Here is a 57,671-nt window from a genome sequence, read left to right on the forward strand (position 1 = left end):
ATTCCGCGTCCTGATGGTGGATGTAAAGGGACTCGAACCCCTGACCTCTCGCGTGTGAAGCGAACGCTCTAACCAACTGAGCTATACATCCGTGTGGTGCGCGGGAAACACTAGCCCACGGCGTCGATGAACACCAAACGGGCCGGCGCGTCAGCCGCCGAGCCCCGGCACGTCGTCGAGCCAGTTCTCGGCGAAGTCCGGCAACCATCCCGGCACCCCGGACACCGCGAACATCGCCCAGAAGATCGCGACGACGAGCGCGAACGTCGCGAGACCGGCCAGCGCCTGCGCCCACCAGCCCTTGCGTTCGAGCCAGTCCCACCACGCTTGCACCTTCGCGCGTACCCAGCCGAGCAGCCGCTGCGCGCGCTCGAACTCGCTCGCCCAGATGCCGAGGCCGAGGAAGATGACGAGCCAGCCCGGCCCCGGAAACGGCAGCAGCACGATGCCCACGATGACGACGATTGCGCCGAGCACACCGACGCCGATGCGGTACAGTCGCGCGCTCTTCGGGTTGGCGCGGATGCGTCGACGCCACTCCCAGTCGTGCTCCTCGCCCTGCCCGGGCTCTCGAGAATCGCGGGAATCAGCGTCGCGGGCGGAGGTCGTCGAGCTCATGACAGCCAAGCCTAACGGGGGCGCCTGAGCCGACCATTCCAACGCCGCGCGCGGGAGACTTCACGGCCGGGCGTGAACCGACGTCAACCCACATCAACCGCCACGACATCGCGCCGCCCCGTGTCGAGGGAACCCCACGCCGAGGCAGACCCGACGGGAACCCGCCGTCAGCCGAGCAGCTCACCCTGACGCTCGGCGAAGATCGCCGCGATGCGCGAGGTCATGGGTCCGGGGGTGCCCTCGTCGCACAGCGCCCGGTCGTTCATGGCGTGCACGCCCTGCACGTCGCGTGTCGAGGAGGTGACGAACGCCTCGTCGCATTCGTCGAGCACGTCGAAGCTCAGGTGTTCCTCGGCGATCTCGACGCCGGCCTCGCGCGCCCACTCGATCGTCAGCGCGCGCGTGATGCCGGCGAGCGGGCCGTCCTCGAGCGGCGGCGTGACGACGCGCTCACCGAGCACGACGAAGATGTTCGACCCGGTGCCCTCGCACAGGTTGCCGAGCGTGTTCGAGAAGATCGCCTCGCTCGCGCCGGCCTCCTTGGCCGCGGCGAGCGCGACGACGTTCTCCGCGTACGACGTCGTCTTCAACCCGGCGACGGCCGAGTTCTCGTTGCGCGTCCAGCGCACCGTCGCGACCTTCGTCGTCGGCGCGGGTCGCGGCACGGCGCCCGCCGTCACGATGTACGTCTGCGGGGCGTCGCCGCGATCCGAACCAAGTGGGCCGACGCCGCCGGTCACGGTGTAGCGCAGGCGCCCGAAGTCGATGTGCTCACCCTCGAGCACGGCCTTGACGCCCTCGTCGATGCGGTCGCGATCGAGCTTCGGCAGGCCGAGGCCGGCGAGGCTGCGATCCATCCGATCATGATGACGCGACAACGCGAACACGCGGCCGCCGTCGATCTTGGCGGTCTCGAACACGCCGTCGCCGACGGTGATGCCGTGGTCGATCGGTGAGATGGCCGCGCCGCCGTCGACGCGGCGACCGTCGACCCAGATCCGGATGCTCATGGTGTCTCCTCCAGTGCCGCGCCCCGCGCGATGGCGAGCAGGCGATGTGCCTTCAGTTCGGTCTCATCCCATTCTGCCGTAGGCACCGAATCCCACGTGATCCCGGCGCCCACCCCGAAGTGGGTCGACGGAGACGATATCCCGTGCCCGTTCGCGGCCGCAGCCCCACCCCCGGCGAGTTTCTGCCAGAACGTACGGATGCCGACGGCCAGCTCCGCGGCGCCCCGATCGGCGTCGATCCACCCGATGGCGCCGCAGTACGGCCCGCGCGCCCCCACCTCGAGTGATTCGATGACGTCGAGAGCCCGCCGTTTCGGGGTGCCCGACACCGAGCCGGGCGGCCCCGTCGCGCTGAGCAGCCGCGCCCACGTCACGCCGTCACAGACCTCGCCCCACACCGTCGAGACGAGGTGGACGAGGCCGGGGTGCTGTTGCATCTCGAGCAGCGGATCGACGCGCACCGAGCCGGGCACACAGACACGTTGCAGGTCGTTGCGCACGAGGTCGGTGATCATGACGTTCTCCGTCACGTCCTTCGCGAGCATCGTCTCCGGACACGTCGACGTGCCCTTGATCGGCGCGGAACTGATGACGGCGCCCTCGCGCGCGAGGTACATCTCCGGCGAGGCACTGACGATCTGCGGCAGGCCCGCGATGTCGATACGCGCGGCGTGACGCGCCGGGTTGTGGGCGAGCACGCCGCGGAACAGGACGTCGAGGTCGAGCGCGGCGTCCGTCGTCAGCGTCCGACAGAGGTTGACCTGGTACACGTCGCCTGCCGCGATGTGCTCGCGGATCCGTTCGACGCCGTCGCAGTAGGCGTCGCGCGACAGCGACGATCGCCATTCGACGTGACATTCCGCGGGCCTTGACGGCGGCTCGGCCAGGGCCGCACTCCCCCGCCACGGCTGCCTCGGGTGCCACACCACCGATCGCATGCGCGCGGCCAACAGCTCGCCCTCGAACGTCTGCACGACGACGTGGAAACCGTGCTCGAGATCGTCGGGATCCGACGTCACCGCCTCGACGTCCCACGCCGTGACGTCGCGAAAGAGCGCACGATCCGTGCTGGCGGCGAGAGCGTCGATCACGAGAGGCCACAGTAGTCCGGCCGCGTCCCGCGCAGGCGGATGCGCCGCAGCGGATGAGCCCGGCCACGTGGCGACCTACCGAGGACGCACGCCCTCTGCCCGGACGCGGGTCACGGTCACGGATTCGCGGCGAGGAAAACGTACGCGAACAGCAGCACGAGCAGGATCCACCCGGAGAACCGCGTCGCGCGGCCCTGGACGATCGTCAGGATGCCGACGACGAGGCTGAGCACGAGCAGCACGATGTGCATGCTGCCGAGGCCCAGTTCAAGCGGTGACGACAGGAACGGCGACAGCGCCGCGAGCGTCGGGATCGTCAGGCCGATGCTCGCCATCGCCGAGCCGTACGCGAGATTGAGGCTGTTCTGAACGCGTCCAGCGCGCGCGTACTTCGCGGCGGCGAGCGTCTCCGGCAGCAGCACGACGAGGGCGATGACGACGCCGACGAAGCTCTGCGGGAAGCCCGCGGCGTCGACGGCCTGTTCGATCGACGGCGACAGCACCTTCGCCAGACCGACGACGGCGACGAGCGCCACGACGAGCAGGCCCAGGCTGACGAGCGCGGCGCGCGTCGACGGGGCCGGGCCGTGGGCGTCCTCGTCGTCGAGCGGCTTGCCGGCGCGGTCGACGGGCACGAAGAAGTCGCGGTGACGCACCGTCTGGGTGAGGACGAACATCGCGTACACACCGATCGAGCTGATCGCGGCGAACGCGAGCTGCGACGGCGAGAACTCCGGCCCGCTGCGGGCCGAGGTGAACGTCGGCAGCACGAGGCACAGCCCCGCGACGGTGACGACGCCCGCCAGCGCGGCCGCCGACCCTTCCGGGTTGAAGCGTGCCAACCCGCGGCGCCCCGCGCCGAGGAAGATGCACAGACCGGCGATGCCGTTGATCGTGATCATGAGCGCCGCGAACACCGTGTCGCGCGCAAGCGTCTCGACGCCGTCCTTGCCGGAGGCCATGAGGGTGACGATGAGCCCCACCTCGATGACGGTGACGGCGACCGCGAGGACGATCGAACCGAGCGGCTCGCCCACCTTTGCGGCGATGACCTCGGCGTGGTGGACGGCGGCGAGAACAGCGCCGAACAACGCCGCGGTGACGAGGACGGCGACGACGCCCGGCAGGCTGCGTCCCCAGGTGGCCGCGAGGACGACGGCTCCGAGGATCGGAGCCCACGTCGTCCACTGGGCGATTCCTGGTCGGTGCGTGGCTTCGGCGCTCATGCGCTCCCCTTGGATCGTGCGGCGGTCACGGACGCTGCGTGCTCGGCCCCTGCCTGAGGGAGACGGTTCCTGCGAGAGCGAGTCTCGATCAGTCTTGGCCGAATGTGCATCAAGGCCTCCGGCGACACGCCGAAGGCCTTGATGTGATGGTGGGCGATACTGGGTTTGAACCAGTGACCTCTTCCGTGTCAAGGAAGCGCGCTACCGCTGCGCCAATCGCCCCAGATATGGGAATGGAGCGGACAACCGGGCTCGAACCGGCGACCTCAACCTTGGCAAGGTTGCGCTCTACCAACTGAGCTATGTCCGCCTGTTTCCTCGGGCTTTCCGCCCTCGGCAACGACGAGAACGTTACCCGGATCATCGCGCGTTCACCAAATCGGCATCGCTGAGTCGACGGGGATCGGGGCCCACGCACGCCGCTCGACGAGTGCGCGATCGCGACGACGAAGGCGGGACGGATGTCGCTGGCTTCACGCCGACTGTGCCTCATCACGGCCGTGCGTACTTGACCTGGCTCATCGCGCCGCTGCTCGATCCGCAGCTGCATCCGTGGACCGTCGTACGCCTCGGCGTACTTCGTCTCCGGACGCCCAGCCGCGACGCTCCTGCGCACCACCGACGGCCTCTCGGGGGTGCTGCTCGTCGTCATCTCCGCGCTGTCCTACGCCCGCCTGCGCATCGTGTGGCGGGGGCTGCGCCTCGACCACGACGCCGCAGCGGCCGTCGGTCACGTCTCGATCCGCCGTCGCGAACGCGTCGCCGTGCGGACGTGGTGCGCCGCCACGATGCGGGCCGCATCGATTCGCCGGGCCGGGCCACCGCCGGGCGTCCGATTCGTCCTCGGCCTCCCCTGCTGAGCCGTTTCGCGGCGCGCTTCCCGATGATCAGCGTGGCCGGGCGCGCGACGCGCGTTCTCGACGCAGGCGACGGGCCCGCGCTCGCCTGTTCCCCCGGCATCGCGTCGTTCGTGTGGGACTGGCGCCTGTCGCGCAATGCTTGTCGGCCACCCATCGCGTCATCGTCGTCGAACGTCCCGCCGACGAGCGACTTGGCACCGGGCACCTTGACGCCCAACGCCTTGATGTCGAGCACCCTGGAGCCGCCGCACGTCCTGATGCCGCACGTCCCGATGTCGAGCGCGCGGACGCCGACCGGCCCGAGGCAACGGCCGGCGCGCCGGCCATGCTCGAGGACGACGCAGCGCACCTGCTGAACGCGCTCGACGCGCTCGGCGTGCCGGGCCCTGTCACATTCGTCGGTCATTCCTTCGGGGCTGTCGTGGCGGAAGCCTCGGCGCGCATGGCCCCGGAGCAGGCCGCGGCCCTCGTCCTGCTCGACGGGTCACTCGCCGAGGACGGCTCCGCCGAGCCCGAGACGCCTCGATCGGGCCGACGCGCACGACTCCTGGCGGCAGCCCTGTGAAGCCGCTCGGCCGTCGCTGCTTGGCGGGTCTGCGGCCCCACGATTCGCACGCTGGCGGTGCCCGCGCGTCGTTCACTCGCGCGATCGGTCCCCGGCCTGCGCGACGAGATGGCGTCGATCAGCGTGCTCGAGACCTGTCTTCACGAATTGTCGGCATATTCGTCCTGCGTTCGTCAGCTGCATGCGCTGCGCACGACGTCACCGCTGACGCCGCAGTTGCCGACGCTCGTCGTCGCCGCCAACGGGCGCCTGCAGCGACGCACGCCAACCCGTTGGGTGCGCGCCGTGCTGCGCCAGGCGCGCGAAATCGCCGCCGATGCAGACGTGCGGAAGGCCGTCCTCGAGCGATCCGGCCATTTCGTCATGCTCGACCGCCCTCAGCGCATGGCCGACCTCATCCTCACGCTCGGATCCCGCTGACGGCGGCGCACCGCGACGCTCCGGCGGCCTCGCACTCTGCGTCCGCTCGATCAGGCGCCGGGCTCGTCGACGATGCCGTCGTCGAAACCCGCCGCGTCGCGACCGTCCGTGAAGTGCAGCGCAGCCTCTTCAGCGCTCGAGGCGCCACCCGCGAAACCGTCGTCCTTGGCGACGAGTTCGGATTCGCGATCCTCCGCCAGGCCCTCGTCGGGGGCGACGACGCGGCCGACGCGCGTGTCGTCGAACTCGTCGTCAGGTGACGGAACGCCGTCGGGGTTGCCGTACGCCGAGTCGGGGTCGACGTCGGGCACCTCCTCCTCGAGGCGCTCGTCGAGGGTCTCGTGCTCGTTCTCCCAGCGCTCGACGTTCGGCTCGCGCTCCGGCGTCGTGAACCCCTGGTCGAGCATGTTCTCGTACGCCTCGCCCGTGACGTCGTCGGCGGCCTGGGCCTGATCCGCGTAGCCGTCCATGGAGCCGAGGTCGAAGTTCGATTCATTCGTCATGACGCCATCATGCGCAGATGAGACGCACCAAGGAAAGCCGGCCGGCCCGCTGCACGTCGGTCGACGGCCGCCGCCCGCCTGCGCCGCTCGACATTGCCCCACAACGCGTCATCCATGACGCGTTTCCGGGCGATGGCCGCCGGGCCCCGCACCCACGGCGTCCCCCGCACACCGGCCCGGGATCTCTCGCCCAGCCGGCAGCTGGCAGCCGGCAGCGGAACAGCACGATGCTCCCGACGGCCGGGCCGTGGGAGCATCGTGGCTGTGTTCTGTTCTGGTGGGCGATACTGGGTTTGAACCAGTGACCTCTTCCGTGTCAAGGAAGCGCGCTACCGCTGCGCCAATCGCCCGAGGTGGAGACGGGATTTGAACCCGTGTAGACGGCTTTGCAGGCCGTTGCCTCGCCTCTCGGCCACTCCACCGAACACGGTTCGCACCGTGCGTGTCCAAGAAGACACAGAGCGGACAACCGGGCTCGAACCGGCGACCTCAACCTTGGCAAGGTTGCGCTCTACCAACTGAGCTATGTCCGCCTGCTACTGCGCTGTCGCGCTGCAACGAGAGGAAACACTAACCGATGCTCACGTTCACGCGCAACGTGGGCGGCGCGGATGCCGCGTCACGCGCTGCGACGCTGCGCCATGTCGTCGGGGCGAGCAGACTCGGCGGCGGCTTCGCCCTGCGTCACCACGCCACCGTCGGGCCGCGCCCCACGATCCACCACGGCAGCTCGCTCGCCGTACGGGCGCCCATGCCTGGCGCCGGCCGACGTCTCGTTCTCCTGGTCGTACGGGGCGTCGTCGCCCGCCCGTGAACGCACCTTGGCCACCTGTTCCTCGATGAGCCCACGCGTCCGCGCACGCACTCCGACGGGCGCGGCGGCGACCGGCCACAGCCGCGCGACGGCACTGTTGAGCGCGGCACCGATGAGCACGGCGATCGACAACGAGTACAGCCAGATCAGCGCGATGATCGCTGCCGCGAGCGGGCCGTAGATCGAGATGCCGCCGACGGACGCCGACAACCAACTGCGCAGGAACAGCGAGATGATGACCCAGGCGATGAGGGTGAATCCGGCGCCGGGCAGGTCGCGCACCCATGGCGTGCGCACAGGTGTCGCGATGTAGTAGAGCGTCGCGAACCCGACGATCGTGATGGCGCCGACGACGGGCCAGTACAGCGTCAGCAGGAACAGCAGACCGGGCGGCAGCATGCGTCCGAGCAGATCCGGGCCGATGACGATGAGTGGCAGCACGGCGCCGATGAACAGCAGCGAGACGAAGTACAACGTCACCGACAGCGCACGGGCGCGCACGATGCCGCGCACGCCGCCCTGGCCGTACATGATCGAGATGGTGTCGACGATGACGTTGATCATCCGCGAACCGGACCACAGCGACAGCAGGAAGCCGATGGAGACGACGTCGGGGCGTCCGCCCTCGAGCGCGTCGTGCAGCGTCGGCATGACGACGTTCTGCAGCGCCTCCCCCGACAGGATCCCCTCGAGGTAGCGCTCGATCGAGCGGACGATGTCGTCCACGGTACGTCCGCCGAGGGCGCCGCCGACGTAGCCCATGACGCCGAGCAGGCCGTAGACGAGCGGCGGGAAGGACAGCAACGCGAAGAAACCCGCCTCGGAGGCGAGGCCGGTGACGCGGTAGCGCATGCACTGACGCAGCGTCTCGAGCACGAGGCGGCACACGGCGTAGAGGCCGGGCACGCGGCGCGCCACGCGGCGGGCGCGGGTACGCAGCATCGACGGTTGATCCTGCTCCGCCTGCTCGCTCACCCGAGCACGTTAGCGGCGTTCGTCGCGGAAGGCGGGGAGGCTCGCCGCAGCCGTGTCCACGCCCGAACCGGCGTGCGACGAGCGCGTCCTACTTCATGGTTAGGTAGACGCCATGGATATCTGGCCGGGCAAGCCCTACCCCCTCGGTGCCACGTTCGACGGCACCGGCGTCAACTTCGCAATCTTCTCGGAAGCGGCCGAGAAGGTCTTCCTCTGCTTGGTCGACGACGACATGGTCGAGACGCGCATCGAGCTGACGGAGGTCGACGGCCACGTCTGGCATGGTTACGTGCCGAGCGTGCAGCCCGGTCAGCGGTACGGCTACCGCGTCGAGGGCCCGTACGACCCCGAGAACGGGCAGCGTTGCAACGTCAACAAGCTGTTGCTCGACCCGTACGCGAAGGCGATCGAGGGTCAGATCGACGGCGACGAGTCTTTGTTCAGCTACTACTTCCTCGAGCAGGACAAGCGCAACGACGACGACTCGCTCGCTCACACGATGCTGAGCGTCGTCATCAACCCCTACTTCGACTGGGGTCACGACCACCCGCCGCAGCACGAGTACCACCAGAGCGTCATCTACGAGGCGCACGTCAAGGGTCTGACGATGACGCACCCGGACGTGCCGGAGGAGATCCGTGGCACGTACGCCGCGATCGGTCACCCCGCGATCGTGCAGCACCTCGTCGACCTCGGCGTGACGGCGATCGAGCTCATGCCGGTGCACCAGTTCGTTCAGGACACGACGCTCGTCGAGAAGGGCCTGACGAACTACTGGGGTTACAACACGATCGGCTTCCTCGCGCCGCACAACGCGTACTCGGCGAGTGGTGAACGCGGTCAGCAGGTCACCGAGTTCAAGGCGATGGTCAAGGCGCTGCATGAGGCGGGCATCGAGGTCATCCTCGACGTCGTCTACAACCACACCGCCGAGGGCAACGAGAACGGCCCGACGCTGAGCTTCCGCGGCCTCGACAACGAGAACTACTACCGCCTCGTCGACGACAACAAGGCGCACTACTTCGACACGACGGGCACGGGCAACTCGTTGCTCATGCGCAGCCCGCACGTGCTGCAGCTCATCATGGATTCGCTGCGGTACTGGGTCAACGAGATGCACGTCGACGGTTTCCGCTTCGACCTCGCTGCGACGCTCGCGCGTCAGTTCCACGAGGTCGACCGGTTGAGCGCCTTCTTCGACATCATCCAGCAGGATCCGGTGATCAGCCAGGTCAAGCTCATTGCCGAGCCCTGGGACGTCGGTGACGGCGGCTACCAGGTCGGCAACTTCCCGCCGCTGTGGACGGAGTGGAACGGCAAGTACCGCGACACCGTGCGCGACTACTGGCGTGGTGAGCCGGGTTCGCTCGGCGAGTTCGCCTCCCGTCTCACTGGTTCGAGCGACCTGTACGCGCACTCGGGGCGTCGACCGATCGCGTCGATCAACTTCGTCACCGCGCACGACGGCTTCACGATGCGCGACCTCGTCAGCTACAACGAGAAGCACAACGACGCCAACGGCGAGGGCAACAACGACGGCGAATCGCACAACCGCAGCTGGAACTGCGGCGTCGAGGGCGAGACCGATGACGCGAGCGTGCTCGCGCTGCGGGATCGTCAGATTCGCAACCACCTCGCGACGCTCATGCTGAGCCAAGGCGTGCCGATGCTGCTGCACGGTGACGAGCTGGGACGCACGCAGGGCGGCAACAACAACACGTACTGCCAGGACAACGAGATCTCCTGGATCGACTGGGATCTCGACGACCGTCGCCGTTCGTTGCTGGAGTTCACGCAGCAGCTCATCGCGTTGCGTCGTACGCACCCGGCGTTCCAGCGTCGACGCTTCTTCGCCGGCGACGCCGAGCACGGTGGGCGCAGCGACTGGGGCGACATCGTCTGGTTCGGCGCGAACGGTGAGGAGATGCAGGACGGCGACTGGGCCTCCGGAGCCGGCACGATCATGGTCTACCTCAACGGTGACGCGATCCACGCGCAGGATGCGAAGGGCCAGTCGGTCGTCGACGACCACTTCCTGCTGCTGTTCAACCCCGGCCACGACGAGACGCACTTCGTCATCCCCGAGGTCGTCAAGAAGGGTTCGGAGTGGAGTTTCGCCATCTCCAGCCTGCCCGAGGACGCCGAAGCAGGCGTCGAACTGAGCGGCGGCGACACCGTCAAGCTGCCCCCGCGCACCCTCGCGGTGCTGCAGGCGCCACGCACAGAGAGCTGACGAACGCATGACGAGGGGCTGACCGGTTCGATCGAACCGGTCACCCCCTCGTCATGTTCGTCTTCTCGTGCCTGGCGCGCCGCCGGCCGTGCTCGTACGGACCCGGCCCGCGGCGTGTACGTCAGAGCTTCTCGAGGCGAGCGCGCTGCTCGGGGACGTCGAACGTCGCCTCCGGCCACTCGAGGGCGAGGGCGCGCAGGTGCTCGAGGACGAGCTGCTGCACAGCAAGACGCGCATACCACTTGTTGTCGGCCGGGACGACGAACCACGGCGCGACGTCCGTCGACGTCTTCTCCAGCAGCGCCTGGTAGGCCTCCTGGTACTCACTCCAGTAGGAGCGTTCGACGAGGTCGCCCGGGTTGAACTTGTAGAACTTCTCCGGGTCCTCGAGACGCTCGGCAAGGCGCGCCTTCTGCTCGTCGGCGGAGATGTGGAGCATCACCTTGATGATCGTCGTGCCATTCGCGACGGCCGACTCCTCGAACGCGTTGATCTGGCCGTAGCGACGCATCCACACCGGTCGCGAGACGAGGTCGTGGACACGCACGACGAGGACGTCCTCGTACTGGCTACGGTCGAACACCCCGACATAACCGGGCTTGGGCAGCGCATTGCGGATGCGCCACAGAAACGGATGCGCTTGCTCTTCCTTCGTCGGCGTCTTGAAGGCCGTCAGCTCGACGCCCTGTGGGTCCATCGTGCCGACGACGTGACGCATGATGCCGCCCTTGCCGGAGGTGTCCATGCCCTGCACGAGCAGCAGGACGCTGCGCCCGCCGGGGTGACGCTCGCTCGCGTAGAGCCGCTCCTGCAGGTCAGCGAGCTCGTCGCCCGTCTTGCGCATGACCTTCTCGGCCTTCTTGGGCCCGCCGTCGAACGCGGGCGTCGACGACGCGTCCAGGTCGGCGAGGACGAACCCCTCACCGACGCGCAGCGCCGAGGCGAAGTCGCTCTTGACGGCCTTGAACTTCTTCGTCTCCTTGCGCGTCGCCTTGTCACGGCCGACGTTCGCGATGACCTCCTCGGCCTGCTTGAGACGAGCCACCTTGGCGGGCGCAAGGCGAGCCGTGCTCGTCGACGTGTCGACGTTCTTCGCCTCGGACGTGGCGTCGGACGCCGACTTCTCCGCCTTCTTCTCGCCCTTCGCCGTCGGTGCCTCCGCCTCGGCGGTCTTCGACGTGGCCGCCGTCTTGGCCGCGCTCGCCTCGGACTTCTTCGTCGCCTCGGACTTCTTCTTCGCGTCGGACTTCGCCGTCGTGTCAGCCGACTTCTTGCTCGAGGACGACTTCTTCGACGCCTTGCCAGCCGACTTCTTCTTCGGCTGCGCGTCAGACGTCGTGGTCTTCGTGGACGCTCCCCCGGCGGCCGTGGTCTTGGCGGACGTCTTCGACGACGTTCCCGCCTTCTTCGCCGACTTGGTCGTGTCGCTCTTGGTGGCGACCTTCGACGACGAGGAGGCGCTCTTCGCTGCCTTCTCGGGCGCCTCGGGCGACTCGCTCTTGGCCTTCTTGGACATACCAGTCATCGTGGCAGACCCGACCGGCGTTGTCATGCACTTCGCCTCCGCACGGACAAGCGATTCGGCGAGATCACGGTGATCCGTTGGGGCGCAACGCTTTCGAAGGACGCCGATTCAACGCTCGTCGGCGACAGAGCGACCACCACCCGCTCGTTCCGCAGCGATCAGGCGTACGAACGGCCCTCAGCGAGCGAGGAACTCGCGGACGTATCGCTCCCAACGGGCCGGGTCGGTGTTCCACTCGCGCACATGTCGGGCCTGCTCCCAGCGCTGCCAGGTGACGATGTCAGGGCGCAGTCGTGCGAGCTCCGCGCTCGGTCCGTAGGGCACGAACTCGTCGTTGACGGAGTGGATGACGAGCATCGGCTTCGTCAGCTCGTCGGCGCGCGCGACCCAGTTCGTCAGCGTGACGTCGATCGCCTGCGCGAGCCCCGTCATCCGCCGGCTCGATCGGTTGCCGCCCAACAGACGTGCCGCGAGGTCGGCGAGGCGCGGGTGCAGCCGATTGGCCCGCGCATGGTGAGCCATGACGTCGGCCCAGTCGAGCACCGGCCCGTCGAGGACGACGCGACGCACCGCCCCCGCGTGGCCGCTGCGCGCGAGTACCTGCATGACGATCGCGCCGCCCATCGACCAGCCGAGCAGGTCGATGCTGCGCGCGCCCTCCCGCAGCGCGAACTCGAGGGCGAGATCGACGTCTTCCCACTCGGTGAGTCCGAGGGCGTACTTGCCGTCGCTGCTGGCGGGCCCGTCGGAGTCGTTGCGGTAGCTCGGGATGATGCACGAGATGCCGAGGTCGGTGAGCACCGGGACGGCGCGCAACGTCTCCCCGCGACGGGCGCCGCGGCCGTGGACGAGAACCGCCCAGCGGGTGCCGTCGCCGGCGCGCGTCACCCATGCCGGCGCGCGGCCGTTGACGGTGGGAAGCGCGAGTTCTTCGGTTCGGATGCCGTACGCGTCCTGGGGCGAACCGTCGACGTACCAGCCGCTCCAGCGGGCGGGGCCCGGGAGGAGCTCGCCGCGCGTGACGGCGTCGACGGCCCGGATGACGCCGCCCGCGTCGGTGTGACCGAGGATCTCGCCGATGCGAGCGTGGCCGCGTTCGTCGTCCCAGTACAGCCCGTAGCGGCCGGGCGCGAGGGATTCGACGCTCGACGCGAAGACTGCGCTCGTGGCCACCCCGTCGAGGCCGTGACGGACGGTCAGGACGTCCGCGTCGTTCGGTTTTTCTTTCTCAGGTGTGACGAGCTTGCGCGCGAAGACCGCCGCGATGGTGACGGACGCCGCGCTCGTCGTCGCGGCGAGCGCCGCGCCCGTTCCGAGACCGAGCACGACGGACTGGCGGCTACTGAGACGCTTCACTCTTCAATTGTTTCATCGCGGCGGCCTCACGCCGTCGGGCGCCCCGTTCGTTCATCGGTGATCGAGGGTGTTCGTCGCGCCGACCTCCCCGCTGTCGGGACGCTTCTGGTTTCGGCGACCGCTCGTTCGTTCACTCGTGGCCGGGGTGTGCCGCTGCGCGCGTTCCGGTCGCGATGGTCATGAGTGACGCCTCATCTCGGATCGGAGCAGCGCCGAAGCACGGGCCGCGGCGACACGGATGGGGCGACAATGGGTGGCATGAGCTTGCCCATCACACTGCCCGTCCAACCGATGCTCGCGAAGGCCGTCACGAGCGTGCCGGAGGGTGACGAGTTCACCTACGAACCGAAGTGGGACGGTTTCCGCTGCATCGTCGCGCGGGACGGCGACGACGTCGAGTTGCACTCGCGCGGCTCGAAGTTGCTGACGCGCTACTTCCCGGAACTCGTCGAGGCGCTGAAGTTGGCGCTGCCCGAGCGTGTCGTCCTCGACGGTGAGATCGTGCTGCGTCAGGGCTCGCCCGGGCATGAGCGGCTCAGTTGGGACGCGCTCAGCGCACGCATCCACCCCGCCGCGTCGCGCATCGAGAAGTTGGCCGCAGAGACGCCGGCGCAGTTCGTCGCGTTCGATCTGCTCGCCGAGGGCGACGACGACGTCATGGGCGAGCCGTTCGAGAAACGTCGCGCACGTCTGGAGGCGCTGTTCGCGCAGTGGCCGACGAGCGATTCGGTCTACCTGACGCGCACGACGCGCGACGCCGACGAGGCACGTCGCTGGTTCGAGCAGTTCGAGGGCGCGGGGCTCGACGGCGTCGTCGCGAAGCGTCGCTCCGACGTCTACGAGCCGGGCAAGCGCACGATGCTCAAAATCAAGCACAAGCGCACGGCCGAAGCCGTCGTCGTCGGTTATCGCGTGCACAAGAGCGGCGATGGCGTCGGATCGCTGCTGCTCGCGCTCGCCGACGCGGACGGCGAGTTGCACAACGTCGGGGGCGTCAGCGCGTTTACGGCGGCGCGACGGCGCGAACTCGTCGACGAACTCGACCCGCTCGTCGTGCGCGACGCCGACGGCAACGCCGCGCACGGTGAGACGGATCGCTCACGCTTCAGCAGCTCGAAGGACGTCTCGTTCGTGCCCCTTCGCCCCGAACGCGTCGTCGAGGTCGCGTTCGATCAGTTGGAGGGCAACCGCTTCCGTCATGCCGTGACGTTCCTGCGCTGGCGCCCCGACCGCGAGCCGACTTCCTGCACTCTCGAGCAGGTTGAACGCGCCCCCGACTATGACCTCGGAGAGGTGCTGCGACGCGGCTGACCCGCCGCGCCTGGTTCGCCGTCACGCCCGTTCGTCGTCACGCCCAGCGCCCCGGCATCCCCGTCGTCATCGCTCCCCCGTCGTCCCTACTCCCCTGACGACGACCGTTCTGCGATTCCTGTCCCCTTCGCGAATCCCGTTTCCTTTCTCGATTTGCGTCCACATCTGCGATCTTCGTCCACATTCTCAAGCCAGCAGGTCCCAACGGACGCCGGCGTGAATATGGACGAAGATCGCAGATGTGTACAGGCGAGCGCGTCAGCCCGCCAGCGCGATGTTCTCGTCGACGACGGGCTTGTCGGCCTTCTTGCCGAAGCGCTGCTGCGCCGCCTGCTTGCTGATGCCGAGGCTCTCGCCGATCTGGGCCCACGAGTCGCCCTTGGCGCGACGCTCGGCGACGACCCACTTGATCGTGTCGGACATGAGGTTGTTGAGCATGGCGAGCCCCTCGAGCTCGTCCTTGGTGAACAGGTGCGTCTGCACCCGGAAGCCCTCCATGATGCGCGCGGCCGCCTCTTCGACGGACTTCTCGGAGATTCCGCGCAGTTCCTGGGGCAGGGGCTTACTGATCTTGGGCATGCCCTGAGGCTAGGTCGCGCAGCAGGGCGTGTCAATTAGAGTTGACTGGGTCACAGAGCCGCACCCCATCGAATACTCCACGCACCCCTACGGCTGTCGCGCATCACATCGCGCGACCGCGAGCAACCTCGCCGCTGGGCTCGACGTGGCAACGCACGCGTCGCACGACTACGTCGCTCGCGGCGCCTCCCAGATGACGTGTTCGACGGGTCGCGATCGTGCTGGCGGTCGCTGAGCTACAGCCCCACGCGCTCCGCCACCCGCGCTGACGCCGGGTTGTTCGTCGCCATGACGGCGACGAGCGGCGCGTCAGGCCCCTGGCGCAGCGCCCATTCGACGACGGCGCTGGCGGCCTGGGCCGCGTAACCCGGGCCCCAGTGGTCGGAGTCGAAGCGGTAGTAGAGGTTGAGCACGGGCTCGCCACCGAGGTCACGCAGCTCTACGCCTCAGAAACCGACGACCTCGCCCGTGTCGTCGACGACGGCTGCGTACCCAAACCCGTGCTGACGCCAGTGCGCGCGCCACGACGCGATGAGGTCGACGGCCTCGGAGGCCGCCTTCATGCGCCCCGACGGCAGATGGGCATACGTCCGCGGATCCCCGTGGATGCGCCAGCACGCGTCGACGTCGGCGTCCGAGGGCTCGCGCAGCACGAGCCGCTCGGTCTCGAGCCACGGCGTCACGGCGCGTCTTTCTTGGCGCGGCTCGGCTGCACGCGCGGCGGCTCACCGGGCATTTTCGGGTAATCGGGCGGAAACGGCAACTCGGGCAGGCCGCGTTCGACGTCGGCGTCCCACAGCGCGATGGCCGCGTCGACGTCACCGACATGGTCGTTCATCGACTCCCCCGGCGCCCGCGCCCATGCGTCACCGTCCGCAGCGACGATGCCGGGCACGGTGCGCACCGTGAAGTCGGACGGCGTGACGTCACGCAGCTGCGACCACGCCACCGGCATCGAGACCGGCGCACCCGGCAGCGGCCGCGGCGAATACGCCGCGGCGATCGTCCGGTCGCGGTTCGCCTGGTTGAAGTCGACGAACACCTTCTCGCCGCGCAGCTCCTTCCACCACTCCGTCGTCACCAGATCGGGCAGCCGACGCTCCAACTCGCGCGCAATGCCGATGACACCGTGACGCACGTCGAGGAACTCCCGCGTCGGCGCGATGCGTGCATACACATGGACGCCACGGTTGCCGGACGTCTTGACGAACGGTGTGAACCCCAGCGACTCCATGAGCTCCTTGAGCGCGAACGCCGCCTCGACGGCATCAGCGAAATCGCGCCCCGGCTGCGGGTCGAGGTCGATGCGCAGCTCGTCAGGATTGTCGTTGTTCTCGGCGCGCACGGGCCACGGATGAAACGTCACCGTGTTCATCTGCACGCACCAGGCGAGCATCGCGGGCTCGTCGAGGACGAGCTGCTCGTGCGCCCGGGCGCTCGGGTACGTGCACATCACACTGCGCGCGTAACTCGGCGCACCCTTGGGCGGGTTCTTGCTGAAGAACGGCTTGTCCGCCAGCCCCTTCGGGTAACGCTCCAACGCGACAGGCCGATCGCCGCTCCAGCGCAGAAACGGCTCGGCCACGGCGAGCACATACTCGACGAGGTCGAGCTTCGTCACCCCGTCGTCGGGATAGACGACGCGATCGGGACTCGACACCCTGACGGTGCGCTCCTCGCCGTCGGGGCCGGGAATCTCGAGGGTCACTGCGGTGGACGCCATGCTCGAAGCGTAGGCGACGGATGCCCGCCCCGCGTTGCCTCGCCCCACTCGCCTTGGCAGGGTTGAGGCATGCCGTCCCCCTCCGCCTCCCGCGTGAGCGAGCCCGACCTGGGCCCGTTCTTCCGCGTGGATGCCATGACGCCGGGGGCGGATTGGCGGCCCCTCGGCGCCGACCTCGCGTCCCGTGGCGCCCTGGGCGCGTGGATCGACCGAGCTCGCGAGCGGACGGCCGCTGCCGGTTCTCTTCACTCCGATGATGTCGACGTCCGTGCGCTCGGCGCCGTCTTGCATCTCGGGGTGTGCGCGCGGGTGCTGTCACCGCGGATCGGGTCGGCGCTGCGGAATACACCCTCCGGGGGCTCGAGAGGTGCCTGCGTCCCCACGCTCGACCAACTGTTCTGGCAGGACGACGGCACGACCACGTTTCCGCTGGCGCTCTCCCCCGAATGGAGTGCCCGGCCGGCGCTCGCCACCCCCGTCGCACACGCCGCCAGCGACGCGAGCGTCGCCGTCAACACGAGCGTCGATCACTTCGCCCGCGCCCTCGTCGATCGACTGGCAATTCCCCTGACGTCGACCGCGCTGACGCCGTCAGCTTCGATTGCCTGGGGCAACGTGGCGTCGGCGCTCCATGGCGCGGCGCGCACCGTCGTCAGGGTCGATCCCGGCCAGTCGACGGCGGTGAGACAGATCGCCGATGCCTGCCTCACGGCACTGACCGCAGCCCGTGGCCGACCACTGACCGACGGCCGCATCGGGACAGTGAGCTTTCGCCGTCACAGCTGCTGTCAGCTCTATCGGCTGCCGGGCAACTCACGCGACACGGTCTGCGGCGACTGCGTCCTGCGGGAACGAACCGGCGCCCCGCGTGGTTGACGATGACGTGAGCCCGAACCGTTTGTCAGGCCGCCCCTGCTCGGGGGACGCTGCCAGCACCAGCGAGAGGGCTCACCGCTCGAGCGACGATGACTCGACACCCCACGGCCCGCCACTCGGCGGCGCCGACGCCCTCGTCCAGGAGGTTCTTCGATGAGCGACCCGACCACCCCGACGTCCGAGCAGGACTGGCGAGCCACGCTCTCCCCCGCCGAGTACGCCGTCCTGCGCGAGGGCGGCACCGAGCCGGCCTTCCGTGGCGAGTACACCGACACCGAGACCGAGGGCGTCTACGCGTGCCGCGCCTGCGGCGCCGAACTGTTCACGAGCCGCGAGAAGTTTCACAGCGGATGCGGCTGGCCCGCGTTCTTCGCGCCCGCCGATGCTGACGACGTCCGTCTCATCGAGGATCGCAGCCACGGCATGATACGCACCGAGGTGCGCTGCGCGAAGTGCGACAGCCACCTCGGCCACGTCTTCCGCGGTGAAGGTTTTTCGACGCCGACGGACGAGCGCTACTGCATCAACTCGATCAGCATGACGTTGCGGCCCGCCACGAACTGACGGTCGCCACGCCCGATCCTGACGTAGCCCCAACCCTGCCGCGGAGGATCTGCTCGAAAATTACGCATCTGCACGAGGAATGTGCCGCACACTCCTCGTGCAGATGCGCTTTTCTCGTGCAGTTTGCGTCACCGCGCCCTGTCCGCCGGCCCACGCGCGAGCACGAGCGGCGCTCCAATCTCAGACCGCCCGCTCCCGCGCGACGCGATACGAGCGCACGAGCATCTCGGCGGCACGTCGCCCCTCCTCGAGGGCGTCCTCGTACGGTTCGCGAAGCATGAGCGCGAGCGTCCCGGCGTAGATCGTCATGAGCGCTGACGCCAGGTGCGGCGCCGCCGCCCCTGCAACGGGTTCGCTGTACGCCAGCAGCCTGTCGCGCAGTAGCGCCGTTTCCTCCTCGAGCACGGCGCGCAGATCCGGGCCAGGGTTGACGATGGCGGCGCTCGTCCCGCTGAACGCGCACCACCGCTCGGGCAGGCGCTCCGCCTGGTAGGTCGCGAGCGCCGGCCACAGCGCGAGCAGGCGTTCCTCATCATCGGCGGCGGCGGCGATCGCGTCGTCCCACACCTGGGTCCAGATGTTCAGGCGACGTCGCAGCGCCGCGGCGATCAGCCCCTCCTTGTTGCCGAAGTGGGCGTAGAGGCTGGGCGGCGAGGCGCCCGCGCGCTTGAGGATCGTGTCGACGGGCGTCGCGAAGGCACCTTCGATGAAGAGGAGCGAGTCGGCCGCGTCCAGCAGCCGTTCACGCACGGGTGTTCGGGTGTTCACATCACCAGAATATAACGTGCGTTATCCTGGTGTCGATAACGCACGTTATATCCCCTCTGGCCACCCGCCCGTCGCGTCGCACGGGCAGGCCAGACCCGCGTCGCGCACGTCACGAGACGCCCGCACCCAGGGCGGCCGGCTCGTCGCCTGCGTCACGCACCGAGCACGAGGAGGCCGAATGAACACCCTGTACATCGACGGCGAATGGGTCGCCGCAGCGTCCGGCGAGAAGCGCACCATCACCTGCCCGGCCGACGGCAGCGAGGTCATCGTCGTCGACGAGGCCGGGGCCGAGGACGCGGCGAAGGCCATCGCCGCCGCACGTCGCGCGTTCGACTCGGGTGAGTGGCCGAACACGCCCGCCCCCGAGCGCGCCGCCCTGCTCGCGAAACTCGCCGACCTGCTGGAGCGGGACAAGGAGAAGGTCGCGCGCATGGAGTCGCAGGACACGGGCAAGCGCTACGCCGAGTCGCTCATCGACATGGACGACATCATCGGTGTCTTCCGCCACTTCTCGGCGCTGACGACGCAGCACGCCGGCCGTGTCGTCGAGACGGGCATGCTGGACGTGTCGAGCCGCGTCGTCACCGAGCCCGTGGGTGTGTGCTCGCTCATCACGCCCTGGAACTACCCGCTGCTGCAGACGGCGTGGAAGGTCGCACCGGCGCTCGCGGCGGGCAACACGTTCGTCCTCAAGCCCGCCGAACTGACGCCGCAGAGCGCGATGTGGCTCATGGACGCCCTCGCCGAGGCCGGCCTGCCCGCGGGCGTCGCGAACCTCGTCCTCGGCCCGGGCTCGAGCGTCGGCGTCGAGATGACGGAGAACGTGGAGGTCGACCTCGTCTCCTTCACCGGTGGCGTCGTCACCGGCCGCGCGATCATGGCCGCGGCCGCCCCGACGGTCAAGCGGGTCGCCCTCGAACTCGGCGGCAAGAACCCCAACGTCGTCTTCGCCGACGCCGACCTGCCCGCCGCCATCGACAACGCCCTGACCGCGATCATGCTCGACTCGGGCCAGGTGTGCTCCGCCGGTGCGCGTCTGATCGTCGAGGAGTCGATCCACGACGAGGTCGTCGACGAACTCGTGCGTCGCTGCGAGCTGATCCGCCTCGGCGGCCCGTTCGACGACGACGCCGAGACGGGCCCGCTCATCAGCGAGGCGCACCTCGAGAAGGTCGACGCCTACGTGCAGCGGGCCGTCGCCGACGGCGCCGTGCTGCGCACCGGAGGCAAGCGCGGCGAGGGTGAACTCGCGAAGGGCTCCTACTACCTCCCGACGATCCTCGACGCGTGCCACGCCTCGATGGCGTGCGTCCACGACGAGTCGTTCGGCCCCGTCCTCACGGTCGAGACGTTCTCCGGCGCCACGCGCGAGGAGGCTGAGGACGCCGCCGTCGCCATCGCGAACGACACGATCTACGGCCTCGCCGGCGCGGTGTGGACGGAGAACGCCGGCCGCGCGGAGCGCGTCGCGAAGCGTCTGCGTCACGGAACGATCTGGATCAACGACTACCACCCCTACGTCCCGCAGGCCGAGTGGGGCGGCATGAAGCAGAGCGGCATCGGCCGCGAACTCGGTGAGGCCGGCCTCGGCGAGTACGTCGAGACCAAGCACATCTGGCACAACACGCGCCCCGCGCCCGCCGACTGGTTCTCCGGTCGCGAGCAGGCCTGAGCGCACCCACGACACCGAGACCGATCGAACGACCAGGAGAGACACCATGAAGAAGCGTTACGACTACGTCATCGTCGGCGGTGGATCCGCCGGTTCCGCCCTCGCCAACCGCCTCTCGGCGGACGCCGGCACGAGCGTCCTCGTCCTCGAGGCGGGGCGCGCCGACTTCAAGTTCGACCCGCTCATCCACATGCCCGCCGCGCTCATGTTCCCCTCGGGCAACCCGCTGTACGACTACAAGTACGAGACCGACCCGGAGCCCTACATGGGCGGCCGCCGCGTCGCGCACACGCGCGGCAAGGTGCTCGGTGGTTCGAGCTCGATCAACGGCATGATCTTCCAGCGCGGCAACCCCGGCGACTACGAGAAGTGGGCGTCCTTCGAGGGCATGCAGGACTGGGACTACAAGCACTGCCTGCCGTACTTCAAGCGCATGGAGACGACGCTCGCCGGCGCTGACGCCTGGCGCGGCGGCTCCGGCCCCCTCGTGCTCGAGCGCGGCCCCGCGTCGTCGCCGCTGTTCCAGGCCTTCTTCGAGGCGACGCAGCAGGCCGGCTACGCGCTGACCGACGACGTCAACGGCTACCGCCAGGAGGGCTTCGCGCCCTTCGACCACAACACGTTCAACGGCTCGCGCATGAGCGCGTCGCGCTCGTACCTGTGGCCGATCAAGAACCGCAAGAACCTCGACATCGCGACGCTGTCGTTCGTCACGAAGCTGCGCTGGGACGGCAACCGCGTCACGGGTGTCGACTTCGTGCGCGGCGGCCGTCGTCATCACAGCGTCGACGCCGGCGAGGTCATCCTGTGCGGTGGAGCGTTCAACACCCCGCAGCTGCTGCAGCTTTCGGGCGTCGGCAACCCCGAGTACCTGCGCGAGGCCGGCGTCACGCCGCGCGTCGAGCTGCCCGGAGTCGGTGAGAACCTCCAGGACCACCTCGAGGTGTACCTGCAGCACGAGTCGAAGCAGCCCGTCTCCATCCAGCCGTGGCTGAAGAAGTGGAAGGCCCCGTACATCGGTGCGCAGTGGCTGTTCCTCAACTCCGGTGTCGGCGCCTCCAACCACTTCGAGGCCGGCGGCTTCCTCCGCACGAACGAGGACGTCCAGTACCCCAACCTGATGTTCCACTTCCTGCCCGTCGCCGTCCGTTACGACGGCACCGGCGGTGACCACGAGCACGGCTACCAGGTGCACATCGGCCCGATGAACTCTGACGTGCGCGGTCACGTGCGCATCAAGAACGCCGACCCGAAGCAGCACCCGAGCATCCTGTTCAACTACCTGTCGACGGAGAACGACCGTCGCGAGTGGGTCGAGGTCGTGCGCACCGCGCGTCACATCCTGTCGCAGCCCGCGTTCGCCTCGTTCGACGGCGGCGAGATCAGCCCCGGGCCCGACTGCGCCACCGACCAGGAGATCATCGACTGGATCGCGAAGGACGCGGAGACGGCCCTGCACCCGAGCTGCTCGGTCAAGATGGGCACCGACGAGATGTCGTGCGTCGACCCGAACTCGATGAAGGTGCACGGCACCGAAGGCCTGCGCGTCGCCGACGCCTCGGTCTTCCCGAGCATCACGAACGGCAACATCTACGCGCCCGTCATGATGGTCGCCGAGCGCGCCGCCGACCTCATCGCCGGCAACACGATGCTCGAGCCGCAGGACCCGCCGGTCTACCGTGCGAAGGCCGGGATGCCGCTGTGGCCCCAGGGTGACCCCCGCAACGACGCCTGGGACGCCAAGGACGAGATCCCGAGCGCCGCGAAGGTGATGGCGGAGCAGCCGTGAGCAGCCCCGCCACCGTCACCGCCGAGGACGAACAGGTCGTCGACCCCAAGGTCAAGCCTGTCGTCCTCGGCGGCACGGCCGTCTTCATCGTCCTCGTCGCCGGATGGTGCCTCGTCGCCCCCAAGACCGCCGAGAAGCAGCTCGGTGATCTGACGGCATGGATGGGCGACTGGTTCGGCTGGTTCTACATCCTCCTCGCGACGGCGACGCTCGTCTTCGTCGCGTACATCGCGCTGCGTCACTCGAAGGTGCGCATGGGCGCCGACTCGGACCGGCCCGAGTACTCGACGTTCTCGTGGGCGTGCATGCTGTTCGCCGCCGGCATCGGCACCGACCTCATGTTCTTCGCGGTGGCCGAACCGGCGACGCAGTACCTCAACCCGCCGGCCGGCAAGGGCGGCACCGTCGAATCGGCACGTGAGGCGACGGTCTGGACGCTCTTCCACTACGGCATCACCGGGTGGGGCATGTACACGCTGATGGGCCTCGCCCTCGGCTACTTCGCCCACCGCAAGGGGCTGCCGCTCGCCGTCCGTTCAGCGCTGTACCCGCTGTTCGGCAAGCGCATCAAGGGTGGCATCGGCAACGCAGTCGACATCGCCACCGTCCTCGGCACGATCTTCGGTGTCGCGACGAGCCTGGGTATCGGTGTCGTCATGCTCAACGTCGGCCTCGACGTGCTGTTCGGCGCGCCGCAGGGCCTGCCGGTGCAGATCGGCCTCGTCGTCCTCGCCGTCGTCATGGCGACGATCTCGGCGACGTCCGGCGTCGACAAGGGCATCCGCATCCTCAGCCAGCTCAACGTCATCCTGGCGCTGCTGCTCGCGGTTGGGTGCTCGTGTTCGGCGACACGTCGTTCCTGCTGCGCGCCGCCGTCATGAACGTCGGCGACTTCGTCTCGATGTTCCCCGGCATGACGATGGACACGATGGCCTACGACTACCCCGCCGACTGGATGAACGGCTGGACGCTGTTCTTCTGGGCCTGGTGGATCGCCTGGGCGAGCTTCGTCGGCATGTTCCTCGCGCGCATCTCGAAGGGGCGCACGATCGGGCAGTTCGTCACCGGCACGCTGACGATCCCGTTCCTCTACATCGTCATGTGGGTGACGATGTTCGGCAACAGCGCGATCGAGCGCATCCGGGGCGGGGACGCGGCGTTCGGCGAATCGGCCGTCAACGCACCGGAGACGGGGTTCTTCGACCTGCTCCAGCAGTACCCGGCCGCGACGTTCATCATCGGGCTCGCGACGTTCGTCGGCCTGCTGTTCTATGTGACCTCGGCCGACTCCGGCGCGCTCGTCATGGCGAACCTTTCGTCGACGCTGCCCGACCCGGAGACGGACGCGAAGCCGTGGGTTCGCATCCTGTGGGCCGCCGCGACCGGTCTGCTGACGGTGGCGATGCTCGTCGTCGGCGGCATCAAGGCGCTGCAGTCGGCGACCGTCGTCATGGGGTTGCCGTTCGCGGTCGTCATGGTGCTCGTCATGATCGGGTTGCATCGCGCGCTCGAGGGCGAGCGGCGTCAGAGCGACGCGCTGCGCGCTTCGCTGCGCTCGTCGATCGTGTCGGCGCCACCCGCGCCGACGCAGGGTTCGTGGCGCAACCGGCTGGCACGCCAGTTCGGCACCGTCTCGCTGCGCACGCTCGAGACGCGCATGACGAGTGTCGTCGAACCGGCCCTCGAGGAGGTCGCGGCCGAACTGCGCAACAGCGGCGTCGACGCCGTCGTCGAGACGAACGCGGATCCGAGCCGTCACGTCGCGCGGACGGTGACGCTCACCGTCCACGCGCAGGGGCCCGGTTTCGACGACTTCCACTACCTCACGCACATCCGACGGGTGAAGGTCGCCTCGTACGGATCGCGCATGGTGGAGGCCGACGACACCTCGTGCCAGCTCGAGGTCGTCGTGCCCGGCGGCGGCACGTACGAGATCGACACGTACACGAAGGAACAGATCGCGCACGACGTGCTCGATCACTACCAGTGGTGGGTCGGCTCCGTCGACGCCGTCGCGACGGAGGCCGCCCGCTGACGCAGCCTCCCCCGCGTCGTTGACGTGCTGACGTGACGGGACGCGGGAGGCCGCGGTGAGGCCGCATGACGAAGGCCCGGTTCGAGTGAGAACTCGAACCGGGCCTTCGTCATGACCGGGCGACGATTGCCTCGCCCCGCGCGGCCTCGCGAGAGCGTCAGCGCAGACGCGAGACGAACTTGTCCATCGTCGTCATCGGGCCGGTGAAGAACGGGATCTCGTGACGCACGTGACGGCGCGCCTCGGTGTAGCGCATCTCGCGCATGAGGTCGAGGATGCGGTGCAGGTCGTCGGCCTCGAACGCGAGGATCCACTCGTAGTCGCCGAGACCGAACGAGGCGATCGTGTTGGCGCGCACGTCGGGGTACTCGCGCGCGGCCATGCCGTGGTCGTGGAGCATCTTCTTGCGCTCCTCGTCGGGCAGCAGGTACCAGTCGTAGCTGCGCACGAACGGGTAGACGCAGATGTACTCCCGGGCACGCTCGTCGGCCATGAACGCGGGGATGTGGCCGCGGTTGAACTCGGCGACACGGTGCATCGCCATGTTCGACCAGAACGGCGTGAGGTGACGCCCGAGCTGCGTCGCGAGGAATCCGCGGTAGGCGCTCTGCAGTTCGTCGACGGATTCGCTGTGCATCCACAGCATGAGGTCGGCCTCGGCGCGCAGGCCGGCGAGGTCGTAGGCGCCGCGGACGGTGACGCCCTTGACGGCGAGCGAATCCAGGAAAGCCTGCGCCTCGGCGGCGATGGCGTCGCGGTCGCCGTCGATCTCCTTGGAGACGGAGAAGACCGACCACATCGCGTACACGAGCGAACCGTTGATGCGATCGACCATGACGTGCTTCGGTTCGGCCTTGCTCGCGGTGTCTGCGGGGGTGTTCGTCTCGGACGTCATCGTCCGCCTCCTTGTCGTCGCACTTCTTCGGATTCTGGTGGAAAGTCTAGGCGCGCGGCGCGCTCGAGGTGACGGCGCGATCGGCGGCCGCGCGAGCCGTCGCGACGCACGCGGGGATGCCGACACCGTGCATCGCAGCCCCTGCGACAGCGAGTCCGGGCAGGTCGGCGAGCGCGTCCTCAGCCCGTTCGATGCGCGCCAGGTGGCCCAGGGCGTACTGAGGCAGCCCGTCCCGCCAGCGCTGCACGTGCTGATCGCGCGGCGTCGGCAGCGGGTGGCCGAGGGCGTGCTCGAGGTCGGCCAGGCCCGCTGCGGCGAGGGCGTCGTCGCTCTCGTCGAGGATCGCGTCGTCGCGGTGACGCCCGAGCGAGACCCGCACGTACGTGACGTCGGGGGCAGCCTCAGCGAGCCACGGCCACTTGATCGACGAGAACGTCGACGCCTTGATCGTGCGGCCGTCGACGGGCGGGACGAGGAAGCCCGTACCCTGCGGAAGCTGCTGTGCGACAGCCGAATCGAACGCGTAGGTGACGATGGCCATCGAGGCGTACTCGATCTCGGCGAGCGCGTCGGCCGCCTCGGGCGCGAGGTCGGCGAGCAATCGGGCTGTGACGGGCGCCGGCGTCGCGAGGACGACGGCGTCGAACGTATGCGGCTCGGGCAGGCCCTCGACGTCGACCTCGACGTGCCAGCCGGCGCGGTGCGCGAGGGCGCGACGCAGGTCTGTGACGGTGGCCCCGGTGCGGATCGCCACTCCCCTGGCGTCGAAGGCTTCGCGAAGTTTCTCGGGCAACGACCCCATGCCCCCGGCGGGTGCGCCGAACACCTGGCGGGCGTCGTTCGACGAAACGGCCGACGACGCCGCCGCAGCAGCCTGCGTCAGCAGGGTGCCGGCGCGTAGCGCGGCGTAAAGGGCGGGGACGCAGGCGCGCGTCGACAGCTCGCGCGCGTGGCCGGCGTACACGCCACCGAGCAGCGGTTCGACCATGCGGTCGACGACGGCCGAGCCAAGTGCCTGCTCGACGGCGTCACCGACGCTGATGTCGGCGTCAGCATCGTCGAGGGTGAGGCTGACGGCCCGTTCGTCGGCGGCGCGCGCGACCTCGGCGTCGTCGAGGAGACCGGCGGCGGCGTGTGGGTCGGACGGGATGCCCATGAGCGTGCCCGCGGGCAGCGCCTCGAGCGAGCCTCGCGACCACAGCATCGCTGGAAAGCGTTGCGGGTGAACGGAATCGACGCCGAGCTCGGCGAGCAGCGCGACGACTTCGGGCCGACGCCAGAGCGCCGACTCGGCGCCGACGTCGACGGCGTGCCCGGCGATCACCTCTTGGCGCAGCTTGCCCCCGACGCGTTCGTTCGCGTCGAACACCGTCACCTGCGTGTCCGGGTGCGTCGTGCTGACGTGCCACGCTGCGACGAGCCCCGAGATGCCACCACCGATGATGCCGACCTTCATGTGATCCAGCATTTCACCTCGCACCCCCAGCCACGTCGTCGAGGGGCGCCTGCGGCCCAGATGGTGACGAAGGTCCTACGTGCGTACCCGCCGTCATCATTGCGCCGCCTCTGCGCCCCTGGACACGACGCGCACGAGACTCGACTCGCCCCTAGGGTGACGCCATGCGCACGCCCCACCCGACCGCCGCCGTTCCAGAGCAGGGCATGCCCACACCGCCACCTGCCGATGCGGCCTCGACCGGCGGCGTGCGGCGCCGTCACCGAACCTTGTCGAACCTGACGCCCGCCGAGCAACTGCGCGCCGGGCGTCTCGGGCTGCGTCTGCCCCAGTTGTTCGTCGGCCTGACGCTGTACGGCGCCGCGATGGGTCTGTTCGTGCGCAGCCATGTCGGCCTCGACCCGTGGGACGTGTTCCACATGGGCGTCAGCGAACACACGGGGCTCGACATGGGCACCGTCACGATCATCACGTCGTTCGCCGTGCTGCTGTTGTGGGTGCCGCTGCGCCAGTGGCCGGGGCTCGGGACGATCGCGAACTCTGTCTGGATCGGGCTCGCCCTCAACGCGACGCTGGCCGTCACGCCCGACGTGCACGGCGTCGCCTGGCAGGTGGCGGTCTTCTCGCTCGGGCTGGTCCTCAACGGCATCGGCGGTGCGATGTACATCGGCAGCCAGCTCGGCCCCGGCCCGCGCGACGGGTTGATGACAGGCCTGCACCACCGCACCGGTGCGAGCCTGCGCCTCATCCGCACCGGCATCGAGGTGAGCGTCCTCGTCATCGGGTGGCTGCTCGGCGGCGTCGTCGGGCTCGGCACCGTGGCCTACGCCCTGCTCATCGGCCCGCTCGTGCAGTTCTTCCTGCCGTGGTTCATCGTCGACCTGCACCGTGGAGCTGCTACGCCCCATGAAGACGTCGGCCCCGAAGCGCACTGATCCACTGCCGCCGCCCTCCACCTTCACCGCGCTGCCCGCCTCCCGAGCGCAGCTGAGTCACTTCGTGCGACCCGCGTCAGTCAGGACTGACTCACGTGGCACGAAGTGACTCAACCGCAAGAACGAGCGCCGAACCTCAGGCACTCAGCCAGCGACGCACCCGTGGTGGTAGGTCGTCGCGACGGCGCGTCAGCGCGAACTGGTGCGACGCGACGACGACGGCCGCAACGAGCAGACTCGCGCCGGCGAGCGTCGTGTCCCACATGACGGTGAGCGCGGACGCCACCCCGAGCGTCATGACGAGGTGGATGCGGCGGGTGCGCATCGCGAGCAGCACACCGCACGGCAGCACGGTGAACGCGTACCAGGAGTGCACGACGGGCGCGAGCAGGACGACTGCGGCGAACACTCCCGCGTTCGTCACCATCGCCGACGGCAGTTTGCCCGTCGGCCGGCGCAGCGCCGCCCAGATGACAAGGATGACGGCGAGACCCATGCCGGCGCCGCGGATGAGCGACATCGCGAGGTCGCCGGCCTCGTCGCTGATGAAGCCGAAGAAGTAGCGGGGCAGGTAACCGAGAGCCGTGGGGATCGAGGCGGGCGTGACGACGACGCCCGGCACGCTGAGCGCGCGGATCCAGCCGACGCCGAGGCCATACGGGATGCCGCACAGCGCCGTCACGAGAGCCCCCAGCAGCCCCGCCTGTGCGAGGCGGGCGAAGCGTCGACGCAGGTCGACGCCCACCGGCAATGACAACAACACGACGGGGACGACGGCCACGATGGCGGTGAACTTGACCCCTGCGGCGATACCGACGAAGACGGTGGCCCACACCCAGCGCCCCGCCGCTGCCCACACGAGCGCGGCCGTGACGAGGCCCATGAGGAGCACGTCGTTGTGCTCGCCACCGAAACCGTGGGCGAGCATGAGCGGGGAGGCCAGCGTCAGGGCGCTCGCGAGCGCGGGGCTGACGTCGAGGCGACGCGCGAGACGCGGCATGGCCCAGGCGGTGAGGACGAGCCCGATGATGATCGGGACGCGCTGCAGCCACACGAGAACCGTCGGTTCCTTCACGACCTCGGTGCACAGGGCGCCCCACGTCAGGGGCAGCGGACCGTATGGCGTCGGGGTGTAGCGCCAGATCGGGTCGACCATCGAGGTGAGCAGTTCGGGCATCTCCCCCGGGGAGACGACGTACGGGTCGCGGCCCGACTGCGTCAGTGCCCCCTGCGCGAGGTAGCTCCAGCCGTCGTGGGAGAACATCGGCGGCGCGATGAGCCACGGCAGGGCCCACAGTGCCGTCAGGCGCCGGACGACGGCCGTCGCCGCGCGTTGCGCGACGCCGTCGCGGGGCGTGTGCCGGGTGGCGCGCACAAGGTCGACCCAGGCCCACGCGAGCAACAGCATGCCGGCAGCGACGATGATCCAGCCCGCGACGCGCCCCAGCTGCTGCTGGTAGAGCCAGTGCAGCGGCGCGAGCACGTCGCGCACCGGGCCCGGCGGCAGGTCGTTCGTCATGAACCCGCCGAGCATGGCGAGCGCGGAGCCGACGACGCCGCGCGCCGTCAGCCCCTTGCTCGTCGTGAGCGCCTGGGCGGGGCGCTCAGCGCGCGGAAACGCTGTGGACACGCTCTACGACCCGGGTGACGACGTCGGGGTCGGTGCTCGGCAGGACGCCGTGACCGAGGTTGAAGATGTGGCCCTTCGCGCGCCGCCCGGCTGCGACGATCTCGTCGACACGCGCCGCGAGCGGCTCCCACGGCGCGAACAGCAGCGCCGGGTCGAGGTTGCCCTGCAGCGCGTACTGGTTGCCGGTGCGCTCGCGGGCCGCGTCGAGGCTGACGCGGAAGTCGACGCCCACGACGTCGGCGCCCGCCTCACCCATCGCACCGAGCAGCTCGCCGGTGCCGACGCCGAAGTGGATCTTCGGCACGTCGATGCCGGGAAGATCGTCGACGGCGGCGAGGGCCGTGCGGGAATGGGGCTGGACGAAGCGCAGATAGTCGTCGAGCGGCAGGTTGCCGACCCACGAGTCGAACAGCTGGATGGCGCTCGCGCCCGCTGCTGCCTGAACGCGCAGGAAGGCGCCCGAGATCTGCGCGAGGCGCGCGCACAGGTCCTTCCACAGCTGCGGATCGCCGTACATGAGCGCCTTGGTGTTCTCGTGGTTCTTCGACGGCCCACCCTCGATGAGGTACGACGCGAGCGTGAACGGCGCGCCGGCGAACCCGATGAGCGGCGTGCCACCGAGCTCGGCGGTGATGAGCTGCACCGACTCGGTGATGTCGGTGACCATGTCGGGCGTCAGCTCGGGCAGACGCGCGAGGTCGGCGCGCGTGCGGAACGGTTGGGCGACGACGGGGCCGACGCCCGCGACGATGTCGAGGTCGACACCGGCCGCAGCCAGCGGCACGACGATGTCGGAGAAGAAGATGGCCGCATCCACGTCGTGGCGGCGCACGGGCTGCAGCGTGATCTCGGTGACGAGGTCGGGGCGGCGGCACGACTCGAGCATCCCGACGCCTTCACGCACCTTGCGGTACTCGGGCAGCGAACGCCCCGCCTGCCGCATGAACCACACCGGCGTGTACGGCACCTCCTCGCCGCGGGCAGCCTTGATGAGGACGGAGTTGCGCGGGTCTGCGTTCACTTCGGTCACGTCGTGGATTCTCTCACGCGCCCCTTGCCGCGACGCGGTCATCCGCGCGTCGAGGGTGTGACGTCTCGTCCGACATGGAGTTGGGCCCTGTCGAAGTCGCTCCCAGTCCGTCCCGCTCCTGCGGCGCGTCAGCCGCCCGCCCACGCTGGCCCCATGACGACCGACACGACGACGACGCCGCACGCCGACGACGCCCGACGTCCCACTGACGAACTGCGCACCCCGCGCCTGACGCTGCGTCGATGGACGAATGACGACGTCGACGCCGCTCACACCGGCCGCGGCTACGTGACGGAGGCTGCGCGCGCCATCCTCGACGAAGCGCTCGCCGGCGGCCTGCGCCGCGGCGTCGCCGTCACCGATCTCGACAACCACGCCTCGCAGCGGGTGGCCCGCAGGATCGGCATGCACCACGTCGGCCGCGCACGCGTCGACGACGACCAGGAACTGGAGTTCTTCGTCAGCTGACGACGGACGCGCGCAGCCCCGAGACGCGCTCGGCGCCGAGCCGACGTCCCGTCACAGCGTCACGAGGACCACGCCGACGACCGTCAGCGCTACCCCGACGAGTTGCACCATTCGCAGCCGCTCGGCGAGCACGACGCGGGCGAGAAGGAGCGTCGCGACGGGGTACAGCGAGCCGAGCACGGCGACGATCGACACCTGCCCCTGCGCGGACGCCGCCGCGAACAGCAGGTTCGCCGTCAGGTCGCCCATGCCCAGCAGCGGCAGCACGAGCACGTCGCGGCGCGTCAGCGGTTCACGGGCGAGCCCCTTCGAGCGCAGGGCGAACAGCGTCGGCAGCAGCAGCGTCAGCGACCCGCAACGCATCGCCAGCATGGCTCCCGACAGGTCGTGCCGCGCACCACCGTCCATGCAGTACAGCGACACCCCGAACCCGAGCGCGGAGATGCACGCGAGGACGACGGGGCGTCGTCCGACGTCGCCGCTCAGTTCCGGTCCGCTCGCGAGCACCGCACCGGCGAGCGCCACGAGCAACCCGATGCCGATCGAGGGCGTCCACGCGTCCCCGCGCACGAGGCCGAGGACGACGGGGACGATCGCGCCCAGCGCCGTGATCGGCGAGACGACACCCATCGTCCCGCTCGACAGCGCCGCATACAGACACATCAGCCCGACGGCGCCGCTCAGCCCCGCGCCGACGCCCCACGTCGCCCACGACGTCCAGTCGGACGAGCCGTGCGTGCCGGCGAGGGAGACGACGCCGAAGAAGATCAGTGCCGCGACGAGTCCCCCGAGCTGCGACAGGGCCACCACCTTGACGGGGTGGAAGCGTTTCGCCCACAACCCGCCCACGAAGTCGGCCGTGCCCCACACGGCGGAGGAGAGCAGCGCCACGAACGTCACCATTCGCGCCACTCTAAAGCCATACGCCCGGCGAGACCCCAGCGCACCGCCCGGACCCATCTGCGATTTTCGTCCACAATCACTCCTGGTAACCGTGGACGAAAATCGCAGATGGGGACAGGAATCGCCGATGGGTCCGGGCGGGGCCCTTGACGACCCGCGCGGCGTGGCTCCCAGGTTTCGCGTGATAACGCCCCTAGGGTTACCGCCATGGGCATGCACACGTTGAGGCACGATGACGCGACGTATTTCGCCGACGTCGTCGAAACGGTCAAGGCCGCCGCCGTGCGCCCGCAGGTGCACCTCACCGAGGTGCCCGCGCCGCGTCGCATCGCCCCGCACGCCGTCGCGTTCTCGGCGGAGGTCGTCGACCCCAAGAACGCTGACGACGTCCTCGGCACCGGCCGTTTCGTCCTGCTGCACGACCCCGCCTCCCCCGAGGCGTGGCACGGTACCTGGCGCATCGTGACGTTCGCGCGCGCCGAACTCGAATCCGAGATGGCGACCGACCCTGCGCTCGGCGCCGTCGGTTGGGACTGGCTCCTCGAATCGCTCAAGGACGCAGACGCGACCTACTCCGCGGAGGCCGGCACTGTCACCCGTGTCGTCAACGAGAGCTTCGGCGGTCTCGGCGAGCGCCCCTCCGGCGTCGAACTCGAGGTCCGTGCGTCATGGACGCCCGACGAGTCGAACATCGCCGCGCACCTGCTCGGCTGGTCGAACCTCATGTGCACCGTCGCCGGTCTGCCCCCCGTTCCGGAAGGTGTGACGGCGCTTCCCGGGCGCTTCTGATCCATGAACGACTCCCCCACCTCACGACCCGCGGCGCACCGCGACGAAGCCCCGCCAGCGCGGCGAGCGAGCGCCGAGCCTGTATCGGCCCGCTCTTCCTCGAGTGAATCCCCGGAACCGCAGGAAACGCCTGCGTACCCCCTCTTCGAAGCACCGGCGGACGGCGTCCCGGACGTCATCACGACCGCTGCTCAACTCAAGGAATGCTGCGCCGCCATTCGTGCTGGCCACGGCCCGGTCGCCATCGACGCCGAGCGCGCCTCGGGTTTCCGCTACGGCAACGACGCCTATCTCGTGCAGTTGCGCCGCGAGGGCGCGGGTACGTGGCTCATCGACCCCGTCCCGCTCAACGATCTGAGCAGCCTCAACACCGCGATCGGCAGTGCCGAGTGGGTGCTGCACGCCGCGACGCAGGATCTGCCGTGCCTCAAGGCCCTCGGTCTGCGCCCGCGCAAGCTGTTCGACACCGAACTCGGCTCACGTCTCGCGGGTCTGCCGCGCGTCGGCCTCGCCGCCGTCACCGAGCACTTCGTCGGTGTGACGCTCGCGAAGGAGCACTCGGCGGTCGACTGGTCGACGCGCCCCCTGCCGCACGATTGGCTCGTCTATGCGGCGCTCGACGTGGAGCGGCTCGTCGAGGTGCGTGACGCGCTCGCCGCTGACCTCGAGGCGCAGGGCAAGGCCGAGTGGGCGCGTCAGGAGTTCGAGGCACTGCTCGACTTCGAGGGCCCGACGCCGAAGAAGGAGCCGTGGCGACGCACGTCCGGCCTGCACGCCCTGCGTGATCTGCGTCAGCTCGCCCGCGTTCGCGCCCTGTGGCAGACGCGTGAGGACATCGCGCAGCGTCGCGACACGACGCCCGGGCGCGTCCTGCCCGACGCCCTCATCATCGACCTCGCACGGCGCAACCCGCACGACACCTCCGGTCTGGTCGGCCCGCCGGCCATCCGCCCGCGCGTCGGTGACGGTTCCGCGCGGCGCCGCCGTCCGCGTCCGGCGCACCGGGGTCTCGCGCGCTACGGCGAGCGTTGGCTCGCGGCGCTGAAGGCCGCCGACGCCCTGCCGAACCGCGAGCTGCCGACGGCGACGCAGCGCACCTCGGCTCCCCCGCCGATCCGTGCGTGGCATGACAAGAACCCGGCAGCGGCCGGGCGTCTCGACGACGTCCGTTACGGCTTGCAGCGCTTCAGCGAGGAGCGTCGCGTACCCGTCGAGAATCTCGTGACGCCCGATCTGCTGCGCCGCGTCATCTGGTCACCGCCCGCCGACACGAGCGAAGACGGCTGGCGCGCGGCGCTGAGCGCCGGCGGAGCCCGCCCGTGGCAGTGCGACATCGTCGCTCCGCTGCTCGCCGAGGCGGCTCTCGACCACCCGTCGCGCTGACGCCCCGCACGCCCGGCCCACGGGTCCCCGCCGTGCCTGCACGCCCACCGAACGCCCGCTGCAGCTGCGTCACGTGCTGCTGCGTGCGTCAGGCATGACTGACGCACGCAGCACCGAGTGACCCACCCAGCCCCCCTCCCGCGCACGAATCCACCCCCTTTCGTACTCAGCGGTAACAAAGCGCGTTAGCCTGGGCACGTCAGCTTCGTCTAGCTTCGGGAGGCATCGTGCCCCGCACGCTCCATGAGGTCGTCTTCGTCGACGGTGTTCGCACGCCGTTCGGCAAGGCCGGTGAGAAGGGCATGTACGCCCAGACCCGCGCCGACGACCTGGTCATCAAGTGCATTCGTGAACTCATGCGCCGTCAGCCGAACCTGCCGCCGGAGCGCGTCGACGAGGTCGCCATCGCGGCCACGACGCAGATCGGCGACCAGGGTCTGACGATCGGGCGCATGGCTGCTCTGTTGTCGGGCCTGCCCAAGTCGGTGCCCGGTTACGCCATCGACCGCATGTGCGCGGGCGCGATGACGGCCGTGACGACGTCCGCGTCCGGCATCGCGTTCGGCGCGTACGACGTCGTCATCGCCGGTGGTGTCGAGCACATGGGCCGCCACCCCATGGGTGAGGGAACCGACCCGAACCCGCGCATCGTCGCCGAGAAGCTCGTCGACCCGAGCGCCCTGGTCATGGGCAAGACGGCCGAGAACCTGCACGACCGTTACCCGGCGATCACGAAGGAGCGCTGCGACGCGTTCGCCGTCGCCAGCCAGAACAAGCTCGCGAAGGCGTACGCGGAGGGCAAGATCCAGCAGGATCTCGTGCCCGTCGCGACGCGCAACGTCGAGAAGGGCTGGGGCCTGGCCACGGCCGACGAGCCGCCGCGCCCCGGCACGACCGTCGAGGAACTGGCCAAGCTGAAGACGCCGTTCCGTGCGCACGGCAACGTGACGGCCGGTAACGCGGCCGGTCTCAACGACGGTGCGACGGCGTGCATCCTCGCCTCCGAGGAGAGCGCGAAGGAGCTCGGCCTGCCCGTCGGCATGCGCCTGGTCGACTTCGCGTTCGTCGGCGTCGACCCCGAGGTCATGGGCATCGGCCCCGTCCCGGCCACCGAGAAGGCTCTCGCCAAGGCGGGCCTGACGATCGACGACATCGACCTGTTCGAACTCAACGAGGCCTTCGCCGTGCAGGTGCTGGCCTTCCTCGACCACTTCGGCATCGACGCCGACGACGAGCGCGTCAACGCCTACGGCGGCGCCATCGCGACGGGTCACCCGCTCGCGAGCTCCGGCGTGCGTCTCATGACGCAGCTGTCGCGCCAGTTCGCCGAGCACCCCGAGGCGCGCTACGGCGTCACCGCGATGTGCATCGGCATCGGCATGGGTGGCTGTGTCATCTGGGAGAACCCCAACCACCCTGACTACGGCAAGGAGAAGACGGCCTGATGAGCGACAACCAGACTCAGTCGAGCGCAGAGAACGCGCGCGCCGAGGTCGTCACGCACGCCCTCAGCCAGGACATCACGCTGCCGTCGACCGACGGCAAGGGCGCCGGGACGTTCGTGCTCGTCACCCTCGACAACGGCTTCGACCACACGAAGCCGAACAGCTTTGGCCCACAGGGCCTCGCGGAGCTGGAGAAGGCCGTCGACGCCGCCGCCGAGCGCGCCGCGAAGGGCGAGATCGTCGGTTTCGGTGTGACGGGCAAGCCGTTCATCATGGCCGTCGGCGCCGACCTCATGGCGCTGCCGTCGATCACCGACCGTGAGCAGGCCGTCGACATCGCCGAGCAGGGTCACCGCGTCTTCTCGAAGATCGCCGACCTCGACGTGCCGACGTTCGCATTCGTCAACGGCGCATCCATGGGTGGTGGCGTCGAGATCGGTCTCTACTGCGACTACCGCACGATGAGCGCCGACGTGCCCGCCTACTCGCTGCCCGAGTGCTTCCTCGGCCTCGTGCCCGGCTGGGGCGGCACGTACCTGCTGCCGAACCTCATCGGCGTCGAGAACGCGCTGCAGCTCATCATCACGAACCCGCTGAGCAACAACAAGATGGCGACGGGCGCCCAGGCGTTCAAGCTGGGTGTCGCCGACGAGCTGCTCGCCCCCGTCACGTTCCTCGAGGACTCCCTCGCCTTCGCGGCCGCCGTCATCAGCGGCGAGAAGAAGGTCGAGCGCCCGGAGGTCAACAAGGACGAGGCCGCGTGGAAGGCCGCGTGCGACAAGGCCCGCGCCTTCACGATGCAGAAGACCGGTGGCGCCGCCCCCGCCCCGCTGCGCGCCATCGACCTCGTCGAGGCCGCCCGCACGAACACGCGGGCGCAGGGCTTCGCCGGTGAGGACCAGGCGCTCGGCGACCTCATCATGAGCGACGAACTGCGCGCCGGTCTGTACGCGTTCAACCTCGTCCAGAAGCGTGCGAAACGACCCGCTGGTGCGCCGGACAAGGCGCTCGCGCGCAAGGTGACGAAGGTCGGCGTCGTCGGCGCCGGTCTCATGGCCAGCCAGATGGCGCTGCTGTTCATCCGCCGCCTCGACGTGCCCGTCATCATGACGGACCTCGACCAGGCACGCGTCGACAAGGGTGTCGGCTACGTCCACGACGAGATCGACAAGCTGCTCGCCAAGGGCCGCATCTCGCAGGACAAGGCGAACCGTCTCAAGGGCCTCATCACGGGTTCGACGAGCAAGGACGGCTTCGCGGACGCCGACTTCGTCATCGAGGCCGTCTTCGAAGAGATGGGTGTCAAGAAGAGCGTCTGGGCCGAGGTCGAGCAGATCGTCACGCCCGAATGCGTCCTCGCGACGAACACCTCGTCGCTGTCGATCACCGAGATGGCAGCGGACCTGAAGCACCCCGAGCGGGTCGTCGGGTTCCACTTCTTCAACCCCGTCGCCGTCATGCCGCTGCTGGAGATCATCCGCGGCGAGAAGACGGACGACGCGACGCTCGCCACGGCGTTCGCCACCGGCAAGTCGCTGAAGAAGACGTGCATCCTCGTGAAGAACTCCCCCTCGTTCGTCGTGAACCGCCTCCTCGGCCGGTTCATGGGCGAGGCGGGCAAGATCGTCGATGAGGGCACGCCCGTCGAGGTCGTCGAGAAGGCGTTCGCCGGTGTCACCCCGATGCCGCCGTTCATGCTCATCTCGCTCGTCGGCCCCGCCATCGCGCTGCACAACTCGGAGACGCTGCACGGCGCCTTCCCGGAGCGCTTCTACGTCTCGCCGAACCTCGCGAAGGTCGTCGAGGAGAAGATCCCGAGCTTCTACGGCGCCGACGGCAAGCTCGACGACTCGATCTTCGAGAAGTTCAGCAAGCCGGCGGACGCGAAGGTGCTCACCGAGGAGCAGGTGCGCGAGCAGGCCCTGTCGGCACTGGCCGACGAGACCCGTCGCATGCTCGACGAGGAGGTCGTCGCGGCCCCGATGGACATCGACCTCGCGATGATCACCGGCGCCGGCTTCCCGTTCTGGAACGGCGGCGTGACGCCGCTGCTCGACCGCACCGGCATCGCCGAGAAGGTCACCGGTCAGCGCTTCCTGCCGAAGGGCGCCGCGAGCGTCGCCCGCTGATCGCGGTCCTGACGTCGGCGTGAGCCGCCCACGCGGGGCGTACCTCTTGACGGGGTGCGCCCCGCGCCCGCGTCTCGACACGCCGACCGCGACGATTCGGGGCGCTCGCGGCGGTGGCATACCATCGTTGAATCGCTGCGCATCGGCGAACCGCGACCGGCCACAGGGCCCGGTCGGCCGGCTCGCACCGGTGCGCGTGGGAATGACGGGGTGAACCGCAGTGTTCTTCCCGCCGACGCGTGACGTGCCCCCGGGTCGCGTCGCCGCTCGTCACACCTCGGCGTGATGGGTTCATCTGCACCAACTGATTCGGAGATTGTCACTGTGTCCAGCAACGCGCCCCTGAACCTTCGGATCATCGGCGGCAAGCAGCTGTCCGGGTCTATCGACGTGCGCACGAGCAAGAACGCCGCCGTCGCCTGCCTGTGCGCCGCGATGCTGAACAAGGGGCGCACGACGCTGCGCAACCTCGCGCGCATCGAAGAGGTCAACCGCATCACCGAGGTGCTCGACTCCATCGGCGTGCAGACGCGCTGGCTGCCGGGCACGAGCGACCTCGAGATCACGCCGCCCGCCAAGATCGACCTGTCGACGATCGACGAGGGCGCGGCGCGCCGCACCCGCACGATCCTCATGTTCCTCGGCCCGCTCATGCACGAGTTCGACTCGTTCGAGCTGCCCAACGCCGGCGGGTGCGACCTCGGTGCGCGCACCGTCGAGCCGCACCTGCACGCGCTGCGCGCGTTCGGCATGGAGGTCGTCGCGAAGGACGGGTACTACAACGTCGAGGTCGACAACTCGATCCGCCCGACGAAGCCGATCGTCCTCATCGAGCGCGGCGACACCGTCACCGAGAACGCCCTGTTCGCCGCAGCCCGCTACGAGGGCACGACGATCATCCGCAACGCCTCGAGCAACTACATGGTCCAGGATCTGTGCTTCTTCCTCGAGAAGCTCGGCGTGACGATCGAGGGCATCGGCACGACGACGCTCAAGATCACCGGCGTCGCCGAGATCAACGAGGACGTCGAGTACTTCCCGAGCGAGGACCCGATCGAGGCGATGAGCCTCATCGCAGCCGCCATCGTCACGAAGTCCGAGATCACGATCAAGCGCGTGCCGATCGAGTTCATGGAGATCGAACTGGCCATCCTCGAGGAGATGGGCTTCCAGTACGAGATGAGCGACGAGTACACCTCGGACAACGGCTTCACGCGCCTCGTCGACATCACGACGAAGCCGGGCCCGCTCAAGGCGCCGACGGACAAGATCCACCCGCTGCCCTTCCCCGGCCTCAACATCGACAACCTGCCGTTCTTCGCCGTCATCGCTGCGTGCGCCGAGGGCAAGACGCTCATCCACGACTGGGTGTACGAGAACCGCGCGATCTACCTCAACGAGCTGACAAAGATCGGTGCGACGGTGCACCTCATGGACCCGCACCGGGTCATGATCGAAGGCCCCGCCAAGTGGCGCGCCGCCGAGGTCATGTGCCCGCCCGCGCTGCGCCCCGGCGTCGTCATCCTGCTCGGCATGCTCGCGTGCCCCGGCACCTCGACGCTGCGCAACATCTACGTCATCAACCGTGGCTACGAGGAGCTCGACGAGCGTCTCAACGCACTCGGCGCCGACATCACGAGCTTCCAGGACTGATGCTCGACGGCTGCCTGCGCGGTATGCCATGACGAAGCCCGCCCGGTCGCGTACCGGGCGGGCTTCGTCGTGTCTGGGGCCGGCGTTCCTCAGACCTCCAGCGTCCGCGCGATCGGCACGCCCGGTCGGTAGCAGAGGTGACGGTGGCTGGGCGCGTCGAGAACGGCGAGGTCAGCGCGCGCACCGGGGCGGATGACGCCCACGTCGTTGCGCCGCAGCGCCTGCGCGCCGCCAGCTGTCGCAGCCCACACGGCTTCGGCGGCGCTCATGCCCATCTCGCGCACGGCGAGGGCGATCATGAACGGCATCGAGTCGGAGTAGCACGTGCCCGGGTTGCAGTCGGTCGCGATGGCGACGCTGACGCCCGCGTCGATGAGGCGCCGCGCATCCGGGTAGGGCGAGCGGGTCGAGAACTCGACGCCCGGCAGAAGCGTCGCGACGGTCGACGAATCGGCCAGTGCCGCAACGTCACTCGCCGACAGATAGGTGCAGTGGTCGACGCTCGCCGCACCGAGCTCGACGGCGAGTTGGACGCCCGGTCCCTCGCCGAGCTGGCCGCCGTGGACACGCAGTTCGAGCCCCGCGTCTCGACAGGCCCGCAGGATCGTCGCGCTCTCGTCGCCGTCGAAGGCGTGCGCGCTGCCCGGCTCGCAGAACACGTCGGCCCAGCGAGCGTACGGGCGGCACGCCTCGAGCATCTCGCCGCAGACGAGGTCGACGTAGGCGCCACGATCGCTGCCGCTCGGCACGACGTGGGCACCGAGATAGGTCGTCTCCGGCGTGAACTCGCGGGCGATGCGCAGCGCTCGCGCCTCGTCCTCGACCGTCAGCCCGTAGCCCGACTTCACCTCGACGCACGTCGTGCCCTGCGCGCGCATCTCGGCGATGCGCCGCGCGACCAGCGCGGTGAGGCGGTCGTCGTCAGCGTCGCGGGTGGCGGCCACCGTGGTGGCGATCCCGCCCCCGTCGTAGCGCTCGCCCGCCATGCGGGCGGCGAACTCGGCCGAGCGGTCGCCGTCGAAGACGAGGTGTGCGTGGCTGTCGACGAAGCCGGGCATCAGTGCGGCGCCGTCGACGTCGACGCGGCGGTCGGCGTCCGGCGCTCGGCGCGCCTCGCCGACCCATGCGATGCGGTCGTCTTCGACGACGATCGCCGCGTCGGTGAGGAGGCCGAGCAGGCGCTCGTCCTCGCTCGCGCCAGCGCGGGCGTGCTGCGGGTCGTTCGTCACGAGTTCGGCGATGCCGGTGAGGAGCGTCGTCGTCATGTCTGCCTCCAGAAGGGGTCGATGGCGTCGTGCAGGAGCCGCCCGATTCCGCCGGGCGCAAGCGTCTCTTCGAGGCGGTGGCGCCCGCCGCGCACGACGACGCGTCCGTCGACGATGACGTCCGTGACGTCCTGCGCAATCGCGGCGAGCAGGATCTGGTCAGGCGAACAGCCTGCGGTGCGCAGAGATTCGGCGTCGACGACGACGAGGTCGGCGCGCGCTCCGACGACGATCTCACCGGCGTCCGCCCAGCCGATGCTCGCGTGCCGCGTCGCCGCCGCGAGAAGGTCGCGCGGGCTCAGGCGGCCGCGCTCGTTACTCGTCAGCCGCTCGTGCATCTCGAGGCCGCGGGCTTCTTCGAACATGTCGATGACGGCGTGCTGGTCGCTGCCGAGGCTCAGCCGCGCGCCCGCGTCGTGCAGTGCAACGGCCGGCCCGATGCCGTCGGCGAGGTCGCGTTCGGTCGTCGGGCAGAAGCAGGCCGTCGCACCCGCGCGGGCGAGCGCCGAGACGTCGTCGTCGCTCAGATGCGTTGCATGGACGGCGGAGAAGCGCTCGCTCAGTGCGCCGGCCTCGTGGAGCAGACCCACGGGCGTGCGCTGGTAGTGGGCCAGTGCGGCGGCGTTCTCCGCCGGCTGTTCGGAGACATGGGCGTGGAGGATCTCCCCCGGCGTCGCGGCGACGACGTCCGCCAGTTCGTCGCGAGCGACAGCGCGCACCGAGTGAATGGCCGCGCCGACCACGGTGTTCTCGTCACTGAGTGCGTCCTCGCGCAACTGCGCGTGACGCCGCGCCCAGGCGTCGACGGAGCCGTCGCTGAAGCGCCGCTGCTCAGCGCTCATCGCGGCGTGGCCATCGGTGTCGAGGCCTCCGTGGAGGTAACACGTGTCGAGCAGCGTGAACCGGATGCCGGCCTCGCGGGCCGCTTGACGCAGCGCAGAACCCATGGCGTTCGGGTCGTCGTAGGGCGTGCCGTCGCGGCGGTGGTGGACGTAGTGGAACTCCCCCACCGCCGTGACGCCGGCCAGCGCCATCTCGGCGTACACGGCGCGCGCCAGTGCGAGGTATGTCGACGGATCGAGCTGCGCCGCAACGCGGTACATACGTTCACGCCACATCCAGAACGTGCCACCGTCGTCATGCGTGCGCCCGCGCAATGCGCGGTGGAACGCATGGCTGTGGCAGTTCGCGAAACCGGGCAGTGCGACCCCGTCGAGCCTGATCACGTCGTCCGAGGATGCGTCGTCAGAGGACACGCCACTCGGCGTCCCGCCACTCGGACCGCCAGCCGTCGATCCACCCGACAGCCCATCTCTCGGTGACGCATTCGCCGTCACCTCGACCCATCGCCCGTCCTCCTCGACGAGTCGGACATCGCGCGCGAGGCCGTCGCGAAGGTGCGCGAACGGCACGTGGTAGATGGTCATGACGCGAGATCCTCGAGCACGCGGACGAGTGCGTCGACGCCGCGCAGGCAGTCGTCGGTCTGCGCGAACTCCTCGGGCGAGTGCGACGTGCCCGTCGGGTTGCGCACGAACAACATGACGCTGGGGATGCCGTGGTTGGCGAGGATGCCGGCGTCGTGGCCGGCGCCGGTGCCGAGCATCGGCACACCCTCACCGAGCGTGCGGTGCACGCGCGCGACGAGGTCGGCGTCGAACGGGGTCGTCGGCGTCCATGACTCCTCCCGCCATTCGCCACCGAGTTCCGCTGCGCGACCTGCGATCTCGTCGATCGCTGCGCGCACGTCGTCCTCGCGGACGCCGCGGGCGTCGACCCACGCCGTCACGTGGGAGGCGATGGCGTTGATGCCGCCGGGCGTGACGTCGAGCTTTCCGACGGTCGCGACGACGCGGCGCACGGCACCGTCGTCACGCGAGGTGGCCGCCGCCCGCACCTGCTCGATGAACCGGGCGGCCTTGACCAGGGCGTCGTCGCGGTCGCCGAGCGCCGTCGTCCCGGCGTGGTCGGCGCGCCCGGTCAGGTCGGCGCGAAACCGTCCGTGCGGCCAGATGTCGGTGCCGACCGCGACGGCGGCGCCGAACGGATCGCCCGCTGCGTCACGGGGCAGGTCGATCAGTGCCCGCCCCTGTTCGACGTGCACCTCGACGAAGCACGCGAGGCGCGCGAGGGCCGCGTCGTCCCGCCCGAGATCCGACGGCTCACGCCCCGCGCGCTCCCACGCCTGTGCCATCGTGACACCGTCGGTGTCGCGCAGGCCGAGGGCGCGCTCGACCGTCAGCGCTCCGGTGATGAGGCGCGAGCCCGCGCAGGCGACGCCGAAGCGCGCGCCCTCCTCGTCGACGAAGTTGACGACACCGATCGGGCGCGCGGGCGCGAACCCCGACTCCTTGAGTCGGCGCACCGCGAGCAACGACGAGACGACGCCCAGGGGTCCGTCGAACGCCCCACCGTCGGGCACCGAGTCAAGGTGCGATCCGGTGGCGACGCCAGGCGTCCGATCCGGGTCGCCCCACCACGCCCACTGGTTGCCTGCGCGGTCCTCGACGACGTCGAGACCGAGCGCTTCACACTCCCCGTCGAACCATTCGCGGAGCGTGGAATCCTCACGGCTCCAGGCGAATCGGCGGTATCCGCCACTGTGCTTGTCGCGCCCCACCGGGGCGAGGTCGGCCCACAGGCCCTCGAACGTGCGCTCGGTCATCGAAACCCTCCGGGTCCTCGTCGTCATCGGACATGTCCGGCTCGGAAGCGGGGCGGGGCATGCCGAGCACGCCACGCCCCCGCGTCCGACGTCGTCCCGCTCAGCCCTCGCTCATCGGGATGCGGACGCCGCGCTCGGCGGCAACGTTCTCGGCGATGTCGTAGCCTGCGTCGACATGGCGGATGACACCCATGCCGGGGTCGTTCGTCAACACGCGCGCGAGCTTCTGCGCGGCCAGCGGCGTGCCGTCCGCGACGGAGACCTGCCCCGCGTGCATCGAGCGTCCGATGCCGACACCGCCGCCGTGGTGCAGCGAGACCCAGCTCGCGCCGCTCGCCGTGTTGACGAGGGCGTTGAGCAGCGGCCAGTCGGCGATGGCGTCGGAGCCATCCTGCATGGCCTCCGTCTCGCGGTAGGGCGAGGCGACAGAGCCGCAGTCGAGGTGGTCGCGCCCGATGACGATGGGGGCGCTCACCTCGCCGTTCGCAACCATGTCGTTGAAGCGCAGGCCGGCCTTGTCGCGTTCGCCGTAGCCAAGCCAGCAGATGCGCGCCGGCAGACCCTCGAAGTGCACCTTCTCGCGGGCGCCCTTGATCCAGCGGTGCAGGCGCTCGTTGTCCGGGAACAGGTCGAGCACCGCCTCGTCCGTCGCGTAGATGTCCTTCGGGTCGCCCGAGAGCGCCACCCAGCGGAACGGGCCCTTGCCCTCGCAGAACAGCGGGCGGATGTACTTCGGCACGAAGCCCTCGAACTCGAACGCGCGGTCGTAACCGCCCTGGCGTGCCTCGTCGCGGATCGAGTTGCCGTAGTCGAACACCTCGACGCCCTTGTCCTGGAAACCGACCATCGCCTCCACGTGACGCGCCATCGACTCCTGCGCTCGCTCGGTGAACTCCTCGGGCTTCTTCGCGGCGTACTCGAACCAGTCGGCGACGTCGATGCCGATCGGCAGGTAGCTCAGCGGGTCGTGCGCGCTCGTCTGGTCGGTGACGATGTCGATGGGCACGTCGCGGCGCAACAGCTCCGGGAAGACCTCGGCGGCGTTGCCGACGACGCCGATCGACACGGCCTTCTTCGCGTTCTTCGCAGCGACGGCGCGGTCGATGGCGTCGTCCAGATCGTCGGCGATCTCGTCGAGATAGCCGTGCTCGACGCGGCGGTGCAGACGCGCCGGGTCGACGTCGACGATGAGGCACGTGCCACCGTTCAGCGTGACGGCAAGGGGCTGGGCGCCGCCCATGCCACCGCAGCCGCCGGTGAGCGTCAGCGTGCCCGCGAGGGTGCCACCGAACGTGCGCTCGGCGATCGCCGCGAAACACTCGTACGTGCCCTGCAGGATGCCCTGGGTGCCGATGTAGATCCACGACCCGGCCGTCATCTGGCCGTACATCGTGAGACCCATCTGCTCGAGGCGGCGGAACTCGGGCCACGTCGCCCAGTCGCCGACGAGGTTCGAGTTCGCGATGAGCACGCGCGGCGCCCACTCGTGCGTCTGCATGACGCCGACGGGCCGGCCCGATTGCACGAGCATCGTCTCGTCGGCCTTCAACGTCTCGAGTGTGCGCACCATCGCGTCGAAGCTGCGCCAGTCACGTGCGGCGCGGCCGGTGCCGCCGTAGACGACGAGGTCGTCGGGGCGCTCGGCGACCTCCGGGTCGAGGTTGTTCATGAGCATGCGCAAGGGGGCCTCGGTGGCCCAGCTGCGAGCGTTCAACTGGGTGCCGCGGGGTGCGCGGACGGGGCGGGCGCCTTCCATGGGTGCTCCTCGGTCTGATTCGGCGGAACTGCGGGTGGGTCGATGCGGAGGGTGGAGGGACGATCGCCCGCTGGTGTGCGCGAAAAAAACCGTCCCGGACGTGTCAGTCGAGCGAGCCCGCGGCTCGGGCGGCGGCGTCACGGACGGCGCCACTCTTGACGAGTGCGACGGCGCGTTCGATCTCCGGCGAGAGGTAGCGATCGCGCCCCGGCATGCCGGCGGTCTGGCCAGCCTCGTCCGTCAGCGCGGCGATGACGGCGGCCGCGACCGGCCCGGGCGCCAGCGGTGCGCGCAGCTTGATGCCGCGCGTCGCCGTCAGCGTCTCGATGGCGAGGACGCGGGCGAGACCGTCGACGGCCCGACGCAGCTTTCGGGCGCCGGCCCAGCCCATCGAGACGTGATCCTCCTGCATCGCGCTGCTCGGGATCGAGTCGACGCTCGCGGGGCTCGCGAGCCGCTTGAGTTCGCTGACGATGCCCGCGGCCGTGTACTGCGCGATCATGAGGCCCGAGTCGGTGCCCGGGTCGTCGGCGAGGAACGGCGGCAGGCCGTGGTTGCGGGCGACGTCGAGGAAGCGGTCGGTGCGGCGCTCACTCATCGACGCGACGTCGGCGATGACGATGGCGAGGAAGTCGAGGACGTACGCGACGGGTGCTCCGTGGAAGTTGCCGTTCGACTCGACGCGGCCGTCGAGCGTCACGACGGGGTTGTCGACGGCGGCCGCGAGCTCACGGTTCGCGACGGTCGTCGCGTGCTCGAGGGTGTCGCGGGCCGCGCCGATGACCTGCGGCGAGCAGCGCAGCGAATAGGCGTCCTGCACGCGGGTGCAGGCGCCCGGTTCACGGTGGGATTCGCGGATGCCGCTGCCCGCGAGCACCTTGCGCAGGTTCGCCGCCGAGAGCGCCTGGCCGGGGTGTGGGCGCAGCTGCTGCAGGTCGTCGGCGAAGACGGCGTCCGAGCCGAGCAGGCCCTCGACGCTGAGGCCGGCGGCGACGTCGGCGCTCGTCAAGAGCATGCGTAGATCGGCGATGGCGAGGCACAGCATGCCAAGCATGCCGTCGGTGCCGTTGATGAGCGCCAGGCCCTCCTTCTCCTGCAGCTGGACGGGCTCGATGCCGGCGGCGCGCAGCGCGTTCTCGGCGTTCGTCAGGTGGCCGGCGGCGTCGACGACCTCGCCCTCGCCCATGAGCGCGAGCGCGCAGTGCGCGAGCGGCGCGAGGTCGCCGGAGCAACCGAGCGAGCCGTACTCGCGCACGACCGGGGTGATGCCGGCGTTGAGCATCGCGACATACGCGTCGAGCGTCTCGGGACGGATGCCGGTGCGCCCGGTCGCGAGCGTCGAGATGCGCAGGAGCATGAGCGCGCGCACGACCTCGCACTCGACCGGTTCACCGCTGCCCGCGGCGTGCGAGGCGACGAGGCTGCGCTGCAGCTGCTGACGCTTCTCGAGCGGGATGTGCTGCGTCGCGAGCGCACCGAAACCGGTCGAGATGCCGTAGTGCGGCACCGGGTCGTTGGCGAGGGCGTCGATGATCGCGCGGCTCTTCGCGACCTCCGCGCGACTCGCCTCGCTGAGCACGATGCGCGCGTCATGGCGGGCGACGGCGACGACGTCGTCGATGCTGAGGGCGCCGATGCCGACCTCGACCTCGCAGGCAGCGCTCATGTCAGGGGGCGTGACGCCGGCGCCGGGCGTCGCGGCGGGGTCGTGGTGGTGCTGAGGCATCGAGGCGTTCGTCATGACACCACCTTCGCCCGTGACCACACTCGTGCGTGACCCAGGACGCGCTTTTTGTCTCGGATACGAGACACTGGGCGCATGTCGTCGTCCGTCCCCGCCGCCGAGCACGTCCTCGCGCTCTTGCAGCGCATCGCCGCGCGCCCCTCGCCCGCACCGGCGGCGGCTCTCGCCCGTGAGCTCGACCTGCCCCGCTCGTCCGTCTACAAGTTGCTCGGCGTGCTGCGCGCCGCAGGGTTCGTCACGCACGACGAGGGGACACGACGCTGGGGGTTGGGGCCAGCCGCGCACGAGCTTGGCTCGGCCTACCGGCGTCAGGCGCCGCTGCAGCGCGCGGCGCAGAGCATCGTCACCGACCTCGCGGAGCGGACGGGGGCCTGCGCGCACCTCGCCGTCCTGCACGGGCGCGACGTCGTGTACGTGCTCGAGGAGCGACCGCTCGGGGTGCCGCCACTCGTCACCGACGTCGGCGTGCGGCTGCCCGCGACCGTGACGGCGAGTGGCCTTGCGATTCTCGCGGCCCTGCCCGCTGCGCAGGTGCGTGCGCTGTTTCCGCGCAGCGACGACCTCGTCCGACGCCGTGAGAGCGGCAATGCGCCGGGGACGCTCAAGGAGCTGCGCTCACAACTCACGCAGGTGCGCCAACGCGGCCATGCCTGGGAGAACGGCTCGGTGACGGAGGGCTTCGCGTCCGTGGGGTGCGCGGTGCTCGACCACAACGAGCTACCGGCCGCGAGCCTCGCGGTGACGTGGGACGAGGGGCGTCTCGCGCGCCACGGTGAGGATCCGGCCGAGCGACACGATCGGTTCGTCGCGGCGTGTCGAGCGAGCGCGCAGGCCCTCACTCGCCGATTGAACGGGTGAATGATTGCGGGGCTGAACGGCGCGAGGCCCCCGTGGAGGTGAACTCCACGGGGGCCTCGGGCGAACGGCGCGCTGCTCAGGAGCGCCCGTCGTCCTTGGCGTGCTTGCCGCCGCCCCACGGGCCCGTCGTGCGACTGATGCGGTAGTCGATGCGGTTGTCGACGCGGTGGTCGACCTGGCGGCCGAAGTGCTCGTCGAAGTTCGACTGCAACTCCTGACGCACGTACTCGACGCGACCGAGGAACTCCTTCTCCTCACGACGGCGGTAGTCGTAGCGCACCGCCTTGAACGTCGCGACGCACATGAGCACGAGCACGACGCTGAACGGCAATGCCGTCGCGAGAGACGCCGCCTGCAGCGCCTTGAGCCCGCCGGCGAGGAGCAGGCCGATGGCGATGGCACCTTCCATGAGGGCCCACAGCACACGCGACCACGTCGGCGGGTTGGGGTGACCACCGGAGGCGAGCATGTCGACGACGAGTGAACCCGAGTCGGAGGAGGTGATGAAGAAGACGGCGACGAGCAGGATCGCGATGACGGACAGCACCTGCCCGAGCGGCATGTCCTGCAGCACCGTGAACAGCACCTTCTCCGCGACGACACCGTCGGTCTTGTCGACGAGACCGCCGTCACCGAAGAGCTGACGGTGGATGCCGGCGCCGCCCATGACGGCGAACCAGACGAACCCGACGAGCGTGGGCACGAGAAGCGTGCCGGCGATGAACTCGCGGATCGTGCGCCCGCGGGAGATGCGGGCGATGAAGACGCCGACGAACGGCGCCCAGCTGATCCACCAGCCCCAGTAGAAGATCGTCCACGCAGAGTTCCAGTCAGCGCCCTTCTCCCCCGTGTAGGCACCGACGTCGAAGGTCATGCCGAGCACGTTGGCGAGGTAGACGCCGAGCGCCTCGGTGAGGTTCTGGAACAGGAACAGCGTCGGGCCGAGCAGCAGCACCGAGATGAGCAGCAGACCGGCGAGGCTGAGGTTGATGTTCGACAGCCACTTGATCCCCTTGCCGAGGCCGGAGACACACGACAGCGTCGACAGGAACGTGATGCACACGATGAGGATGACGAGGATCGTGTTGTCCGTGCTGTCGAGGATGCCGATGGACTTCAGACCGGAGGCGATCTGCTGCACGCCGAGACCCAGCGACGTCGCGACACCGAACACGGTGCCGAAGATGGCCAGGATGTCGACGAGGTCGCCCATCCAACCCTTGACGCGCTCGCCCAGGATCGGCTCGAGAGCCCACCGGATCGAGATGGGGCGGCCGCGACGGTGGATCGCGTACGCGAGGGCCAGCCCGATGACGGCGTAGATCGCCCACGGGTGCAGACCCCAGTGGACGAAGGTCTGCGCCATCGCGAGCTGTGAACGCTCGGCCTCGCCTTCGGGCCAGCCGGGCTTCGGCATCGTCGTCGCGTAGGTGAGTGGCTCACCGACGCCGTAGAAGACCAGGCCGATGCCCATGCCCGCGGCGAACAGCATCGCGAACCAGGAGAAGACCCCGAACTCGGGCTTCTCGTCGTCGTTGCCGAGCTTGATCGAGCCGTAGCGGCTGAGACCCATGAAGGCGGCGAAGGCGATGAACCCGCCGATGACGAGCATGTAGTACCAGCCGAAGTTCGTGACGATCCACGACTGCATGTTCGTCAGCACCTCACCGGTGCCGTCGGGGAAGGCGACGCCGAGCACGGCCACCGCGAGGATGACGATGAGTGCCGGCCAGAAGACGCGTGGCGCAACTCCGCCCTTGCCGAGGCGCACGCCCTGGCGTCGCAACTTCTCTGCGATGACCTCGTCGTCGTCGTCCTCGGCGATCTGCGCGGCGTCAGACAGATCGGAGGGCAGCGGGTCCGACGACTCGCCCTCGTGGCGCGCCGCTTCCTCGGGTGTCTGCGGGGTTGCGGCCTCCGTCTCCGGCGCAGCGCTGTCGTCGGTGATCGCCGTTGCCGGGGTGGCGCCCGGCGGGCCGTCGGCCTTCGGTTCTTCGTCTTGCATGCGATGTCCTCCCTGGTGTCCATCGTGCGGTCGGAAGTCACGACTCTTCCGGATCGCAGGCCACATCTCAAGTTGTTACTGGCCGGTACCCGGTCGGATCTGCTCGCGATCGAGTTCGGTCCGCGGTGGTCTGCCGCGACCGTGCGTGCTGGACGATGCCGCCTGTCGACCGAACACTGCTGATGCCCGCGATGCCGAATGAGCGCCCCGGACGCCCGACTGTGGCACGATGCGGGAACCCGTTTCGTCTCCCGTCGCACGTGAGGACCGCTGCTCATGACCAAGGCAACCTCGCATCTCGCGTCGGGGCCCGTCGCCCTGGCCCACCGCGGTTTCTCCGGTGGCACCTCGCATGCGCTGGAGAACTCGATGGCGGCGTTCCGCGCGGCCGCCGAGCTCGGCTACCGGTGGGTCGAGACCGACGTGCACGCCACCGTCGACGGGGTGCTCGTCGCCTTCCACGACACGACCCTCGACCGCACGAGCGACGGGGCCGGCGCGATCGCGCACCTGCCATGGGAGGTGGTCGCACGGGCGCGCATCGCCGGGCACGAGCCGATCCCGCGACTCGCGGAATTGCTGACGCAACTGCCGCAGGTGTGCGTCAACATCGACGTGAAATCGGCCGGCGCGGTCACACCGCTCATCGAGTGCATCGAACGGTGCGGCGCGCACGATCGCGTCCGCATCGCCTCCTTCTCCGACGCGCGGCGCCGAGCCGTCCTCGCCGGCCTGACGCGACCGGTCCGTTCATCGCCAGGGCAGTCGCGCACCATCGCGCTGTGGCTCGCGGCGCACCTGCCGGTCGTCGGTTCGCCCCTCGTCGCGCGCCTCGCGCACGGCATCGACGCCGTGCAGATCCCCGAACGTCAGGGCCGCCTGCGCGTGCTGACGCCGAGACTCCTGCGCGCCCTGCACGGCGCCGGGCTCGACGTCCACGTGTGGACGGTCAACGAACGCGCCGACATGGAGCGTCTGCTCGACCTCGGCGTCGACGGCCTCATCACCGACCGCGCCGACGTGCTTAAGGACATCCTCGTCGAACGGGGTGAATGGGTCTGAGCAGAGCGGCTCGATGGGCGATCGCCTGGTTTCGGCAGCCTGCAGCGCGGACCTCGTCTTTGATGGCGTGACCGTGCAGAGGCCAGGTGCGGTGTGCTGGACGCACGTGGTTGGGAGCGCGCCGAAGTGGCGAGGCGCGATCGCTGAGCCGCGACCGTCGAGAATCGTTGACGCGGCGGGTATCCGGTGAAAGTATCTTGACGTCAAGATACTTTCACCGGAAGGCGCCTCATGCTCACGTTGCATCATGTCCAGGTCTCGATGCCCGAGGGTCGCGAGGACGACGCCCGACGTTTCTACCGCGATGCCCTCGGCCTCGACGAGGTCGCCAAACCCGGCGTGCTCGCACAGCGCGGCGGCGCGTGGTTCCGCGCGTTCGCTGCCGACGGCGCCGTCGCGGCCGAGATCCACCTCGGGATCGACGAACCGTTCGTCCCCGCCAAGAAGGCCCACCCCGCCCTCGTCGTCGAATCGACAGCTGCCCTGGGGGCCCTTGCCGCGCGCATCGAGGACGCCGGTTTCGACGTGAACTGGGCCGAGCGCCACACCCTCGACGGCTACGAACGCTTCCACTGCCGCGACGCGTTCGGCAACCGCGTCGAGGTGCTGACGCCCGAGCCCTGACGGCTCGCGAGCGCGATGCGTCAGTCGTGCGACGGCTCGGGCGCATGCCCGAGGGAACGGTTGATCTCGGCGATCAACCGGCGTCCGTGCACACCCCACGCGTGCCGCTCGTCGGCGCTCGCGCGCGTCAGGGCGCGCTGCCACGTGAAGACGCGCCCGACCCGGGCGATGAGCAGGGCGTCGTCGACGGCTGCGCTCAGCGCAGTGCTCGAGACGACGTCGCTCCACACGCTGAGGTAGGCGCGCATGATGCGCTCACGGGCTGCGCGGGCGGCGTCGTCGTCGAGGCCCTGGCCGATGCGCTCGAGCGGGACGAGCAGCGAGCACAGCGGGTTGCCGACGCTCGCGTCGCCCCAGTCGAAGATGCGCGCGTCGTGAGCGCCCGCCGAGGTGCCGTCGGCAAAGACGTTGCCAGCGTGCAGGTCGTCGTGCTGAATGGTCAGCGGCAACCCGACGGCGTCGAGCCGCTGCGCGGCGCGGCGCACCTCACGTGTCGTGTCGGGTTTGAGCCCAAGGCGTTGCCACCGGCGAGCAGATTCGCGCGGCGACATGTCGGGCACGCCCGCGTCGCGCAGTTGATCGAGGACCCGCGTCGACGAGCGTTGCAGTCGCGCGTAGCGTCGCACCACGGACGACATGAGGCTGACGGCGTCGTCGTCACGCTGGACGTCACGCAGCACCGGGCCCTGATCGGGCATGAGCAGCCAGCCGCGCTCGGGGTCGTCGGCCCACACGACCGGAACCGCGTCGGGCGTGACGGAACGCAACGCGCGCAGGATGGCGGCCTCGGGGCTCATCTCCGGGCTCGTCGCCTTGAACCACACGCGCCCTTGATCGGTCGTCTCGGCGACGAGCACCGTCGACCAGGGACGCACCCGCGGCTGCAACGGCGTCGTCGGCACACGTTCGAGACCGCGCCGCGCGAGGGCCGTGTCCATCCAGCGCACGGCCTCCCAGCGCCACGTCTCACTGCTCCAGATCGCGCTCGCGGGCGCGACCTGATCAGAGCCGGGGAGAACAGGAAGATCGGGTGACTTCACCACGTCGTTCGACCGCTCAGTCGATGTCGGCGTGAGCGGCGACCGGCATGGCGTCCCCGAGATCACCCGTCGCACCGGCATCACGTCCCGCGGCCGGCGTGCCTGCGTCACCGTCGCGGGTGCTTGCACCGCCGTCAGGCGCGTGTGCACCACCGTCGTACGCATCGGCGCGCGTGAGTGCTGCGTCGTCGCGCCCGAGAGCGTCGACGATGTCGGCGGCCGTCAGCCCCACGGTCGCGAGCACCTCGCCGCGCGAGGCGTGGACGAGGAACTCCTTGGGAATGCCGAACGTGTCGAGCGGCGTGCGCACACCGGCTTCACGCAGGCGTCGCGCGACGGCGCTGCCGACGCCCGCCTCGACGAGGTTGTCCTCGATGACGACGACCCGGCCCGCGGCGCGGGCGAGGTCGACGAGTTCGTCGGCCACCGGGTAGGTCCAGCGCGGGTCGACGACCTGGACGCGACGGCCCTGATCGGTGAGCAGATCGGCGACGCCGAGTGCCGTCGAGACCATCGACCCGACACCGACGACCAGCACGTCCACGCCGTCGCCGCCGTCGGGTTCACGCATGACGTCGAGGCGACCGAGACGTCGCTCGGCGACGAGCGGGTCGGCGACGTCGCCCTTGGGGAAGCGGATGACGCTCGGCGCGTCGTCGATGTCGACGGCCTCGCGCAGCAGTTCGCGCACCTGTGCGCCGTCGCGCGGGGCGGCGAGGTGCAGGCCGGGCACGATCGAGCAGATCGACATGTCCCACATGCCGTTGTGCGAGGCGCCGTCGGAGCCGGTGACGCCGGCACGGTCGAGCACGAACGTCACGCCCTGACGGTGCAGTGCGGTGTCCATGAGCAGCTGGTCGAACGCGCGGTTGAGGAACGTCGCGTAGACGGCGACGACGGGGTGCAGGCCGCCGTACGACAACCCGGACGCCATCGTGACGGCGTGCTGCTCGGCGATGCCGACGTCGAACACGCGCTCGGGGTACTTCTTCGCGAACCCGTCGAGCCCGACGGGGATGAGCATGGCAGCCGTGATGGCGACGATGTCGTCGCGCTCGGCGCCGAGGGCGACCATCTCGTCGCTGAACTCGTCGGTCCAGATGCGGCCACTCACCTCGAACGGCAGGCCCGTCTCGGGGTTGAACTTGCCGATGCCGTGCCACTGGTCGGCCTCGTCGGAGAACGCGGGCTCGTAGCCGCGGCCCTTCTGCGTGATGACGTGCACGAGGGTCGGCCGGCCGTAGTCGCGAGCGCGGCGCAGCGCGGCCTCGACAGCCGCCTCGTCATGCCCGTCGATCGGGCCGAGGTACTTGATGCCGAGGCTCTCGAAGACGCCCGTGTCGGGGTAGACGATGTCCTTGAGACCACGCTTCACGCCGTGCAGCGCCTCGTACATCTTCGTCCCGACCTTCGGCGTCGCCTGCAGGCGGTTCTTGCCCCAGTCGAGCACCTGGTCGTAGGTGTGCATCGTGCGCATCGTCGCGAGGTGGTGCGCCATCCCGCCGATCGTCGGGGCATAGGAGCGCTCGTTGTCGTTGAGGACGATGACGAGCGGCAGGTCGGCGTCGGCGGAGATGTTGTTGAGTGCCTCCCACGCCATGCCGCCGGTCAGGGCGCCGTCACCGATGACGGCGACGGTGTGACGGTCGCTCTCACCCTTGAGGCGGCGCGCCTTGGCGATGCCCTCGGCCCAGCTCAGCGACGTCGAGGCGTGCGAGTTCTCGACGACGTCGTGCTCGGACTCCTCGCGGCTCGGGTAACCCGACAGGCCGCCGGATTTCTTGAGCTTGCTGAAGTCATGGCGGCCGGTGAGCAGTTTGTGGACGTAGCTCTGGTGGCCGGTGTCGAAGACGAACGTGTCCTTCGGCGAGTCGAAGACACGGTGCATCGCGATGCTCAATTCGACGACACCCAGGTTGGGGCCCAGATGCCCACCCGTCTTGGAGACGGATTCGACGAGGAACTGACGGATCTCGGCGGCGAGCGCGTCGAGCTCCTCGGCGGGGATTCGCTTGAGATCGTCCGGACCCGAGATGGTTTCCAGCAGCGTCACGTCTCACTCAGCCTTTCGAAAGTGCAGTCTCCTGAGTCTAGGTCGTCGACCGCGCAGCCGCCATGCGGGCGGGGGCACCCTCCCGTCGCGCCCCCGTCGGAGCCGGTAGCGCCGTCGGAGATCAAAGGCCGGGACTCTGCCCGCCCACGCACCCGCCCCGAACGCCGGCGCATCACAGCCGAGGGACGAACGTCTTGCCGCGCATCGCCTCGTGCACGAGACGGACGGCGCGCGCCGTGGCACGCAACCGCAGCCCCTCCGCGGACAGGTGCTCCATCACCTGCGGCACCGCGCGCGGTGGCAGCTCGTCAGCGAGGTCGACGCGGATGCGGCGATATGACTCGCGCATCGCGCCGAGTTGAGCGTCGACATGCCACGTCGCCACCCAAGCGAGCGCCACCGGGTGACGGCGCCATGCGTCGTAGGCGCGAAAATCCGAGGGGCACTGATCGAGCAGCCACTGCGTCGCCGCCTCCTGCCACCCCGGCGCACCCGGCGGCGGCACACCTCTCGGCCAGCCCGGAGGGCCGGTGTTCACCTCGTCCGACATGACCCCAGCGTACCCCATTGTTCGAACACGTGTTCTATTTGATGACCGCCCCACGAGACCCGCAGACCGGCGCGAGACACGCCCCCGAAGCCGGGTGCTCTGTGGCATGCTGAGCCCGTCACACGGGAGCCCGAGGCGCGGGCTGAGAGGGCATCGCCATGCCGACCGTCCAACCTGATGCGGTTCATGCCGCCGTAGGGAGTGTTCGATCGTGGCTACCCTGACGCCTGCCCCTTCCCCTGCCCACGACGATGCGCCACGCCTGGCGCCGGCCGCCGCCACCCCAGAACGGCGCGAGGCCCGCCGCAGCGCCCTCGTCGGAAACTTCGTCGACCAGTTCGACATCTTCCTGCCCGTCATTGCGCTGGGTGGGGTGCTGTCGACGCGTTCGACGATTCCCGACGGCCTCGTCTTCGCCGCGACACTCCTGGGCCGCCCCCTCGGGGCGTTCATCCTCGGCACCCTGGCCGATCGTCGCGGACGAGCCCGCGTGTCACGCGGCGCACTGCTCGGCCTGAGCGTGTGCACCGGCCTCATGGTGACGCTCCCCCTGCACACCTCGACGTGGGCCGTGGCCGCTCTCCTGGCGTTGCGCTTCGCCGCCGGATTCTTCCTCGGCGGGCAGTACTCCGCGGCCATCCCCCGCGCCCTCGCGCTCACAGAGCCGCAACGACGCGGCCACCTGAGCGGCCTCGTCATGGCGATGTCACCCCTCGCGAACGCCACCATCGCCGCCGCCACGATGATGCTGACGGCCTCACTCGGCGGCGCGTACACCACGTGGGGGTGGCGCCTGCTGTTCGTCGTCGGCGCACTCCTGCCGTTGGCCCTGGCCCTCACCGCGAGGTCAGCGCACGCCGGGCCGGCAGGTCACAGCCACTCTTCCCACGAATCCGACAAGCGCGATCCCGCCGCGCACGTCGCGACCGACGACGAGGAAGAGCGCGTGACGGGCCGTGTCGTGGCCGCATTGTTCACCCTGATGACGGGGTTGTGGTTGTTCACGATGATGGGCGTCTCGGTGCTGACGAGTTCGCTGCGCCCGCACTTCTCCCCCCGTGACGTCGGGCTCGTCATGCTCGTCGCGACGGCCGTCAGTGCGCCGACGATGGCCGCGGCGGGTGTCGTCTCGACGCGTGTGGGCCGTTCACGCTTCTTCATGGCGTTCGGAGCACTGGCCTGCATCTCCGCCCCCGCCGCCTATCTCGTGGCAATGCATGCCGCGTCATCGGGCAGCGTCGTCGCCACGACGATCGCCGCCGCGGCCGTCCAGATCGTCACCGTCTCCGCCTACGGTCCGGTCGGCGCCTACCTCGCCGAACACTTCCCCGAGTCGCGACGTTCGCGCGGTTACGGCAGCGTCTATTCGGCGTCGATCGTGCTGCCCGGCCTGTACCCGTTCTGGCTGCCCACCGTGACGCAGTGGCTCGGCCGTTCGGCCGCCGTCCCGCTCGTGCTGTGCGTCGCGGGACTCCTCGTCACCCTTGCCCCCGCGTGGATACGCGGAAGTAACCTTCGTGGTTACGAAAAAGTAAGTTGAGTGGGTGAAATCAGCTCGAACCGGTGGCGACGCCGTGATGATCTTGCTAACGTCGTGACTCGGTTCACATCGACTATCGAAGGATGAGCATGTTCACCACACGCCGTACCGCCAAGATCGCCCTCGTCGCCACCGCCGTGGCCGGCACCGTCACGATGGCTGCGCCCGGCGCGCAGGCCGCGACGAGCGACACGAAGGACACCATCTGGAACCTCGGCTACGACACGTCGGCGACGACGACGATCAAGAAGTCCGGGCAGTCCTCGACGACGACCGGCTTCACCTTCTCCACCCTCCACGTCGAGAAGGGCGACCTGAGCTCCGACATCATGCTCAAGGACTTCAAGATGCCGGTGAAGCTCGGCAAGCTGCAGATCGCCATCGCGACGATCTCGCAGGAACCCGTCGGCAAGGCCGTCGGAACGATCGACCCGAACACGCACAAGATCGTGCAGACCCAGAAGGTCAACCTCCACATCAAGGATGTCTCGGCCACGGGTAAGGGCCTCATCAACCTCGTCGGCAAGAACTGCCGCACGAGCAGCCCCATCACGCTGACCGTGACGGGCAAGCAGGGTGGCTTGTTCGACCCGATCAACCTCTCGGGCACGTTCACCATCCCCAACTTCGCCAACTGCGGCCTGTCGACGAGCCTCGTCAACAGCCAGGTGGCCGGCCCCGGCAACACGATCAACATGACGCTCACGCCGCACGGCTGATCGCGACCGGCCTCACACGCATCATCTCGGCCGCCGGTACCCCACGGGTGCTGGCGGCCGACGCGTGTCGACTGACGGCAACCGCCACCCGCCCCGAGAGCCGCTCGACCATCACGCACCTGCACGACGAATGTGCGGCACATTCTTCGAGCAGACGCGTAATCGTCGAGCAACTGATGGCCGGCGCGGTTCACCCAGCGGTTGCAACCTCCGTCACCCGACGAAGTTGTAGTGCCACCACTCGGGGTTGGACCCGCGCCGATCCATGTAGTCGGGGCGGTCGAATCCCCAGCGCTTGGAGTTGGCCGTCAGCCACACGTCGTGAGAACGCCCGAAGTACAGAGGCGAGTTGATCGCGTTCGTGCGGGCGATGCCGAAGTCGATCGCGCTGCCCAACCCGTGGTTCGAGGTGCCGGGGACGGCCGCGCGGGGGTAGCCGAGAGTGCGGTACAGCAGCTGCTGGCGGCTCAGGGTGCGTAGGCCTCGGTGATCGTCAGCGCCACACCGAAACGAGCCTTGAAAGCCGCGGCCAGTCCGAGATATCCGACGGCCGCCGCG

Annotated in this window: 47 protein-coding genes, 6 tRNA genes, 3 pseudogenes and 1 riboswitch (1 of these 57 running past the window's edge); of the genes and pseudogenes, 22 read left to right on the forward strand and 34 right to left on the reverse strand. The window is 69.4% G+C overall.

The features are described 5' to 3' along the window. Positions 1–14 precede the first annotated feature (14 nt). The 7 genes from AC1RS9_RS03045 to AC1RS9_RS03075 form a co-directional block, all read right to left on the reverse strand. A tRNA-Val gene (locus tag AC1RS9_RS03045) sits at positions 15–91 on the reverse strand. A 59-nt stretch (positions 92–150) separates the two neighbouring features. Continuing rightward, complete coding sequence (locus AC1RS9_RS03050) at positions 151–618, reverse strand: TIGR02611 family protein (RefSeq protein WP_115296277.1); 468 nt, start codon at positions 616–618, stop codon at positions 151–153. Positions 619–785: 167 nt separating this feature from the next. Next, on the reverse strand, positions 786–1,628 hold the full coding sequence (locus tag AC1RS9_RS03055) for an aminotransferase class IV (protein WP_492920465.1): 843 nt from the start codon (positions 1,626–1,628) through the stop codon (positions 786–788). Continuing rightward, entirely contained in the window at positions 1,625–2,719 is a 1,095-nt protein-coding gene (locus tag AC1RS9_RS03060; protein ID WP_492920467.1) for a chorismate-binding protein, read from the reverse strand. Before AC1RS9_RS03060 ends, AC1RS9_RS03055 begins: the two co-directional genes overlap by 4 nt. 116 nt (positions 2,720–2,835) lie before the next feature. Then, positions 2,836–3,945, reverse strand: coding sequence for a calcium:cation antiporter (locus AC1RS9_RS03065; RefSeq protein WP_006944517.1), 1,110 nt, complete (start codon positions 3,943–3,945; stop codon positions 2,836–2,838). A gap of 147 nt (positions 3,946–4,092) precedes the next feature. Beyond that, positions 4,093–4,167, reverse strand: a tRNA-Val gene (locus tag AC1RS9_RS03070). Between the two features lie 12 nt (positions 4,168–4,179). After that, positions 4,180–4,255: transfer RNA gene (locus AC1RS9_RS03075), tRNA-Gly, on the reverse strand. Positions 4,256–4,580: 325 nt separating this feature from the next. On the opposite strand from AC1RS9_RS03075, the gene AC1RS9_RS03080 reads away from it, so the two are divergent. The 3 genes from AC1RS9_RS03080 (at position 4,581) to AC1RS9_RS03090 (ending at position 5,790) form a co-directional block, all read left to right on the forward strand. Further along, on the forward strand, positions 4,581–4,805 hold the full coding sequence (locus tag AC1RS9_RS03080) for a hypothetical protein (protein ID WP_492920469.1): 225 nt from the start codon (positions 4,581–4,583) through the stop codon (positions 4,803–4,805). A 112-nt stretch (positions 4,806–4,917) separates the two neighbouring features. Continuing rightward, positions 4,918–5,370, forward strand: a complete 453-nt coding sequence (locus tag AC1RS9_RS03085) for an alpha/beta fold hydrolase (RefSeq protein ID WP_492920471.1) — start codon at positions 4,918–4,920, stop codon at positions 5,368–5,370. A 57-nt stretch (positions 5,371–5,427) separates the two neighbouring features. Continuing rightward, positions 5,428–5,790, forward strand: a complete 363-nt coding sequence (locus AC1RS9_RS03090; RefSeq protein ID WP_006944512.1) for a hypothetical protein — start codon at positions 5,428–5,430, stop codon at positions 5,788–5,790. 50 nt (positions 5,791–5,840) lie between these two features. Here the strand turns inward: AC1RS9_RS03090 and AC1RS9_RS03095 are convergent, their stop codons facing one another. The 5 genes from AC1RS9_RS03095 to AC1RS9_RS03115 form a co-directional block, all read right to left on the reverse strand. Next, positions 5,841–6,293: a DUF5709 domain-containing protein gene (locus AC1RS9_RS03095; RefSeq protein ID WP_062256135.1), complete on the reverse strand. Its 453-nt coding sequence runs from the start codon at positions 6,291–6,293 to the stop codon at positions 5,841–5,843. 275 nt (positions 6,294–6,568) lie between these two features. Continuing rightward, positions 6,569–6,643: transfer RNA gene (locus tag AC1RS9_RS03100), tRNA-Val, on the reverse strand. 1 nt (position 6,644) lies between these two features. Further along, positions 6,645–6,715: transfer RNA gene (locus AC1RS9_RS03105), tRNA-Cys, on the reverse strand. Positions 6,716–6,753: 38 nt separating this feature from the next. Continuing rightward, positions 6,754–6,826, reverse strand: a tRNA-Gly gene (locus AC1RS9_RS03110). Between the two features lie 86 nt (positions 6,827–6,912). Further along, entirely contained in the window at positions 6,913–8,082 is a 1,170-nt protein-coding gene (locus AC1RS9_RS03115; protein ID WP_006944521.1) for a YihY/virulence factor BrkB family protein, read from the reverse strand. Positions 8,083–8,194: 112 nt separating this feature from the next. Between AC1RS9_RS03115 and glgX the strand changes: the two genes are divergently transcribed. Beyond that, positions 8,195–10,315, forward strand: coding sequence for a glycogen debranching protein GlgX (gene glgX, locus AC1RS9_RS03120; protein WP_062257431.1), 2,121 nt, complete (start codon positions 8,195–8,197; stop codon positions 10,313–10,315). A 121-nt stretch (positions 10,316–10,436) separates the two neighbouring features. Here glgX and AC1RS9_RS03125 read toward each other — a convergent pair whose 3' ends face one another. Next, positions 10,437–11,831 (reverse strand): PPK2 family polyphosphate kinase, encoded by a 1,395-nt coding sequence (locus AC1RS9_RS03125; RefSeq protein ID WP_492920474.1) that lies wholly within the window; start codon positions 11,829–11,831, stop codon positions 10,437–10,439. A gap of 186 nt (positions 11,832–12,017) precedes the next feature. After that, entirely contained in the window at positions 12,018–13,196 is a 1,179-nt protein-coding gene (locus tag AC1RS9_RS03130; protein WP_115296283.1) for an alpha/beta hydrolase, read from the reverse strand. A gap of 258 nt (positions 13,197–13,454) precedes the next feature. Between AC1RS9_RS03130 and AC1RS9_RS03135 the strand changes: the two genes are divergently transcribed. Next, positions 13,455–14,507 (forward strand): ATP-dependent DNA ligase, encoded by a 1,053-nt coding sequence (locus tag AC1RS9_RS03135; RefSeq protein WP_074045495.1) that lies wholly within the window; start codon positions 13,455–13,457, stop codon positions 14,505–14,507. Positions 14,508–14,765: 258 nt separating this feature from the next. Here AC1RS9_RS03135 and AC1RS9_RS03140 read toward each other — a convergent pair whose 3' ends face one another. From AC1RS9_RS03140 to ligD, 3 genes and pseudogenes are all read right to left on the reverse strand, one after another. After that, positions 14,766–15,086 carry a hypothetical protein gene (locus AC1RS9_RS03140; protein WP_038567925.1) on the reverse strand — a complete coding sequence of 107 codons (321 nt, stop codon included), beginning with the start codon at positions 15,084–15,086 and terminating at the stop codon, positions 14,766–14,768. A gap of 236 nt (positions 15,087–15,322) precedes the next feature. Next, positions 15,323–15,769: pseudogene (locus AC1RS9_RS03145) on the reverse strand (GNAT family N-acetyltransferase). Continuing rightward, positions 15,766–16,809, reverse strand: a complete 1,044-nt coding sequence (ligD, locus tag AC1RS9_RS03150; RefSeq protein WP_040014632.1) for a non-homologous end-joining DNA ligase — start codon at positions 16,807–16,809, stop codon at positions 15,766–15,768. The pseudogene AC1RS9_RS03145 and the gene ligD overlap by 4 nt, the downstream one beginning before the upstream one ends. A 69-nt stretch (positions 16,810–16,878) precedes the next feature. Here ligD and AC1RS9_RS03155 point away from each other — a divergent pair, with 69 nt between their 5' ends. Beyond that, positions 16,879–17,685 (forward strand): hypothetical protein, encoded by an 807-nt coding sequence (locus tag AC1RS9_RS03155; protein WP_492920478.1) that lies wholly within the window; start codon positions 16,879–16,881, stop codon positions 17,683–17,685. Between the two features lie 153 nt (positions 17,686–17,838). Next, complete coding sequence (gene msrB / locus AC1RS9_RS03160) at positions 17,839–18,249, forward strand: peptide-methionine (R)-S-oxide reductase MsrB (protein ID WP_006945288.1); 411 nt, start codon at positions 17,839–17,841, stop codon at positions 18,247–18,249. A 180-nt stretch (positions 18,250–18,429) separates the two neighbouring features. Here msrB and AC1RS9_RS03165 read toward each other — a convergent pair whose 3' ends face one another. Then, positions 18,430–19,017, reverse strand: a complete 588-nt coding sequence (locus AC1RS9_RS03165; RefSeq protein WP_006945215.1) for a TetR/AcrR family transcriptional regulator — start codon at positions 19,015–19,017, stop codon at positions 18,430–18,432. Between the two features lie 178 nt (positions 19,018–19,195). Here AC1RS9_RS03165 and AC1RS9_RS03170 point away from each other — a divergent pair, with 178 nt between their 5' ends. The 3 genes and pseudogenes from AC1RS9_RS03170 to betT all read left to right on the forward strand — a co-directional run bounded on the left by AC1RS9_RS03170 (position 19,196) and on the right by betT (position 24,516). Continuing rightward, a complete protein-coding gene (locus AC1RS9_RS03170) occupies positions 19,196–20,692 on the forward strand; it encodes an aldehyde dehydrogenase family protein (RefSeq protein ID WP_131940906.1) in 1,497 nt (498 codons plus the stop codon). Between the two features lie 46 nt (positions 20,693–20,738). Further along, a complete protein-coding gene (gene betA / locus AC1RS9_RS03175) occupies positions 20,739–22,481 on the forward strand; it encodes a choline dehydrogenase (RefSeq protein ID WP_038567914.1) in 1,743 nt (580 codons plus the stop codon). Next, positions 22,478–24,516: pseudogene (gene betT / locus AC1RS9_RS03180) on the forward strand (choline BCCT transporter BetT). Before betA ends, betT begins: the two are co-directional and overlap by 4 nt. Before the next feature lie 157 nt (positions 24,517–24,673). Here the strand turns inward: betT and hemQ are convergent. Further along, positions 24,674–25,411, reverse strand: coding sequence for a hydrogen peroxide-dependent heme synthase (hemQ, locus tag AC1RS9_RS03185; protein WP_131940902.1), 738 nt, complete (start codon positions 25,409–25,411; stop codon positions 24,674–24,676). 46 nt (positions 25,412–25,457) lie between these two features. Continuing rightward, positions 25,458–26,867 carry a protoporphyrinogen oxidase gene (gene hemG, locus AC1RS9_RS03190; RefSeq protein ID WP_235006145.1) on the reverse strand — a complete coding sequence of 470 codons (1,410 nt, stop codon included), beginning with the start codon at positions 26,865–26,867 and terminating at the stop codon, positions 25,458–25,460. 206 nt (positions 26,868–27,073) lie between these two features. Between hemG and yczE the strand changes: the two genes are divergently transcribed. Next, positions 27,074–27,802, forward strand: a complete 729-nt coding sequence (gene yczE, locus AC1RS9_RS03195) for a membrane protein YczE (protein ID WP_115297062.1) — start codon at positions 27,074–27,076, stop codon at positions 27,800–27,802. 136 nt (positions 27,803–27,938) lie between these two features. Here yczE and mptB read toward each other — a convergent pair whose 3' ends face one another. Then, a complete protein-coding gene (gene mptB, locus AC1RS9_RS03200) occupies positions 27,939–29,432 on the reverse strand; it encodes a polyprenol phosphomannose-dependent alpha 1,6 mannosyltransferase MptB (protein WP_115296288.1) in 1,494 nt (497 codons plus the stop codon). Then, complete coding sequence (hemE, locus tag AC1RS9_RS03205; protein ID WP_115296289.1) at positions 29,407–30,504, reverse strand: uroporphyrinogen decarboxylase; 1,098 nt, start codon at positions 30,502–30,504, stop codon at positions 29,407–29,409. Before hemE ends, mptB begins: the two co-directional genes overlap by 26 nt. Positions 30,505–30,615: 111 nt before the next feature. Here hemE and AC1RS9_RS03210 point away from each other — a divergent pair, with 111 nt between their 5' ends. After that, positions 30,616–30,930, forward strand: a complete 315-nt coding sequence (locus AC1RS9_RS03210) for a GNAT family N-acetyltransferase (RefSeq protein ID WP_074039207.1) — start codon at positions 30,616–30,618, stop codon at positions 30,928–30,930. Between the two features lie 51 nt (positions 30,931–30,981). Here the strand turns inward: AC1RS9_RS03210 and AC1RS9_RS03215 are convergent, their stop codons facing one another. Continuing rightward, on the reverse strand, positions 30,982–31,833 hold the full coding sequence (locus AC1RS9_RS03215; protein ID WP_165584899.1) for a DMT family transporter: 852 nt from the start codon (positions 31,831–31,833) through the stop codon (positions 30,982–30,984). Positions 31,834–32,040: 207 nt separating this feature from the next. Between AC1RS9_RS03215 and AC1RS9_RS03220 the strand changes: the two genes are divergently transcribed. The 5 genes and pseudogenes from AC1RS9_RS03220 to AC1RS9_RS03240 all read left to right on the forward strand — a co-directional run. Then, complete coding sequence (locus tag AC1RS9_RS03220) at positions 32,041–32,622, forward strand: DUF3000 domain-containing protein (protein ID WP_115296291.1); 582 nt, start codon at positions 32,041–32,043, stop codon at positions 32,620–32,622. Between the two features lie 3 nt (positions 32,623–32,625). After that, complete coding sequence (locus AC1RS9_RS03225) at positions 32,626–34,005, forward strand: HRDC domain-containing protein (RefSeq protein ID WP_492920486.1); 1,380 nt, start codon at positions 32,626–32,628, stop codon at positions 34,003–34,005. Positions 34,006–34,232: 227 nt separating this feature from the next. Then, on the forward strand, positions 34,233–35,450 hold the full coding sequence (locus AC1RS9_RS03230; protein WP_115296293.1) for a thiolase family protein: 1,218 nt from the start codon (positions 34,233–34,235) through the stop codon (positions 35,448–35,450). After that, positions 35,450–37,579, forward strand: coding sequence for a 3-hydroxyacyl-CoA dehydrogenase NAD-binding domain-containing protein (locus tag AC1RS9_RS03235; protein WP_074039205.1), 2,130 nt, complete (start codon positions 35,450–35,452; stop codon positions 37,577–37,579). The genes AC1RS9_RS03230 and AC1RS9_RS03235 overlap by 1 nt, the downstream gene beginning before the upstream one ends. 306 nt (positions 37,580–37,885) lie before the next feature. Next, positions 37,886–39,232, forward strand: a pseudogene (locus tag AC1RS9_RS03240) (UDP-N-acetylglucosamine 1-carboxyvinyltransferase); the annotation flags it as partial. Between the two features lie 89 nt (positions 39,233–39,321). Here the strand turns inward: AC1RS9_RS03240 and hutI are convergent. From hutI to hutH, 5 genes are all read right to left on the reverse strand, one after another. Further along, positions 39,322–40,497 (reverse strand): imidazolonepropionase, encoded by a 1,176-nt coding sequence (gene hutI / locus AC1RS9_RS03245; protein WP_474916803.1) that lies wholly within the window; start codon positions 40,495–40,497, stop codon positions 39,322–39,324. Then, positions 40,494–41,924: a formimidoylglutamate deiminase gene (locus tag AC1RS9_RS03250; protein WP_474916802.1), complete on the reverse strand. Its 1,431-nt coding sequence runs from the start codon at positions 41,922–41,924 to the stop codon at positions 40,494–40,496. The genes hutI and AC1RS9_RS03250 overlap by 4 nt, the downstream gene beginning before the upstream one ends. Beyond that, positions 41,921–43,162, reverse strand: coding sequence for an allantoate amidohydrolase (locus AC1RS9_RS03255; protein ID WP_492920490.1), 1,242 nt, complete (start codon positions 43,160–43,162; stop codon positions 41,921–41,923). Before AC1RS9_RS03255 ends, AC1RS9_RS03250 begins: the two co-directional genes overlap by 4 nt. A gap of 100 nt (positions 43,163–43,262) precedes the next feature. Beyond that, on the reverse strand, positions 43,263–44,918 hold the full coding sequence (hutU, locus tag AC1RS9_RS03260) for a urocanate hydratase (RefSeq protein ID WP_062255839.1): 1,656 nt from the start codon (positions 44,916–44,918) through the stop codon (positions 43,263–43,265). A 103-nt stretch (positions 44,919–45,021) separates the two neighbouring features. Continuing rightward, positions 45,022–46,584 (reverse strand): histidine ammonia-lyase, encoded by a 1,563-nt coding sequence (gene hutH, locus AC1RS9_RS03265; protein ID WP_338813522.1) that lies wholly within the window; start codon positions 46,582–46,584, stop codon positions 45,022–45,024. Between the two features lie 153 nt (positions 46,585–46,737). Between hutH and AC1RS9_RS03270 the strand changes: the two genes are divergently transcribed. Beyond that, a complete protein-coding gene (locus AC1RS9_RS03270; RefSeq protein ID WP_038567879.1) occupies positions 46,738–47,520 on the forward strand; it encodes an IclR family transcriptional regulator in 783 nt (260 codons plus the stop codon). Positions 47,521–47,596: 76 nt separating this feature from the next. Here the strand turns inward: AC1RS9_RS03270 and AC1RS9_RS03275 are convergent, their stop codons facing one another. Further along, positions 47,597–49,525, reverse strand: coding sequence for a BCCT family transporter (locus AC1RS9_RS03275; RefSeq protein WP_006945296.1), 1,929 nt, complete (start codon positions 49,523–49,525; stop codon positions 47,597–47,599). A 276-nt stretch (positions 49,526–49,801) separates the two neighbouring features. Here AC1RS9_RS03275 and AC1RS9_RS03280 point away from each other — a divergent pair, with 276 nt between their 5' ends. Next, a complete protein-coding gene (locus AC1RS9_RS03280; RefSeq protein WP_136788302.1) occupies positions 49,802–50,587 on the forward strand; it encodes a glycerophosphodiester phosphodiesterase family protein in 786 nt (261 codons plus the stop codon). 231 nt (positions 50,588–50,818) lie between these two features. Next, the gene (locus AC1RS9_RS03285) at positions 50,819–51,211 is read left to right on the forward strand and encodes a VOC family protein (RefSeq protein WP_062255843.1); all 393 of its coding nucleotides are present in this window, start codon (positions 50,819–50,821) and stop codon (positions 51,209–51,211) included. 20 nt (positions 51,212–51,231) lie between these two features. Here the strand turns inward: AC1RS9_RS03285 and AC1RS9_RS03290 are convergent, their stop codons facing one another. From AC1RS9_RS03290 to AC1RS9_RS03300, 3 genes are all read right to left on the reverse strand, one after another. Continuing rightward, positions 51,232–52,251, reverse strand: a complete 1,020-nt coding sequence (locus tag AC1RS9_RS03290) for a phosphotransferase family protein (RefSeq protein WP_338813181.1) — start codon at positions 52,249–52,251, stop codon at positions 51,232–51,234. A gap of 16 nt (positions 52,252–52,267) precedes the next feature. Next, entirely contained in the window at positions 52,268–54,304 is a 2,037-nt protein-coding gene (dxs, locus tag AC1RS9_RS03295) for a 1-deoxy-D-xylulose-5-phosphate synthase (protein ID WP_062255847.1), read from the reverse strand. A 172-nt stretch (positions 54,305–54,476) separates the two neighbouring features. After that, positions 54,477–54,854: a hypothetical protein gene (locus tag AC1RS9_RS03300; protein WP_074039193.1), complete on the reverse strand. Its 378-nt coding sequence runs from the start codon at positions 54,852–54,854 to the stop codon at positions 54,477–54,479. 112 nt (positions 54,855–54,966) lie between these two features. Continuing rightward, a riboswitch (TPP riboswitch) is annotated at positions 54,967–55,072 on the forward strand. Here AC1RS9_RS03300 and AC1RS9_RS03305 point away from each other — a divergent pair. Both AC1RS9_RS03305 and AC1RS9_RS03310 read left to right on the forward strand, forming a co-directional pair. Continuing rightward, positions 55,066–56,394: an MFS transporter gene (locus AC1RS9_RS03305; RefSeq protein WP_492920495.1), complete on the forward strand. Its 1,329-nt coding sequence runs from the start codon at positions 55,066–55,068 to the stop codon at positions 56,392–56,394. (Overlaps the previous riboswitch by 7 nt.) An 89-nt stretch (positions 56,395–56,483) precedes the next feature. Further along, on the forward strand, positions 56,484–57,113 hold the full coding sequence (locus tag AC1RS9_RS03310) for a hypothetical protein (RefSeq protein WP_156444875.1): 630 nt from the start codon (positions 56,484–56,486) through the stop codon (positions 57,111–57,113). 213 nt (positions 57,114–57,326) lie between these two features. Here AC1RS9_RS03310 and AC1RS9_RS03315 read toward each other — a convergent pair whose 3' ends face one another. Together AC1RS9_RS03315 and AC1RS9_RS03320 are read right to left on the reverse strand one after the other, a co-directional pair. Further along, positions 57,327–57,656, reverse strand: a complete 330-nt coding sequence (locus tag AC1RS9_RS03315) for a M15 family metallopeptidase (protein ID WP_255356498.1) — start codon at positions 57,654–57,656, stop codon at positions 57,327–57,329. Further along, on the reverse strand, positions 57,581–57,671 hold the 3' end of the coding sequence (locus AC1RS9_RS03320; RefSeq protein ID WP_197418810.1) for a hypothetical protein. It continues 218 nt past the right edge of the window; the window shows 91 of its 309 coding nt (coding positions 219–309); the start codon falls outside the window, past its right edge; it ends in the stop codon at positions 57,581–57,583. Before AC1RS9_RS03320 ends, AC1RS9_RS03315 begins: the two co-directional genes overlap by 76 nt.

This window comes from Dermacoccus sp. MPR-E5, from assembly GCF_058809565.1.

What these genes read in the sequence shown, in the direction of transcription:
- AC1RS9_RS03050 (WP_115296277.1), bottom strand. Translation starts at nt 618, where the DNA reads ATGAGCTCGACGACCTCCGCCCGCGACGCTGATTCCCGCGATTCTCGA.
- AC1RS9_RS03055 (WP_492920465.1), bottom strand. Translation starts at nt 1,628, where the DNA reads ATGAGCATCCGGATCTGGGTCGACGGTCGCCGCGTCGACGGCGGCGCG.
- AC1RS9_RS03065 (WP_006944517.1), bottom strand. Translation starts at nt 3,945, where the DNA reads ATGAGCGCCGAAGCCACGCACCGACCAGGAATCGCCCAGTGGACGACG.
- AC1RS9_RS03095 (WP_062256135.1), bottom strand. Translation starts at nt 6,293, where the DNA reads ATGACGAATGAATCGAACTTCGACCTCGGCTCCATGGACGGCTACGCG.
- glgX (WP_062257431.1), top strand. Translation starts at nt 8,195, where the DNA reads ATGGATATCTGGCCGGGCAAGCCCTACCCCCTCGGTGCCACGTTCGAC.
- AC1RS9_RS03125 (WP_492920474.1), bottom strand. Translation starts at nt 11,831, where the DNA reads ATGTCCAAGAAGGCCAAGAGCGAGTCGCCCGAGGCGCCCGAGAAGGCA.
- AC1RS9_RS03135 (WP_074045495.1), top strand. Translation starts at nt 13,455, where the DNA reads ATGAGCTTGCCCATCACACTGCCCGTCCAACCGATGCTCGCGAAGGCC.
- AC1RS9_RS03140 (WP_038567925.1), bottom strand. Translation starts at nt 15,086, where the DNA reads ATGCCCAAGATCAGTAAGCCCCTGCCCCAGGAACTGCGCGGAATCTCC.
- ligD (WP_040014632.1), bottom strand. Translation starts at nt 16,809, where the DNA reads ATGGCGTCCACCGCAGTGACCCTCGAGATTCCCGGCCCCGACGGCGAG.
- AC1RS9_RS03155 (WP_492920478.1), top strand. Translation starts at nt 16,879, where the DNA reads ATGCCGTCCCCCTCCGCCTCCCGCGTGAGCGAGCCCGACCTGGGCCCG.
- msrB (WP_006945288.1), top strand. Translation starts at nt 17,839, where the DNA reads ATGAGCGACCCGACCACCCCGACGTCCGAGCAGGACTGGCGAGCCACG.
- AC1RS9_RS03170 (WP_131940906.1), top strand. Translation starts at nt 19,196, where the DNA reads ATGAACACCCTGTACATCGACGGCGAATGGGTCGCCGCAGCGTCCGGC.
- betA (WP_038567914.1), top strand. Translation starts at nt 20,739, where the DNA reads ATGAAGAAGCGTTACGACTACGTCATCGTCGGCGGTGGATCCGCCGGT.
- hemQ (WP_131940902.1), bottom strand. Translation starts at nt 25,411, where the DNA reads ATGACGTCCGAGACGAACACCCCCGCAGACACCGCGAGCAAGGCCGAA.
- hemG (WP_235006145.1), bottom strand. Translation starts at nt 26,867, where the DNA reads ATGAAGGTCGGCATCATCGGTGGTGGCATCTCGGGGCTCGTCGCAGCG.
- yczE (WP_115297062.1), top strand. Translation starts at nt 27,074, where the DNA reads ATGCCCACACCGCCACCTGCCGATGCGGCCTCGACCGGCGGCGTGCGG.
- hemE (WP_115296289.1), bottom strand. Translation starts at nt 30,504, where the DNA reads ATGACCGCGTCGCGGCAAGGGGCGCGTGAGAGAATCCACGACGTGACC.
- AC1RS9_RS03210 (WP_074039207.1), top strand. Translation starts at nt 30,616, where the DNA reads ATGACGACCGACACGACGACGACGCCGCACGCCGACGACGCCCGACGT.
- AC1RS9_RS03215 (WP_165584899.1), bottom strand. Translation starts at nt 31,833, where the DNA reads ATGGTGACGTTCGTGGCGCTGCTCTCCTCCGCCGTGTGGGGCACGGCC.
- AC1RS9_RS03220 (WP_115296291.1), top strand. Translation starts at nt 32,041, where the DNA reads ATGGGCATGCACACGTTGAGGCACGATGACGCGACGTATTTCGCCGAC.
- AC1RS9_RS03225 (WP_492920486.1), top strand. Translation starts at nt 32,626, where the DNA reads ATGAACGACTCCCCCACCTCACGACCCGCGGCGCACCGCGACGAAGCC.
- AC1RS9_RS03235 (WP_074039205.1), top strand. Translation starts at nt 35,450, where the DNA reads ATGAGCGACAACCAGACTCAGTCGAGCGCAGAGAACGCGCGCGCCGAG.
- hutI (WP_474916803.1), bottom strand. Translation starts at nt 40,497, where the DNA reads ATGACGACGACGCTCCTCACCGGCATCGCCGAACTCGTGACGAACGAC.
- AC1RS9_RS03250 (WP_474916802.1), bottom strand. Translation starts at nt 41,924, where the DNA reads ATGACCATCTACCACGTGCCGTTCGCGCACCTTCGCGACGGCCTCGCG.
- AC1RS9_RS03255 (WP_492920490.1), bottom strand. Translation starts at nt 43,162, where the DNA reads ATGACCGAGCGCACGTTCGAGGGCCTGTGGGCCGACCTCGCCCCGGTG.
- hutU (WP_062255839.1), bottom strand. Translation starts at nt 44,918, where the DNA reads ATGGAAGGCGCCCGCCCCGTCCGCGCACCCCGCGGCACCCAGTTGAAC.
- hutH (WP_338813522.1), bottom strand. Translation starts at nt 46,584, where the DNA reads ATGAGCGCTGCCTGCGAGGTCGAGGTCGGCATCGGCGCCCTCAGCATC.
- AC1RS9_RS03270 (WP_038567879.1), top strand. Translation starts at nt 46,738, where the DNA reads ATGTCGTCGTCCGTCCCCGCCGCCGAGCACGTCCTCGCGCTCTTGCAG.
- AC1RS9_RS03275 (WP_006945296.1), bottom strand. Translation starts at nt 49,525, where the DNA reads ATGCAAGACGAAGAACCGAAGGCCGACGGCCCGCCGGGCGCCACCCCG.
- AC1RS9_RS03280 (WP_136788302.1), top strand. Translation starts at nt 49,802, where the DNA reads ATGACCAAGGCAACCTCGCATCTCGCGTCGGGGCCCGTCGCCCTGGCC.
- AC1RS9_RS03285 (WP_062255843.1), top strand. Translation starts at nt 50,819, where the DNA reads ATGCTCACGTTGCATCATGTCCAGGTCTCGATGCCCGAGGGTCGCGAG.
- AC1RS9_RS03300 (WP_074039193.1), bottom strand. Translation starts at nt 54,854, where the DNA reads ATGTCGGACGAGGTGAACACCGGCCCTCCGGGCTGGCCGAGAGGTGTG.
- AC1RS9_RS03310 (WP_156444875.1), top strand. Translation starts at nt 56,484, where the DNA reads ATGTTCACCACACGCCGTACCGCCAAGATCGCCCTCGTCGCCACCGCC.